General features: G+C 62.7%; 39 protein-coding genes (1 of these 39 running past the window's edge). 15 read left to right on the forward strand and 24 right to left on the reverse strand.

The window, feature by feature from the left end; genetic code table 11:
- The 3 genes from AC07PQ_RS26875 to AC07PQ_RS26885 form a co-directional block, all read left to right on the forward strand.
- The coding region (locus AC07PQ_RS26875) for a hemagglutinin repeat-containing protein (RefSeq protein WP_493186518.1) at positions 1 to 12,817 on the forward strand (12,817 nt) is incomplete at its 5' end.
- An 8-nt stretch (positions 12,818 to 12,825) separates the two neighbouring features.
- Positions 12,826 to 13,101, forward strand: coding sequence for a hypothetical protein (locus AC07PQ_RS26880; RefSeq protein ID WP_007920649.1), 276 nt, complete (start codon positions 12,826 to 12,828; stop codon positions 13,099 to 13,101).
- 547 nt (positions 13,102 to 13,648) lie between these two features.
- On the forward strand, positions 13,649 to 14,203 hold the full coding sequence (locus tag AC07PQ_RS26885) for a hypothetical protein (RefSeq protein ID WP_007920651.1): 555 nt from the start codon (positions 13,649 to 13,651) through the stop codon (positions 14,201 to 14,203).
- Positions 14,204 to 14,272: 69 nt separating this feature from the next.
- On the opposite strand, the gene AC07PQ_RS26890 is transcribed toward AC07PQ_RS26885, so the two are convergent.
- The 6 genes from AC07PQ_RS26890 to AC07PQ_RS26915 all read right to left on the reverse strand — a co-directional run bounded on the left by AC07PQ_RS26890 (position 14,273) and on the right by AC07PQ_RS26915 (position 19,023).
- On the reverse strand, positions 14,273 to 14,533 hold the full coding sequence (locus AC07PQ_RS26890; RefSeq protein ID WP_493186517.1) for a hypothetical protein: 261 nt from the start codon (positions 14,531 to 14,533) through the stop codon (positions 14,273 to 14,275).
- Between the two features lie 495 nt (positions 14,534 to 15,028).
- Complete coding sequence (locus tag AC07PQ_RS26895; RefSeq protein WP_493186516.1) at positions 15,029 to 15,976, reverse strand: AraC family transcriptional regulator; 948 nt, start codon at positions 15,974 to 15,976, stop codon at positions 15,029 to 15,031.
- Positions 15,977 to 16,093: 117 nt separating this feature from the next.
- Complete coding sequence (locus AC07PQ_RS26900) at positions 16,094 to 16,831, reverse strand: DUF899 domain-containing protein (RefSeq protein WP_007920657.1); 738 nt, start codon at positions 16,829 to 16,831, stop codon at positions 16,094 to 16,096.
- 143 nt (positions 16,832 to 16,974) lie between these two features.
- Positions 16,975 to 17,844, reverse strand: coding sequence for a DUF6279 family lipoprotein (locus AC07PQ_RS26905; RefSeq protein WP_007920658.1), 870 nt, complete (start codon positions 17,842 to 17,844; stop codon positions 16,975 to 16,977).
- A 79-nt stretch (positions 17,845 to 17,923) separates the two neighbouring features.
- Complete coding sequence (locus AC07PQ_RS26910) at positions 17,924 to 18,637, reverse strand: TorF family putative porin (RefSeq protein ID WP_007920667.1); 714 nt, start codon at positions 18,635 to 18,637, stop codon at positions 17,924 to 17,926.
- A gap of 197 nt (positions 18,638 to 18,834) precedes the next feature.
- The gene (locus tag AC07PQ_RS26915) at positions 18,835 to 19,023 is read right to left on the reverse strand and encodes a PFL_1563 family small protein (protein WP_016702300.1); all 189 of its coding nucleotides are present in this window, start codon (positions 19,021 to 19,023) and stop codon (positions 18,835 to 18,837) included.
- A gap of 351 nt (positions 19,024 to 19,374) precedes the next feature.
- Between AC07PQ_RS26915 and AC07PQ_RS26920 the strand changes: the two genes are divergently transcribed.
- From AC07PQ_RS26920 to AC07PQ_RS26930, 3 genes are all read left to right on the forward strand, one after another.
- Positions 19,375 to 20,211, forward strand: a complete 837-nt coding sequence (locus AC07PQ_RS26920; protein WP_023968236.1) for a CvfB family protein — start codon at positions 19,375 to 19,377, stop codon at positions 20,209 to 20,211.
- Positions 20,212 to 20,655: 444 nt separating this feature from the next.
- Positions 20,656 to 22,104, forward strand: coding sequence for an NCS1 family nucleobase:cation symporter-1 (locus AC07PQ_RS26925; RefSeq protein WP_053260067.1), 1,449 nt, complete (start codon positions 20,656 to 20,658; stop codon positions 22,102 to 22,104).
- A 157-nt stretch (positions 22,105 to 22,261) separates the two neighbouring features.
- Positions 22,262 to 23,185 (forward strand): DMT family transporter, encoded by a 924-nt coding sequence (locus AC07PQ_RS26930; RefSeq protein WP_007920670.1) that lies wholly within the window; start codon positions 22,262 to 22,264, stop codon positions 23,183 to 23,185.
- 8 nt (positions 23,186 to 23,193) lie between these two features.
- On the opposite strand, the gene AC07PQ_RS26935 is transcribed toward AC07PQ_RS26930, so the two are convergent.
- The gene (locus tag AC07PQ_RS26935) at positions 23,194 to 24,354 is read right to left on the reverse strand and encodes an MFS transporter (protein ID WP_493186515.1); all 1,161 of its coding nucleotides are present in this window, start codon (positions 24,352 to 24,354) and stop codon (positions 23,194 to 23,196) included.
- Positions 24,355 to 24,458: 104 nt separating this feature from the next.
- On the opposite strand from AC07PQ_RS26935, the gene ptrR reads away from it, so the two are divergent.
- Both ptrR and AC07PQ_RS26945 read left to right on the forward strand, forming a co-directional pair.
- Positions 24,459 to 25,340 (forward strand): putrescine utilization regulator PtrR, encoded by an 882-nt coding sequence (gene ptrR, locus AC07PQ_RS26940; RefSeq protein WP_007920672.1) that lies wholly within the window; start codon positions 24,459 to 24,461, stop codon positions 25,338 to 25,340.
- Positions 25,341 to 25,478: 138 nt separating this feature from the next.
- The gene (locus tag AC07PQ_RS26945) at positions 25,479 to 25,607 is read left to right on the forward strand and encodes a PA1414 family protein (RefSeq protein WP_009042667.1); all 129 of its coding nucleotides are present in this window, start codon (positions 25,479 to 25,481) and stop codon (positions 25,605 to 25,607) included.
- Positions 25,608 to 25,759: 152 nt separating this feature from the next.
- On the opposite strand, the gene AC07PQ_RS26950 is transcribed toward AC07PQ_RS26945, so the two are convergent.
- The 6 genes from AC07PQ_RS26950 to speB all read right to left on the reverse strand — a co-directional run bounded on the left by AC07PQ_RS26950 (position 25,760) and on the right by speB (position 31,362).
- The gene (locus tag AC07PQ_RS26950) at positions 25,760 to 26,011 is read right to left on the reverse strand and encodes a phosphopantetheine-containing protein (RefSeq protein WP_007920673.1); all 252 of its coding nucleotides are present in this window, start codon (positions 26,009 to 26,011) and stop codon (positions 25,760 to 25,762) included.
- 72 nt (positions 26,012 to 26,083) lie between these two features.
- Positions 26,084 to 26,809 carry an MBL fold metallo-hydrolase gene (locus tag AC07PQ_RS26955; protein ID WP_493186514.1) on the reverse strand — a complete coding sequence of 242 codons (726 nt, stop codon included), beginning with the start codon at positions 26,807 to 26,809 and terminating at the stop codon, positions 26,084 to 26,086.
- Positions 26,810 to 26,893: 84 nt separating this feature from the next.
- A complete protein-coding gene (locus AC07PQ_RS26960; RefSeq protein WP_007920675.1) occupies positions 26,894 to 28,273 on the reverse strand; it encodes a sodium:solute symporter family protein in 1,380 nt (459 codons plus the stop codon).
- A 140-nt stretch (positions 28,274 to 28,413) separates the two neighbouring features.
- Positions 28,414 to 29,925 (reverse strand): purine-cytosine permease family protein, encoded by a 1,512-nt coding sequence (locus AC07PQ_RS26965; RefSeq protein WP_007920676.1) that lies wholly within the window; start codon positions 29,923 to 29,925, stop codon positions 28,414 to 28,416.
- A 54-nt stretch (positions 29,926 to 29,979) separates the two neighbouring features.
- The gene (locus AC07PQ_RS26970) at positions 29,980 to 30,402 is read right to left on the reverse strand and encodes a YybH family protein (RefSeq protein WP_007920677.1); all 423 of its coding nucleotides are present in this window, start codon (positions 30,400 to 30,402) and stop codon (positions 29,980 to 29,982) included.
- Positions 30,403 to 30,411: 9 nt separating this feature from the next.
- Positions 30,412 to 31,362: an agmatinase gene (speB, locus tag AC07PQ_RS26975; RefSeq protein WP_007920678.1), complete on the reverse strand. Its 951-nt coding sequence runs from the start codon at positions 31,360 to 31,362 to the stop codon at positions 30,412 to 30,414.
- A gap of 373 nt (positions 31,363 to 31,735) precedes the next feature.
- Between speB and AC07PQ_RS26980 the strand changes: the two genes are divergently transcribed.
- Both AC07PQ_RS26980 and AC07PQ_RS26985 read left to right on the forward strand, forming a co-directional pair.
- The gene (locus AC07PQ_RS26980; RefSeq protein WP_007920680.1) at positions 31,736 to 32,629 is read left to right on the forward strand and encodes a LysR family transcriptional regulator; all 894 of its coding nucleotides are present in this window, start codon (positions 31,736 to 31,738) and stop codon (positions 32,627 to 32,629) included.
- Positions 32,630 to 32,639: 10 nt separating this feature from the next.
- The gene (locus AC07PQ_RS26985) at positions 32,640 to 33,251 is read left to right on the forward strand and encodes a tRNA-uridine aminocarboxypropyltransferase (protein WP_493186513.1); all 612 of its coding nucleotides are present in this window, start codon (positions 32,640 to 32,642) and stop codon (positions 33,249 to 33,251) included.
- 140 nt (positions 33,252 to 33,391) lie between these two features.
- Here AC07PQ_RS26985 and AC07PQ_RS26990 read toward each other — a convergent pair whose 3' ends face one another.
- From AC07PQ_RS26990 to AC07PQ_RS27000, 3 genes are read right to left on the reverse strand one after another with little or no spacing between them, the layout of a single operon-like run.
- Positions 33,392 to 34,747, reverse strand: coding sequence for an HlyD family type I secretion periplasmic adaptor subunit (locus AC07PQ_RS26990; RefSeq protein ID WP_007920682.1), 1,356 nt, complete (start codon positions 34,745 to 34,747; stop codon positions 33,392 to 33,394).
- Positions 34,748 to 34,757: 10 nt separating this feature from the next.
- Complete coding sequence (locus AC07PQ_RS26995; RefSeq protein WP_007920683.1) at positions 34,758 to 36,917, reverse strand: type I secretion system permease/ATPase; 2,160 nt, start codon at positions 36,915 to 36,917, stop codon at positions 34,758 to 34,760.
- 19 nt (positions 36,918 to 36,936) lie between these two features.
- Positions 36,937 to 38,295 carry a TolC family outer membrane protein gene (locus AC07PQ_RS27000; RefSeq protein WP_007920684.1) on the reverse strand — a complete coding sequence of 453 codons (1,359 nt, stop codon included), beginning with the start codon at positions 38,293 to 38,295 and terminating at the stop codon, positions 36,937 to 36,939.
- 588 nt (positions 38,296 to 38,883) lie between these two features.
- On the opposite strand from AC07PQ_RS27000, the gene AC07PQ_RS27005 reads away from it, so the two are divergent.
- Positions 38,884 to 45,258 (forward strand): retention module-containing protein, encoded by a 6,375-nt coding sequence (locus AC07PQ_RS27005; RefSeq protein ID WP_493186512.1) that lies wholly within the window; start codon positions 38,884 to 38,886, stop codon positions 45,256 to 45,258.
- Positions 45,259 to 45,321: 63 nt separating this feature from the next.
- Here the strand turns inward: AC07PQ_RS27005 and lapD are convergent, their stop codons facing one another.
- The 5 genes from lapD to AC07PQ_RS27030 all read right to left on the reverse strand — a co-directional run bounded on the left by lapD (position 45,322) and on the right by AC07PQ_RS27030 (position 49,557).
- Positions 45,322 to 47,262 carry a cyclic di-GMP receptor LapD gene (lapD, locus tag AC07PQ_RS27010; RefSeq protein WP_284172517.1) on the reverse strand — a complete coding sequence of 647 codons (1,941 nt, stop codon included), beginning with the start codon at positions 47,260 to 47,262 and terminating at the stop codon, positions 45,322 to 45,324.
- Between the two features lie 18 nt (positions 47,263 to 47,280).
- A complete protein-coding gene (locus tag AC07PQ_RS27015; protein WP_493186511.1) occupies positions 47,281 to 47,988 on the reverse strand; it encodes a transglutaminase-like cysteine peptidase in 708 nt (235 codons plus the stop codon).
- Between the two features lie 108 nt (positions 47,989 to 48,096).
- Positions 48,097 to 48,492, reverse strand: coding sequence for a YbaN family protein (locus AC07PQ_RS27020; protein ID WP_007929758.1), 396 nt, complete (start codon positions 48,490 to 48,492; stop codon positions 48,097 to 48,099).
- Positions 48,493 to 48,502: 10 nt separating this feature from the next.
- Entirely contained in the window at positions 48,503 to 49,090 is a 588-nt protein-coding gene (locus AC07PQ_RS27025; protein WP_007929756.1) for a UPF0149 family protein, read from the reverse strand.
- A gap of 35 nt (positions 49,091 to 49,125) precedes the next feature.
- Positions 49,126 to 49,557 (reverse strand): hypothetical protein, encoded by a 432-nt coding sequence (locus tag AC07PQ_RS27030; RefSeq protein ID WP_157832242.1) that lies wholly within the window; start codon positions 49,555 to 49,557, stop codon positions 49,126 to 49,128.
- On the opposite strand from AC07PQ_RS27030, the gene recQ reads away from it, so the two are divergent.
- From recQ to AC07PQ_RS27045, 3 genes are all read left to right on the forward strand, one after another.
- Positions 49,540 to 51,666: a DNA helicase RecQ gene (gene recQ, locus AC07PQ_RS27035; RefSeq protein ID WP_007929753.1), complete on the forward strand. Its 2,127-nt coding sequence runs from the start codon at positions 49,540 to 49,542 to the stop codon at positions 51,664 to 51,666. The two genes, AC07PQ_RS27030 and recQ, sit on opposite strands and share 18 nt — an antisense overlap.
- 124 nt (positions 51,667 to 51,790) lie before the next feature.
- Complete coding sequence (locus tag AC07PQ_RS27040) at positions 51,791 to 52,225, forward strand: MarR family transcriptional regulator (protein WP_007929752.1); 435 nt, start codon at positions 51,791 to 51,793, stop codon at positions 52,223 to 52,225.
- 129 nt (positions 52,226 to 52,354) lie between these two features.
- A complete protein-coding gene (locus tag AC07PQ_RS27045) occupies positions 52,355 to 53,590 on the forward strand; it encodes a type IV pilus assembly protein FimV (protein ID WP_493186510.1) in 1,236 nt (411 codons plus the stop codon).
- Here AC07PQ_RS27045 and AC07PQ_RS27050 read toward each other — a convergent pair.
- Positions 53,563 to 55,752, reverse strand: a complete 2,190-nt coding sequence (locus AC07PQ_RS27050; protein ID WP_007929750.1) for a patatin-like phospholipase family protein — start codon at positions 55,750 to 55,752, stop codon at positions 53,563 to 53,565. The genes AC07PQ_RS27045 and AC07PQ_RS27050 overlap by 28 nt on opposite strands.
- A 71-nt stretch (positions 55,753 to 55,823) precedes the next feature.
- Between AC07PQ_RS27050 and AC07PQ_RS27055 the strand changes: the two genes are divergently transcribed.
- Positions 55,824 to 56,111, forward strand: coding sequence for an Rdx family protein (locus AC07PQ_RS27055; protein ID WP_007929749.1), 288 nt, complete (start codon positions 55,824 to 55,826; stop codon positions 56,109 to 56,111).
- Here the strand turns inward: AC07PQ_RS27055 and AC07PQ_RS27060 are convergent.
- Entirely contained in the window at positions 56,105 to 56,995 is an 891-nt protein-coding gene (locus AC07PQ_RS27060) for a DMT family transporter (RefSeq protein ID WP_007929748.1), read from the reverse strand. The genes AC07PQ_RS27055 and AC07PQ_RS27060 overlap by 7 nt on opposite strands.
- 94 nt (positions 56,996 to 57,089) lie before the next feature.
- Positions 57,090 to 57,671, reverse strand: partial view of a helix-turn-helix transcriptional regulator gene (locus AC07PQ_RS27065; protein WP_493186509.1) — the 3' portion only. 177 nt of this gene lie beyond the right edge of the window; only the last 582 of its 759 coding nucleotides appear in the window; the start codon falls outside the window, past its right edge — the gene reads right to left on this strand; the stop codon is at positions 57,090 to 57,092.

Here is a 57,671-nt window from a genome sequence, read left to right on the forward strand (position 1 = left end):
GTACGCCGGGGCGATCAGGCTGGTGGGCACCGAGGCCGGGGTCGGGGTAAAACTCGACGGCAAGTTGATCGCCAGCGTCGGCGATATCCAGCTCGATGCCAATGGCCATCTGAGCATGGTCGACGCCTCGGCGGCCAATGGCGCGGTCAAGGTCAAGGCGGCCAGCCTCCAGGCCCAGGGCCCGATTTACGCCGGCACCGCCCTCAACGTGCAGACCCAGGGCGACCTGAACAGCCAGCACAACCTCGCCGCGCGCGACAGCATCAGCCTCAGCGCCGGAGGGCGACTGAGCAACAGCGGCATCATCGAAGCCGGGGTCAACGCCGATAACAGCCGCAATGCCAATGGCGATGTCAGCCTGAGCGCGCAGAGCCTCAATAACAATGGCAAGAGCGTGATCGCCAGCCGTAATTTGACGGTCAATGCGGCACAGGCGCTGAACAACCAGGGCGGGACCTTGAGTGCGGGGCAGAGCGCCAACGTCAGCGCCGCGACCCTGGATAACCAGAACAAGGGGCGGGTGCTGAGCAGCGGTAGTCTCGAACTCACGGCCGGTCAGGTGCTCAACGGCCGGGGCCTGATCAGCGGCGACGGCAACCTCAGCGCCACATTGGGCCATCTGAATAACCACGATGGCGAAGTCTCCAGCGTCGGTATCACCACCCTGACGGCCAACAGCCTGGACAACAGCGGCGGTCAGGTCACCGGTGACGTGGCGTTGAACATCGGCTTGATCGGCGCCCTGAACAACCAGGGCGGTGTCCTGAGTTCCGCCAAGCGTGTGAGCATCAGCGCCGCCAGCCTGGATAACAGCCATGCAGGCAGCCTGGCCAGCGATGGCAGCCTGACCACGCGGATCGTGGGCCTGTTCGATAACCAGAGCGCAGGAGACCTGGGTGCCAAGGGCGTAGTGGACCTGCAGGCTGGTAGTCTCGACAACCGTGGCGGCAGCCTGACCGGCAAGGATCGCCTGAGCCTGGACACGGCTTTGCTGGACAACCGCGCAGGCAAGGTACGCACCGACAAGCACCTGCAACTCGATGTGCGCCAGCTCGACAATCGCGACAAAGGCGTGATCACCAGTCAGGCAGGGATCGGCCTGACCGGTACCCGCCTGGACAACCGCGGCGGCTTGCTCAGCGCCGTCGGCCCAGTGACGCTCAAGGCTCAGAACGTGCAAAACGCCCTGGGGCGAATCGCCAGCCAAGGCGATGTACATGCGACCGTCGACACCCTCCAACAGCAGGGCGGCACCCTGGTGGCGCAAGGCAACCTGACGTTGATTGGCAGTGTTCTCGACAACCGGGACAACAGCCTGGTCGCGGCGACAAAAGCGCTGAAACTCAAGGTTCAGGACATCGACAACCGCGCCGGAAAACTGTCCAGCGGAATCACCACTGAAGTTGACGGCCAGCAGCTCGACAACAGTGACGGCGGCAGAGTCCTGGCCGGTAGCGATCTGGAGCTGAAGGTTGGCCGTCTTATCAATCAGAGCAAGGGGTTGATCCAAGGCAAGGGCACCACGACGCTGAACAGCCAGAGCCTGGATAACACCGATGGCGAGATCGACAGCCACAACGGGCTGGAGATCACCCTGGCCGGTGGGCTCGACAACACCCGCGGGCTGGTCCGCAGCGACCGCCCCCTGACCCTGGGCACCAGCAAACTGACGAACACCGCCGGCCGTATTGAGAGCGTGGAAGACCTGTCGATCACCAGCCGTGGCGAACTGCTCAATCAGGGTGGCTCCATCAAGTCCGAGAAGGGCCTGACTGTCGCCAGCGGCCCTCTCGATAACAGCCAGAAGGGCCTGCTGTCCGGCAAGCACGCCACGCAAATCACCGCGACGACCTTCAACAACAGCCAGGGTGGAAGCCTGCGCAGTGAAAGCAGCCTTGGCCTGATCGCCACCCAGGTCAATAACGCCGGTGGCAGCATCAGCAGCGCCCAGGACCTCACGGCCAGCGTGACCGGGCTCGATCAGCAACACGGGGAGCTGTTCAGCGAAGCCGCCCTGAGCCTGGACCTGAACAACGGCCAGCTCAATAACCAGGGTGGCTACATCCATGCGCCGGGAGCCCTGCAGCTCAAGAACCTGAAGGGCGTCGACAACCGAAAGGGTGAGATTTCCAGCGCCCGGGCTTTCAGCCTGAAAGCGCAAAGCCTGGACAACAACGGCGCCAAGCTGATCAGTGACCAGGGGCTGACCCTGCGCATCGCCGAGGCCCTGAACAACGTGAAGGGCCTGGTCAGCGCCAGTTCCCTCGACAGCCACAGCGCCAGCCTGGACAACACTGATGGCGTGCTCGGCACGACCGGCGACCTGGACCTGAAGGTCGATACGGTTTTCGCTAACCGGCGGGGCACCGTTGTCGCCGACGGCGCGTTGCTGCTCACCGCCGCCAGCCTGGACAACCGCGCTGCCGATATCTCCGGCAAACAGGATGTGACCGCTCGGATCGGCACCCTGGACAATCAGGGCGGCAAGTTGATCGCCACTGGCGTGCTGGACCTGACGGGGGCGAGCCTCGATAACCGCCAAGGCGGTCTGGTAGGGGCGACAAAAGCGCTGAAACTCAAGGTCGATACGCTCGATAACCGAAGCGGCGAGCTTTCTACCCAGGCCGGCCTGAGCCTGACAGGCAAGCAGCTGGATAACAGCGACCAGGGTCTGGTCGAGGCCCATGACACGCTGACGCTCAAGGTCGATGAGGTGATCAACCAGGCTGCCGGCTTTATCAATGCGCTGGCCGAGCTGACGATCACGGGCGGGCGTATCGATAACCGCAGTGGGAAAATCAAAAGCCAGCAAGGCCTGGACCTCACACTCAAGGGCAACCTGCAAAACAACCAAGGGCTGATCGATAGCCAAAGCACCCTTGATGTGGCCGCGGCAGCCCTGGACAACAGCGACGGTCGTCTCATGAGCGCTGCTGCGCTGGACCTCGGCGCTCGTGGCGCCTTGACCAACGTGGGCGGCAAGCTGGTGAGCGAGGGTGGCGTGCAGTTACGCAGCGCCAACCTGGACAACAGCCACAAAGGCGTGATCAGCGGCAAGGGCGCGGTACAGGTCACCACCGGCGACTTCGATAACAGCCAGGCCGGCAGCCTCGACAGTGGCGACACCCTGGACCTGACGGCGGCAAAACTGACCAACGCGGCCGGGCGCATCGGCAGTGACAAGGCACTGACCGCGAAGGTCAGCAGCCTTGAACAGCAGGGCGGCAGTCTGTTCAGCAACACCAGCCTGAGCCTGGACCTGAACCATGGCCGGCTGAACAACCGGGACGGTTTCATTCACGCGCCGGGTGCGCTGCTGCTGAAAAACCTCAGTGACGTTGACAACCGCAACGGCGAAATCTCCAGCGACGCGGCCTACGAACTCAACGCCAAGAGCCTGAACAACGATGGCGGCCAACTGCTCGGTAACCAGGCGTTGACCTTGCGGGTCGAACAGGCGCTCAGCTCCATCAAGGGCAAGATCGGTGCCGCGGCGCTGGAAGTACAGGCCGCCAGCCTGGATAACAGTGCCGGCGAATTGACCAGCCGTTCGGGGTTGAAACTGACGGTACAGGGGCAACTGACCAACCAGGACCAGGGGCTGATCGACGCTATTAACGGCTTGAGCATCGCCAGCGGTGACTTGAACAACCGCCACGGTTCCGTGCTGGCGGGTGACTGGCTGAACCTGTCGGCCAAGGCGCTGAACAACACGGACAGCGGGCTGATCAACAGTAAAGGCGCGCTGGAGCTGACCGCGCACCAGTTGGACTCAAGCGATGCCGGCGAGGTGTCGGCCAAGGGCGACATGAACCTCAAAGTCACGGGGTTGACGCAGCGTGGCGGTCGCCTGTTGGGCGACGGCGCGGTGACCCTGGACCTGGCCAATGGCGATCTCGACAACAGCCTCGGCCGACTGAATGCCAAAGGCTTGTTGAGCATCAAGCAACTGCAGGACCTGAAGAACCAGCAGGGGACTCTGTCCAGTCGCCAAGGCTTCACGCTGACGGGCCGCACCCTGGATAACACCCAAGGCAAGTTGATCAGTGAGGCGGCGCTGGGTGTCGTGTCCGGCCAGTTGCTGAATGAAAAGGGCCTGGTGTCGGGGATCAAGGGCCTGACCGTCGAGGCGGGGAGCCTGGACAACCGCAACCACGGGACGCTCTCCAGCAAGGAGGGCAACCTGGCCGTTGACGTCAGCGGCGCCCTGCTGAACAGCGGCGCCGGCGCCCTGGCCAGCAATGGCACGCTCAAGCTGAGCGCCGCGAGCCTGGACAACAGCGGCGAAGGGGTGGTCTCCAGTGTCGGCGGCCAGACGCTCACGGTCGCCGGCCTGCTGAATAACGCGGGCGGCGGTCTGCTCGACAGCGGTGCCACCCTTGATCTCAAGGCGGCAACCTTGAATAACCAGGCCGGCAACCTCAGCGCATTGCAATCGGTCGATCTGCGCGCCGGCAGCCTGGACAACAGTGGCGGCAGCCTGGCGACAAAAGGTGCTCTGACCCTGGACGTGGCGGGTAACCTGGACAACGTCCTGGGTACCCTCAGCAGTGACGGGGCCTTGCTGCTCAAGCGCGCGACTCACGTCGATAACCGCGGCGGCAAACTGATCGGCCAGGATCTGTTGACCTTCAACGCCGACAGCCTGGACAACCGAGACCACGGCACCGTGGCGGCCAACCGGCAAGCCATCCTGACTGTCGCGGGAGCTGTCCAGAATGCCCAGGGCGGCTTGATTTACAGCCGTGATGCCGGCCTTGAGCTGAAGGCTGCCAGCCTCGACAACAGCAAGGCCGCGGTGCAAAGCCAGAACGGCCTGACGCTGAATATCAGCGGCGACTTCAACAACCAGGGCGGCAAGGTCATCGGTCAGGACGGCGCGGTCAGCATTACCGCGGCCAACCTCGACAACCGTGGCGGGGTGCTGTCGAGCCTCAAGGGCGCGCTTGAAACCCATATCAGTGGCGTGCTGCTCAACGGTTATGACCTGAATGACCAGCGCCAGCGTGGCGTGATCGAAGCCCAGCGCTTGAACCTGCGTGCCTTGGCCGGGCTGAACAACAACGGGGGGCGCATTGCCGCGCGCCAGGGCGATGTCATCGTCAACACCGCCGGCTTCGACAACCGCAATGGCGGGCTTTACGCCAGCGGCCAGCTTGGCGTCACCGCGACTATGTTCGACAACGGCGGTGACAAGGGCGGGCAGGTTGCCGGTCAAGGCATCGATCTCGGCTTGAGCGGTGCATTGAACAACCGCCTGGGGGTTATCGAGAGTGACACCGCGCTGCTCATTCGCGCGGCCAGTATCGACAACGCTCAGGGTCAGCTACGGGCCGCCGGGAGCGGCGGCAAGAGCCTGTTCCAGATCGGCGGCTTGCTGGACAACCGTAACGGTCGCATCGAAGTGGCCAGTACCGACCTGGGCCTCGGCGCGACGAGCTTGCAGAATGCCGGCGGCACCCTGCTGCACTCCGGCAAGGGGCAATTCGATATCTCGATGGCCAACGTCAGCGGGGCGGGCGGCACCCTGGTCACCCAAGGGGGGCTGACCCTCAATGCCGACTCGTGGAGCAACACCAGCGTGATCCAGGCTGGACGCCTGAAGGTCAACGTCAACAACTTCTACCAGAGTGCTGGCGGCCAGCTGCTGGCCTCCGACAGCTTTGAGGGCGGTGGCGGCAACTGGAACAACGATGGCCTGATCGCCAGTGACGGCAGCCTGAGCCTGCAACTGTCCGGCGCCTACGGTGGTAACGGGCGACTGACCAGCCTGGGCGACATGAGCTTCGGCGCCGCCCAGCTCGACCTGCCAGGCGCCGCGACTATCACCGGGGGCGGCAACACGCGGATCAATGTCGGCGGGGTACTCACCAATCGCGGACGCCTGAGCTCCACCCAGGGGCTGACGGTCAATGCCGGGGCGATCAATAACTATGCCTCCCTCGGCAGCGCCGGGGCCCTGACCCTCAATGCCGGGACGCTGCTCAATGCCGGTGTCAGCGATGCCGAGCACAGCTCGATCTTCAGCGGCGGCGACATGCAGTTGCTGGGCAACACCTTCAGCAATCGCTATGCCGACGTTTTCAGCATGGGCAGCCTGCTGGTGGCCGCCAATGCCGGGCAGGCCCAGTCGAGCCTGCTGGAAAACCGCTCCGGCACCATCGAAAGCCTGGGTGACATGACCATTCGCGCCATGACGGTGAAGAACGTCATGGACATCCTCACCTACTCGGAACACGAGAAGTACTACGCCGCAATCACTGAGTTGCCGTGCGGCCCCTTTGGGGTATGCCATGTCAAGAAGCATGGCAATCGGCGTAATGCGGTCTGGCAGCTCACCGAGCGTGATCGCCTGCAGGTGACCGCCAGTACGGCGGCCTCCAGTATCTCCAGCGGCGGGCAATTGAACATCGGTGCCCAGGAGCTGAACAACGAAAGCAGTTTTATCGCCTCCTCCGGCAACCTGACGATCAATGCCGTCAGCATCAAGAACCAGGGGGTGGTGCCCCAGGACATTGAAACCACCACCATCAAATACAACCATGTGGATGAGTACCAAGGTGCGGTCGCTGCGGTGGCTGCCTTCAATGCCAGAAATGGCACCAAGCCGTCTGCTACTTTCGAAGCCGACCTGGCGCGGTTCAATGCCCTGATGACCGGTACTCGAAAACTGGCGGGTGGTGGTACCAAGGCTCTGGCAAGCAGCGACGGCAAGCGCTTCGACGCCATCATCCAGTCCGGCGCCAGCGTCCAGCTCAACGCTTCGGAGAAGATCGACAACGGCGTGGTGCGTGGTTACTACGCCTATGTCGGCGGCGGCAAGAAGACCGGCGACACTTCGACGGGCAGTCAGTATTCGACGCCGATCTATATCAACTCGCAATTGCCGCCGGATCTGGCCAAGCAGCAGGTCAATCCCTTGGCCCTGCCAGGCTTCACGTTGCCGGTCGGGCAACACGGCCTGTTCCGCCTGAGCAGCGAAGGAGCCGGCGACACCGCGGCGACCCAGCGCAACCCGGCACCGATGGACTGGAGCATGGGCAGCATCAGCCTGAGATTCGCCGAGCGCGAGCAGAACCTGGCCCAGAGTCAGGCGCGGGCGCTCCAGGTCGATTCGCTGGCCCCGGTGGCCGCGACTGAGCGCAAGCTGGCGCAGGTTGGCGCGGTGCAGCCTGGTGTCGATGCCAGTCTGCCGATGATTAGCGTCACGACCCCGACGGACAGTGGAACGGCTACTCAAGGGCCGGTATACAGCCGTACCCCGGCGCAACAGGTGCAAGGCAGCATTGTGCGGGTCCAGGGCATCCCGATGCTCGACAATCCCCCTCAAGCGCACAAATACCTGGTTGAGACCAACCCGGCGCTGACCAACCTGAAACAGTTCATGAGCTCGGACTACCTGCTGTCGAACCTGGGTTACAACCCCGACAACAGCTGGAAACGCCTGGGCGACGGTTTCTACGAACAACGGCTGATCCAGCAGGCGGTGGTCGCCCGCACCGGCCAACGTTTCATCGATGGCCAGGACTCTGACGAGAAACTGTTCAAGTACCTGATGGATAACGCGCTGCAGAGCAAGCAGCAGCTCAACCTGGCGATCGGCACCTCGCTGACCTCCGAGCAGGTCGCGGCCTTGACCCACGACATCGTCTGGCTCGAATCGCACCCGGTAAATGGCGAGAACGTGCTGGTGCCGGTGCTGTACATGGCCCACGCCAACAACCGCCTGGCCGCCAACGGCGCGCTGATCGCCGGGCAGGACATCAGCCTGATCGCCGGCAAGGACCTGCTCAATGCCGGCACCCTGCGCGCCACCAACAACCTCTCGGCCAAGGCCGGCAACGACCTGGTCAATAGCGGGCTGATCGAAGCCGGCAATCGCCTGGACCTGCTAGCGGGTAACAACCTGGTGAACAAGGCGGGCGGCATCATCGCCGGTCGCGATGTGAGCCTGACTGCCCTCAACGGCGACCTGGTCAACGAACGCACGGTCACCAGCCACCAGAACAGCGGCGGCGATCTGCAACAACGGCGTGACTTCCTCGACAGCGCCGCACGTATCGAAGCCGCCAATGACCTGACGCTCAAGGCCGGTCGCGATTTCAATAACGCCGCTGGCGTACTGCAAGCGGCGCGTGACACCACCATCAACGCCGGCCGGGACGCCAACCTCTCCGCTGTCGAACAGCAGGACAACGAGACCCGGACCAACTCCCTGCACACCAGCACCAGCCAGCATGGCTCGGTGCTCACCAGCGGCCGCGACCTGACGATCAACAGCGGCCGCGACCTGTCGGCCATCGCCAGCCAGATCGACGCCAAACGCAACCTCGCCATGGCCGCCACCGGCAACCTGACCCTGGCCTCGGCAGCGGACGAACAACACTCGTACTCCAGCTCCAAGAAGTACAAGGGCCAGTCGGACAAGGTCAGTCAGGTGGCCACGGCGGTGACCGCAGGTGGCAGCGTGGCCCTCAGTGCCGGCAAGGATCTGGAGCTGATTGCCAGTCGGGTGAGTGCGGGGGATGAGGCGTATCTGGTGGCCGGTGGCAACCTGGCGCTGGAGTCCGCGGAGGACAGCAACTACAGCTTCTACAGCAAGACCAAGAAGGGTTCGTCGGGCAAGAAGAGTCGGCTGGATGAAACCTCCAGTACCACCAACGTGGCGAGTCTGGTGACCTCGGGGGGGAATAGCGCTCTTGTTGCCGGGCAGGACCTGCTGATCAAAGGCAGTGGTGTGACGGCCGATAAGGGGGGCGTTCGTTTGGTCGCCGGCAATGATGTGCAAATCGAAGCCGTCACGGACTCCCAAAGCGCACGTCATGAGAGCAGCTCAAGCAAGAAGAGCTGGGGTGGCTTGAAGTCGAGCAAGATCAAGGATCAGGTCAGCGAGACACGTACCGAGGCGGTCGGCAGCACCGTCTCCGGTGATACCATCAGTGTGGCAGCGGCGCGCGATGTTTCAGTCACCGGTTCATCTCTGGTCAGCACTTCCAACATGAAAGTTCAGGCCGGTCGGGACCTGATAGTCGATGCTGCTGAAAACACATTCCAGCGCAGCGAAATGCACAAGGCGAAAACCCGTGATCTGAGCGGGATCATGACCGCCAACAATCTTGGGGTCGACGACATCACGGGCAATCAGCACCTGTCGATCGGTAGTCAGAAGCACAATGGTAAAGCTCAGGAAACCACGCTAACGGGCAGTACCATCGGCTCCAGTGAGGGCAGTGTCCAGCTGATTGCCGGTCGTGAGCTGAAGGTTGTTGCCAGCGATCTGGTCAGCACCAAGGACATGACCCTTAGCGGTTCTGACGTCACGATCACGGCAGGGGTTGAGACCGCCAGGCAAAGCACCACCGACAAGTCCAACAGCCTGGCAGTAGGTCGTGTGGTTGGTGGGATGGTCATCGATACGGCCCAAAGCATTCGCGACAACCTGAAAGCTGCCAAAAACGCTGACGATGATCGCTTAAAAGCGGTGAAAACAGCGCAGGCAGTGCTGTCGGCCTACAACATGTATGCCATGGGGCAAGAGTCCATTGACAACAGGAAGGACAACAAACCAACCAATAGCTCGGGCTCACTGATCAAGATTGGTACTGAGCTGGGCAGTACCCATAGCAAAAGTACAAGTGACTACAGCAGTGAGACAGCCAAGCAATCGAGCCTGCTCAGTGGTGCAGGCCTTGCTGTCATCGCTACTGGCAAGGTGGCAGGTTCCAGCGGAGATATTCATGTTGTTGGCAGTAGTCTGAAGGCAGAGGACACGCTGCTCTCAGCCAAAAACAATATCACCCTTGAGAGTGCCCAGAACCGCAAGGAATGGGATAACCAGAACCACAATAGCAAAACCGCCATTGGCGCCAGCTTCAACATCGGTGCGCAGAACGGCTTCACGCTCGACCTCGGCGCTCAGGTTGCCAAAGGCATGGGCAAGGGCAGTGAGCTGAACCAGGTCAATAGCACTGTTGATACCGGTCGGTTAGCCATCAAGAGTGGTCAGGACACCACCCTGGCTGGCGCGCAGGTGCGTGCCGATCATGTTGACGCGGATATCGGCGGCAGCCTCAACATCAGCTCTCGTCAGGATGAGGCAAGCCAGGTCAACCGCCAGACCAGTGGTGGTTTTGGCGGCAGCATCTGCATTCCGCCGATTTGCTACGGCGCGCCAGTCACCGGGTCGGCCAACATTGCCGCCAGCAAAATGGATAGTGCTTACAAGGCTGTGATTGAGCAAACCGGCCTGTTTGCAGGCAACGGTGGCTACAACATCAATGTCGGGACCACCACCGTACTGCATGGAGGCGTGATTGCCAGCAACGCAACTGCTGACAAGAACCATCTGAGCACTGACCGCCTGATTGTCAGCGATATCAAAAACAGCAGTGAAATAAAGAGTCAGGCCGCTGGCGTGAGTGTCTCCTACACCGGTGGGTGGGGGGGAGATGGCAAGCCTGGGATTGGCGGTAGCATTCCGTTGATGCTGAAGGACTCTGACCACAGCAGCACCCGTAGCGCTATCAGCGAAGGCACGATCACGGTCCGCAATCCGGAGGGGGGCAATGATCTGCTCGGCCTCAACCGTGACACCGCAAATGCCAACCAGAAGCTTGATCGTCCCGATGAAAGAGCCATGCAGGAGCGTATGGATCTGATTCAGGGAGTAGTAGATCTGGCCAAAGGTACGCTGGATGCGATTGTGTCCGCCAAACAGAAAGACGCTATTAAGCAGGACAAAGAGGCGAAGACCAGTGAGCAGAAGCAGGCCGCCAGTATGGCCATGGCAGAAGCTAATCGCTGGGCTCCAGGGGGGGACAAACGCATCATGGCGGATGTCGCTACTGGTTTGATCGCTGCCGGCCTGGGAGGCGCCGGAGGCACTACCGGTGTAGGTATCCTCGCCAACACGACTGCCGCCGATACTTACAAGAAGATCGGCGATTACGCCAACCGGCATTATATCGATGCTAAAGATGACGCCACGCGTGCAGCGTGGGCCGAGGGAGGTGCCGCACGGGTGCTGCTGCACACCCTGGCCGGCGCGGTCCAAGGGTTGGCAGGTGGCAATGTACAGGGTAGTGCTATGGGGGCTGCGACCTCTGCAGCCCTTATGCCGGCCATTTCCAAGGCGCTGGAAAACAACGGTGTGATCAACGATGGCCCTAATGCTTGGGCGGCATTGATTGCCACAGGGTTGAGTGGTGCCGCAGGCTCGGGTGGCGACCTGTTCGCAGGGATAGCGGGAGGCCGCGCCGGGGCAGGTGTCGAGGTTTATAACCGACAGTTGCACCCAGATGAGGTCAAGTTCCTGCAGAACAAGGACCGTATTGCGCGCTTTGTAAAGTACCTGAAGGAGACGACAGGCGAGGACATCAGTCCTGAGTTGGCCGCAAAAGCCCTAAGCAAAGGGGGGGCGGCACTGGCTGACGCGCATTGGACCGATATTAATGGCTCTGACCTGATAACACAGGCATTTATCCGCGGGGAGGCTGCCCAATCCGGTCTGACGTACCAGGACGTCGATGGCCGCAAACATCTGTTCTTTGTCACAACGGCAGAAGAATATCGCAATGAAACGATCAACCTGAAAGCACTCTTTGACGCATACGCCGGCAAAGGCTCCAGCGTCGAGAGGTTCCTGTCCGACAACTTCGTTGAGCAGGGGCAAAACACCTGGCGTGATCGATATCGCGCTGGACAAGAGCTAGGCCTGGCAGACGCCAGTAAACGCTATGAAGGAACAGGTGGTGTCCTGAGTGGGGTGGCCGGTGATGTCGGTTCGATCATCGCGGGCATGGTCCACTTCCCCGTCACTGTTGTTCAAGCAGCGGGAAGCGACGAGATCGGGCCGGTTGATTCGGCGCGCATGATGGACTACTACCAGAGGCTCCTTCATATACAAAGCCGAGCGACAGAGGCTGGTTATATCGCCGAGTCTGATTACGCCACCAGTCAGCGCCTGATGCTTCTTGGGTTGCCGGTCAGTGAGCTGGGTGGGCTGGCGCTGTTGAAGGCATTCCAGAAGGGCTCAACCGGAACGGCCATCCAACTGGCAATTAATGCCGAGAAGAAAGCAGTCGGCCCGGATCTACCATCCTGGTATCGAGAGGATGGTGGTAGTGCTGGTGCTATGTTTACCAAGGAAGGAGGACTACCTGATGGCTATCGTCGGGTACTCAATACCCGCACTGGTAATTTTGAGGCATTGAGTCCCGATGGGACATTCTATGTATTCAATGAAGGTCTCTTGACGCCGAAGATTGGGGGGAATCTGGCTGCGTTGAAGGAAGCTGAGGGGAGAATTAAAGTTGCGAATGACGCCGCAGGCATCAAAGCGCCAATTGACCCCAAGCAGCTGGCGCTTGTTACCAGTCACAAGAATGCTCATGCAATATCGGTACATGGAGGAAGCGTTACGGATGGAGAGCTGATTTATCGTGCAAAATCGGCGATTAAGCCGGATGCAAATGTAGGGCCTTCCGTACCGCCGCTCTCGTCAGCTTTTCATAGCGATGATTTGTTAGTATTTGCGGATCAAGCGGTGCGAAACAACGGAGCTTTGCAAAAGGCAATCGCACGAGATCCTGGGCAAAGTGTAGTAAGGGTTACTGTGGCGGACGTTGGAGACCTTGGTGCTGATCTTGGTCGTGGATTCAAACGGGTCTACAGCTCAGGCAACCTTGTAAAGAACAAAGATACTTTCGGGGCTCCGGAAAGGGTGGGTAACTTGAGAAGTGTTGAGGGGGTTTATATGCTGAACCCTAAAAACAACGTATGGGAAACCATTTCTATTTTTCCTGCGCCTAAACCATAGGTGGTGCTATGAAGTATGTAAATTTGAGTTATTTTCTGAAGACGGTTTTTTCTGCTGATTTTGGCTTTTCAGAGGCCATGGCGATTGACCTTTATAAGGAGGCGGTTGATAACGCAGGTAAGAGAGGGGAACTTAAAAAAGAGTTGCTCGAGGCTTTTGAGGATGAATCTGTTTCCTGGAAGGAAATGCTGTTGAATGACGAGTATGAAGTCATGGATTTTGATTCTGAGGATGAGGCCCGGGCATATGCTAAACGTGTGCTGTGGGACCCTATTCTTGGATAGTTTTGCTGAATTACGGTGTTTGACGGAGTGAGGGCATTTCTTGAAAATCTGCTCGGTCAAGTGTGTCAGTCGGCTCTGTCAGTAGTGTGTTGAGGCGTGAGTAGGTAGATAAGGAAAACCCATGAGTGCCCATAAGAGTCCGTTGCAAGCGTTCGTGATGTCTTGTATGGGGCAGGCGGGGGGCTCTATATGGGGCGTATAAAGTGGGTGCTATGGGGGTAGGACTTTTGTCTATGGGGGTTGTGGCGCTTGGTGTCTTCGCTTGATTGCTAGTTCAATAGGGCTGTACGTCTTGGTAGCATTCACCATCATAGTCAAGTCAGGTTCTGCCAAGGCGCATCGCGATTGGCGTGCCACTACTGCGGTGAGTCAGATACCCTAAATATTCGATTTCACCTGCTTTAGTGGCAGGTCTTATTATTGTGCTGCTAGTGGGATACTCAAGGTTTTAGTCCTTGGTTATTAAAAACTACTTCATTTCCTCTGGCTCGATGGTTCCAGTTTTATCTATTGGCAACTATGCAGGTTTTTTAAAGGACATTCATGCGTGAGCAGAACCTCACTATCGCTGCTGATCCTGATGCTCACATTACCCGGCTGCCATTCCAACGTCAGAGACTCTTCTCCCAGCTTTCTGAACGACGGCATCCAGCTACACCAAAGTACGGTAGCGGTCGATGCGCAGCACGCCAAAGTCATCATGAAAGCATCAGGCTATACATTTCCAGTAGAGTTCTCAGTCCGTCGTGCGACAGATCCTGATCAACGAATGGAGGTGCTGGGGACCGTGGTGGATTCAGGCCGGGGTAAGGTGCTCGACTGGATCGCCAAGCTTAACGAAGTGGCCAACAGTGCTGTGGTTAAACGCTTCCCACAGTTGGAGGTACAGGCCGATGTTGATAAGCCTTTTGAGGTGTCGGGATATTCTTATGATAGGGGCGTCGGAGATACCTATCATTGTGGCCCGCTGAAAAGCACCTTTACACCAGAGCGAAGCAAGGTCTATCTGGTGGAGTTTCAGTTCATTGGTAAGCATTGTGAGCAGCATGTTTACGATGTCACCCAGCCACAGGAGCGTATTCCTGTAGTGAGTTTGCCTTAGCGTCTGAATCCGACTTGAGAACGCGAAACGGACGACCCACAAGTCGCCCGTCTCCATTTACTACGCCGTCTACGCCTGCAACTGTCTCCCCATTACATCCATCAAATCACACCCATCGCGCAGCATGATGCTGCAAACCAACGTCAGTTCCTGAAGGAGAGCAGGTTCATGACGAGGGGCATCAGCTACCGAAAAGCTTTCCAGCAGCTGGGTTACCGCGCGTATGCGATAAGCAGCCGCATCGTGCAGTACGTCAATAGGTGCCTGGGTATCGATAAGCAGGTAGGGAATATTGCAGTCGTGGCCGGTAATGGGCATGTAGCGATTCATGATTTATATCCTTGTGCCTGTCTGAGTGTTGCTACTCATCCGTCGCCAAACGAATGGGTGGCGGCTGTACGCAGGTTGGCGAACCGGCGACACAAGAAACCGGCAGACCCGAAGGTCTCCCACGCACAGCTGCCATAAAGCAAAGGCCTGCGCTCGCAGGGGCGTATTCTGCCTTATTGCAGAATACGCAGCCTACTTGTGTCTCTCGGGTCGCCAAACCCGGTCGCCATTTGGGCGACCCATCGACTGTAAATCGCACTGTGGTTGGCAGGAATAAGGTGAGTGCACTGTAGGCTGTAGGGCTTTTCTGATTAGCGCAGAAGGAAGCTGTCGGCTTGGCGGGCAGCTCCAATACCCAATAAAACGCCCCGTGCGTTTCCCAAATACGGCTTCCTGCAAAAGACTGTGGGTAATGGCCTCTAGAACATGCTTGAGGAACAAAAAAACGGGGCAGCACAGGCCGCCCCGTATCGTTTCGCTCAAGCCCGGCGCGGCTTACAACGCCTTCACCGGAATACAGATCTCACACTCCAGTTCCCCCGTCTTCATGTCATATTTCGCGTCTACCGGATAACGCTCGAACGCCGGTCGGGCGTCGAATTGCATGCCGCTCTTGGGCAGCCAGTCGCGGCACAGTTCGGTCCAGGCGTCGGCGATGTCGGGGCCTTTGCCTTGATAGTGGGCGATGGCATAGAGGCCGCCGAGCAGGGTGGTGACGACGGCGGGGGCGCTGGTCTTGAAGTCGTCGGGGACTTCGACGCAGGCGTCGTAGCGGCATTTTTCGGGTGGGGTGACGTAGGGATCGTCGTGGCCGATGCCGTAACGCACGCGGCCCAACAGGCCGTTTTCGACCATCCAGGGGGCGACGGTGTCGCGCCAGAAGGTGCCGATGCCCGGCCCGTAGGGGCCGATATAACGCAGGTAGGCGACGCGGACCGGTGGCAGTTCCTTGAGGGTGACGTTCATCAAAAGCTCCTTCAGGTGGATGAAGGCGTCAGGATCGTCGAAGGCCGGGATGTGCGTCTGATCAGGATTGCTCAATTCCCGCAGGCGCCGTTCGCGGACGTCGCTGAGGCGGCGGTGCCAGCGTTTGGGTTCGGTGCTGCGCCAGGTGCTCGGGGTGACCGAGAAATGCTGCTTGAACGCCCGGGAGAACGCTTCGCCGGAGCTGAAGCCGACTTCCAGGGCCACCTCCAGAATGCTCATTTCTGGATGGCTGGCCAGCTGATAGGCGGCACAGGCCAGGCGGCGTCGGCGCAGGTAGTCCCCCAGGGTTTCGCCAACCCAGGCGGTGAACAGGCGATGAAAGTGAAAGGGCGAAAAATGCGCGACCTGCGCGAGTTCGGCCAGCTCCAGCGGCTGGTCCAGGTGTTGGTCGATATGCTCCAGCACCCGGTTCATGCGCAGGGTGTATTCGTGGAGGCTGTGGTAGGCGGGGCTCATGGAGCCAAGTTTAGCCGGGGGCCAGGCCACGGGTTTGTGCCGGGCGGGTTTTTTCCGTCAGCCGGACGAACGTGATCGCGAGCCCGCTCCTGCAGGCCCGCGATCGCTGTCCGGCGCTCAGGAGCCGCCATGGCAGCAACTGGCGGCCGGTTTGTCGTCATAACGATCATGGTGCCTGACCCAGTCCATGATCTGTTCTTCGTTGCGCCCCTTGGGCGTCAGGTCCAGGTAGTTGTAGGCCCCCACCAGCAGGTCCAGGCCACGGGCGTAGGTGGAGTAGGTGTGGAATATCTCACCGGCTTCATTGCGATAGAACACGCTGAGGCCAGGCAGCTCTTCCTCGGCGCCGTCGGTTTTTTCGTAGTTGTAGGTGGCGGTGCCGGCGGCGACCTCGTCGGCCCGGGCGCAGACCCCGAAGTCGTAGTTGAAATCACAGCCGGCGGACGAAACCCAGTCGAACTTCCAGCCCATGCGCCGCTTGAACGCCTGGAACTCGGCGAAGGGCGCGTGGGACACCGCCACCAGCGCGATGTCGTGGTGGGCCAGGTGCTGGTTGGCGCCGTCGATGTGATCGGAGAGGAAGGAGCAGCCCGGGCAACCTTCGTCCCAGCCTTCGGCGAACATGAAGTGGTAGACCACCAACTGGCTGCGATCGCCGAACAGGTCGGCCAGGCTCAGTTCGCCGTGGGGGCCCTGGAAGCGGTAGGGCTTGTCGATTTTCACCCAGGGCAGGGCACGCCGCTCGGCGCTGAGCTGGTCGCGTTGGCGGGTGAACGCCTTTTCGTGAATCAGGTGCTGCTTGCGGGCCTGTATCCATTGTTCCCGGGATACGACCGGATGATCGTTGAGGTGCATGACGTCTTCTCCTGCGGCAAAGGTGCGCGGCGACAGTGCCTACACAGGCTAGTCGTTTCGCCCGCGGGCAAATCGACAGCCGCCGGACGGTTCCGCCCAACGGTCGCCCGCCTGCCGCACTTCGCTGAACGGCTATTCAGGCGTCACTCCTGGCGTACCGTCTTCATGCATTTCAACGCTTCGAACTCATCGCGCACGTTCTGCAGTTTGTTGCGCAGATGCTCGCGCTGGGCTGGCGTGCTTTTGGCCATCACGTCCACCAGCAGGCTGCGCGCCGCCTGTTCGCTGTTGGCGTAGGCCTGGCGATAAGCCGGTGTCCAGAAGCTTTCACGATCCACCAGCAGGCGCTCGATGCGTCTGTCGAAGTCGCTGTTCTGGCGTTGCTCCAGCGCGGCGCTGAACTGTGCCTGCCAGTTGGCCCGATTGGAGAGCCAGAGCTGGTTCTGTTCGCCGAGGGACGTTGACCAGTCCGCCACCCGCTGGGTCTGTTCAGGAGTGAGGGGGCCGAGCCAGGTAGTCAGGCGCTTGTCCATGCGTTCGGTGCGCAGCCTGATCTGTTGCTCCAGTGGTGGCTTGAGGTTTTTGCTGCGACGTTGGCGCATGTCCTTGGCGAAGGCCGACTTCATTTCCGCGACCTGTCGGTCGTCCAGGCCCCGCAGCAACTCGATGGCCGAAGGCGCGATCGCGCGGGCGGTCTGGGCAATGGCCTGCTTGGCTCCGCGGGTGAGCTCTTGCAGCTCGGCATCGTTGACCTGATTGCGTGCGACCATCTGCTGCAGACGGTCCAGGTAGTCCAGGTAGCCGGGCAACTGTGTGCTGCAGTGCCAGCTCAGGTGCTCCTTGAGGCGCTGGTTGAACCAGATTTTCTGCTCGCGGTTCATTTCCAGGTAGTCATTGAGCGTCCAGGGAATGATCACATCGAGGTTGCGGTAAGCCAGGCCGACACGATTGCAGGAGGTCAGCACCAGGCTCAACAGCAGTAGCAGGGTGAGGTGTTGCAGCCGGCGCGACATGGCAAGTCCTTGCGAAGGCCTGGGTTTGTAAGCATGGGTTTCTTATCTGAACCCGGAAAGCTTCCGGCAGTTCAGCCGCTCAATAGAACGAATGCTCGGCCTTGAAGGTGAGCAGACCGTCGCATTGCGCGTTATGTCCAGAATAGGCCGAACAATCGCTGCCGTTGAGGTTGGAGTCGCTGTAGATCAGTTTCAGGTCGATGCCCATCCAGGGGCGGGAGAACTTGATCGACCAGTCGTTGAAGCTGCTGACGTAGCCGCTGCTCACCGAAACCGGGTTGCCCAGCTGATGAGTGGTGTACTTGATGCTGACGCCGATGCCGAAGGGCTGGTTGCCGCCCAGGTCGGCGAACAGGGTGCTGTTGCGCTTGTCCGGTTCCTGGCTGAACGCGGCGCCGAAGCGGCTGCCCAGCAGCGTCAGGCCGCCATAGAACTCCTGGCTGTCCTGCGGGGCCAGTTGCGGGTAGTTGTACTGGATCATCCCCACCTCATAACCCAGGGTCTGATCGAAGGGGCGCTTGAAGCCCAGGTAGGAGTCCACTTCCAGGTCGCTCTCGCCCAGGCCCATGCTTGGCGACCATTGGCCGATGTACCAGCCGCTGTCATGGGTCAGGTCCAGGCCGCCATGGAACGAGCCGGTGGCCGAGGGTTTGACCAGGCCCTGGGCCATGCTGCGGCTCGGGGTGCTGCTGAGCTTGAGGTCGAAGTCCCCCAGTTCGCGCTGGAAGATCTGCCCGTGGGCCAAGGGGCTGGCGAGAAGGCTGGCAAGCAGCACATGGGAGGATTTGAGCATGCTTCACTCCATGAAATGCGAGGAGCAGGAACCGCGGAACCTACTGGAATGCCCGATCTAGACGTGTGCAAGGATACCGGCGAAACCTCGGGGATGAGGGCCGTTCGTCGATTTTTATGGGAGGGGAGGAGTCAGAACTCTAGTCCTAGCGCTTTGAGGCTCAAAGCGCATAGGGACCAGGAGGTGTGGCGGGGGGATTACTTCTTGCCCAGGCTGATCTGCTTGGACGGGCCGAAAGTCTGGCCGCTGACGCCTTTGGCAATTTGCTGGATCTCGCCGCCGGATTTCAGGAAAGCAGCAATCTGATCGTTGATCGATTCGCTGGTTTCAACGGCTGGAGCTGGCTTTGCTTTGCTGTTGGATGCTTTTACACGCATGGCGGCCATTAACCTTCAGAAAATTAATTTGGCCAGCCATCATACATGAAATGCTTGACAATTGCTTGGTAAATATCCCCCTGGAATAACAGTGGAAAACTCCCGAATAATCCTAAGTTGATCTCGGGAATATCCCCATAAGCTGCTGTTTTAAATAAAGACAATGGCACAAAGAGCGGCTTGCTCGGCGGCGCTGAGGCAAAAGTCGCTGCCGGCTGGCCTGACGGGCGGAACCGGTTGCTGGCGCAAAGCCATAAAAATCAAGGCATTCAGGAAAATATCCGCTGCTATCCGGCGACTCGGGCCAACCAGGAGCGGAAAACCGGGTAGAATGCCGCCCACGCAATGAGGGTATTGGAAATGGCTTTAGTCGGGCGCTACAACAGTTTGCAAGTGGTTAAACACACTAACTTCGGTTTATATCTGGACGGCGGGGCGGATGGTGAAATATTGCTGCCCAATCGTTATATCCCCAAGGATATTCCCAGTGAAGATGAAGACTGGTTGAATGTTTTCGTTTATCTGGATAGCGCCGACAAGTTAATTGCAACTACCGAAAAACCAAAAGTTCAAGTCGGTGAATTCGCCAGTCTTAAAGTCGTGGAAGTTAACAGTATCGGTGTGTTCCTCGACTGGGGCCTGCCCAAGGACCTGCTGCTGCCGTACTCCGAGGAAAAGCGTCAACTGACCGCCGGTGAGTATTGCGTGGTGCACGTCTATCTCGACAAGCACACCCGTCGCATCACCGCCACGGCCCGTCTGGACCGCTACCTGGACAAGGCTCCGGTGACCTACAAGGTCGGCCAGGAAGTCGATCTGCTGGTGGCCGAGAGCACCGACATGGGCTTCAAGGCGATCATCAACAACAAGCACTGGGGCCTGATCCACAAGAACGAAGTGTTCAAGTTCCTGCGTCCGGGCAAACAGGAAAAGGGTTTCATCAAAGAGATCCGCGCCGACGGCAAGATCAGCCTCAGCCTGCAACCGGTGGGCGAAGAACTGGCCAGCAGCCTGAACGCGAAGATCCTCGCCAAGTTGCGGGAAAACAATGGCACCCTGCCGGTCAGCGACAAGAGCGATCCGACGGTGATCAGTGGCCTGTTCGGCGTCAGCAAGGGCAACTTCAAGAAGGCCATCGGAGCCTTGTACAAGAATGGCCAGATCGTTATTCATGCCGACCGCATTGAACTGACCTGATTCGTTTCTCCCTGGCGTAGTTGCGGTCGAAGAACCTTCGGTGGCGCTAACGACCCACGGGGCTGTCCGAAAAAACCGCTGCCGGTTCCGGCAGCGGTTTTTTATTGCTTTTTTCCTGGCTGCGTTGAAGGACGTCAGAGTCGGCGTCTTCGATCGTTGTCATGGTCGCTGTATACAGTTTTAAGCCATTCCTGATGCACTGATATCAGGCAGTCGTGCACAGCTAGTGGGCATGTCTGCCGCTGATCCCGGCTGCTGATCATCGTTGTGCAGCCAAGCCCCAGCCCTTGATGGACAAGCGATCCGCGCCGTTCGCCTACAGATTTTTCCGGTATGGCACGCATTCTGCGTAGCGCTTCGTATACAACTCATGCCAGCTCCCGTACGCAGTGTGGTCGCAAGGTCAATCGCGGGGGCAGGGCCTGTCCAACAAGGAGCCTTGCAATGACCGAGCAACTACCCAAGGGCTACAGCCCGCGCTTGTACAACCAGGACCTGGGGCCGCTGCCGCAGAAGTGGAACTGGTACAACATCTTCGCCTTCTGGATGAGCGACGTGCACAGCGTCGGCGGTTATGTGTTCGCCGCCAGCCTGTTCGCCCTCGGGCTGGCCAGTTGGCAAGTGCTGGTGGCCCTGCTGGCGGGGATCTGCATCGTGCAACTGATCGCCAATCTGGTGGCCAGGCCCAGCCAGCAGGCGGCGGTGCCATACCCGGTGATCTGCCGGCTGGCGTTCGGTGTATTCGGGGCGAATATCCCGGCGGTGATTCGAGGCCTGATCGCGGTGGCCTGGTATGGGATCCAGACCTACCTGGCGTCCAGCGCCCTGATCATTGTGGTGCTGCGCTTTTTCCCGGCCATGGCGGCCTATGCCGAGCCGCATTTTGCCGGGCTGTCCTACCTGGGCTGGTTCGGTTTCCTGGCGCTGTGGCTGGTCCAGGCCCTGGTGTTCTGGGCCGGCATGGAGTCGATCCGGCGCTTTATCGATTGGGCGGGGCCGGTGGTCTACGCGGTGATGTTCCTCCTCGCCGGCTGGATCGTCTGGAAGGCCGGCTGGAGCAACATCAGCTTCACACTGGGGGAGAAGTCGCTGTCGGGCTGGCAGGCATTCGGCCAGGTGATCGTCGCCACGGCGCTGGTGGTGTCCTACTTCTCCGGGCCGACCCTGAACTTCGGCGACTTCAGCCGCTACTGCCGCAGCATGCAGGATGTACGACGCGGCAACTTCTGGGGGCTGCCGGTGAACTTCCTGGCGTTCTCCCTGGTGACCGTGGTCATTGTCTCCGGCACCCTGCCGGTGTTCGGTGAAATGCTCCATGACCCGATCGCCACGGTGGCGCGGATCGACAACGACGTCGCGGTGCTGCTCGGCGCCTTCGCTTTTGTCACTGCCACCGTCGGCATCAACATCGTCGCCAACTTCGTCTCGCCGGCCTTTGACTTCGCCAACGTCGCTCCGAGCCGGATCAGCTGGCGCACGGGCGGCATGATCGCGGCCCTGGCCTCGATCTTCATCACCCCCTGGAACCTGTTCAACAACCCGCAGGTAATCCACTACACCCTCGACGTGCTGGCCGCCTTTATCGGCCCGCTGTTCGGCATTCTGTTGGTGGACTACTACCTGATCAAAAAGCAGCAGATCGATATCGACGCGCTGTTCAACGACGGCCCGGACGGGCGTTATTACTACAGCGGCGGGGTCAACTGGACCGCGGTCAAGGCGCTGGTGCCGGCGACCCTGATGGGCGTGGCGATCACCTTCACGCCAGCATTGCAGCCGATGGCCAACTTCGCCTGGTTCACCGGGTGTTTCCTCGGTGGCGCGCTGTTTTTTCTCCTCGCGCGCCGTGAGGCCCTGCCATCTCTGAGGCTGAGCCCGACGGCGTCGAGCTGACGGCCGCGGCCAGGAAAAGGTCTTTTTCCAGGCGTATTTTTCTGTCCGTTTGGTTGATAATCGACAGCACATCCATTCTTTGCCCCGGACCGGTTCCGGGGCTTTGTCGTTTCTGTCGAGTAACTGCCATGTCTATGAATCTGCCCGAGGGGCTGCGGTGAGTATCGAGCGGCGCAGCGCCGACGGTTTCGCACTGCAAGTGATGTTGGGGCTGTGCCTGATCTGGGGCGTGCAACAGGTGATGATCAAGTGGGCCGCGGCGGATATCGCGCCGGTGATGCAGGCGGCCGCGCGTTCGGGCATTTCGGCGCTGCTGGTGGCCTTGCTGATGTGCTGGAAGGGCGGCTGGTCGCAGATCGGCAGTACCTGGCGCGGCGGTTTGCTGGCCGGCAGCCTGTTTGGCCTGGAGTTCCTGTTTATCGCCGAAGGGCTCAAGCTCACCAGCGCGGCGCACATGTCGGTGTTTCTCTATACCGCGCCGATCTTCACCGCGCTGGGGGTGAACTGGCTGCTGCCCAGCGAGCGCCTCAGGCCCTTGCAGTGGCTGGGGATTCTGCTGGCGTTCATCGGCATTGGCGTGGCCTTCGCCGGCGGCATTTCGCTGGATAACCTGGACACGCGCATGCTGCTTGGCGACGCCCTGGGCGTGCTGGCCGGCCTGGCCTGGGGCGCGACCACGGTGGTGGTGCGCGCGTCGCGCTTGTCCGAGGCGCCAGCGACCCTGACCCTGTTCTATCAGCTGATCGTCGGTTTTGTCGGCCTGCTGCTGATCGCCGTGCTGAGCGGCCAGGTCACCCATGTCGACCTGACCCCGGTGGCGGTGGCCAGCGTGCTGTTCCAGGGGCTGGTGGTGTCCTTTTTCAGCTACCTGACCTGGTTCTGGTTGCTGCGCCGTTACCTGGCCGCCAACCTGGCGGTGTTTTCCTTCATGACGCCGCTGTTCGGTGTCACCTTCGGGGTCCTGTTGCTGGGCGAACCCCTGAGCCTCAATTTCGTGATCGGTGCGGTGCTGGTGTTGCTGGGCATCACTTTCGTCAGCGCCGAACAGTGGCTGCGCCGGCGGATCCGCAGCCTGCTGTAATCCCAGGCTCAGGCCGTGGCGCGGCATTCCCGGGCAAGCGGTTGTTGCCTCAACAGTAAGCCCCCCGCCAGCAGCAGGCTGCTGCCGGCGACGATCAGCGCCGGTTGCAGGCTACCGCTGAAATGGCTGCTCAGGGCCGCCAGCAGTGGCCCGCTCAACTGGCCCATGGCGAAGCAGGCCGTGAGCAAACCGGCGTTGCGCTGGGCCGCATGGGGCGCCAACTCCCGCGAGCGCTGCATCACCAACTGCATGCAGGCCAGGAACGGTGCGCCGCAAAGAATCACCCCCAGCGCCAGGCCGGCGCCACTGCCCAGCAGACAGGCGAAGACCCCGGCGGCTTGCAGCCACAAGGTCGCCATCAGCCAGTGACGGGTGGCGTTCGGGCTGTGTCGGCGCAGGCTGACCAGCCCCACGCCGATGGCCGCCGCCAGACCGAAGCACGGCCAGAACAGGTCGGCCTGCCATTGCCCTTGAAAGCGTGCGCTGGCCATCTGTGACAGGAAGGTTGCAGGGATGATGTAACCCAGGCCGTACAGCGCATAAATCAGCCCGAGGCGGGGGATGCCGCTGTGGTTCGAGGCGTGTGGCATCTGGGCGGTCAGTGCGGGCATGGCGGGTTGCGGCAGGATCGGCAGGATCACCAGCAGCATCAGCAGGCCGGCCGCGGCGTACACCAGCCACAGGATCGCGGAGCTTTGCCCCAGCAGGTTCGAGCCCAGGGCCAGCAGGCCGGTGAGGAAAATCCCCAGCCCGGGCCCGGCAAACACCAGGGCGCCCAGGCGAGGCCGGCCGGCGGCCAGGGCCAGCGACTGGCTCAGGGCGGCGATCATCACCATTACCCAGGCACTGGCCACGCCGGTGCCGAAGCGCAATACCGAATGCGCCCAGAAGCCGCCGGCCCAGGACGAGGCCAGGGTCAGCAGCACGCACAGCCACAGCCCACCCAACAGACGCCGGCGAACCTGGGCCGGGCGGCGGGCGAACATGGCATCCAGCGCGCCGATGAAATACCCCAGGTAGTTGGCGGCGGCGATCAGGCCAGTGTCGGTCAGGTCGACCTGACCTTCGCTCAGCAAGTGCGGCAGTTGCGGGGTGAGGGCGAAGCGACCGATGCCCATGGCCATCATCAGGGCAATGAAACTGGCGAGTAAGCGAATCAGCGGTGACATGGTCCGGGCTCCGTCGAAGAGGCGATGAGCGTCAGGCTAGGACTGATTGACTTTCTATAAAAATGAATAATATTAAGTAACTTGTTCGCTTTTGGAGAATGGTCGTGGAGTTCAGCCAGTTGCGCATCTTCCAGGCGGTCGCCGAGGAAGGTTCCATCACTCGGGCGGCCGAGCGCTTGCATCGGGTGCCGTCCAACCTGTCGACGCGGCTCAAGCAACTGGAAGAGCAACTGGGGGTCGAGCTGTTCCTGCGGGAACGGCAGCGGCTGCAACTGTCGCCGGCGGGCAAGGTGCTGCTCGATTACGCCGCGCGCCTGTTTGCCCTGCGCGATGAGGCCCATGGGGCGGTGCAGGGCGGTCAGCCGGCCGGGGATTTCGTACTGGGCACCATGTACAGCACGGCAGCGATTCAATTACCGGCGCTGCTGGCGCGTTACCACCGCGCCTACCCGGCGGTGAACCTGCAGGTGCAATCGGCGCCCAGCAGCGAGTTGCTCGAAGGCTTGCTGGCCGGGCGCCTGGATGCAGTGCTGGTGGACGGCCCGCTGGAGCTGGCCAGCCTGGACGGGGTGCCGCTGTGCGATGAAAAGCTGGTGTTGATCAGCGAAGCGGACCACCCGCCGATCCGCAGTGCCCGGGATGTCGAAGGGCGCGCGGTATTTACCTTTCGCCGCGGCTGCTCGTACCGCTTGCGCCTGGAGTCCTGGTTCGCCCACTACCAAGCGGCCATGGGGCGGGCGATAGAAATCGAGTCCTATCAGGGAATGCTGGCCTGCGTGATTGCCGGGTCCGGGGTGGCGCTGATGTCGGCGTCGATGCTCGCCAGCCTGCCCGGTCGCGAGAGCGTGGCGGTTCACCCGCTGGCCGAGCCATTCGCCAGTGCCACCACCTGGCTGATGTGGCGCAAGGGCATGCTCGGCGCCAACCTCAATGCCTGGATCGAACTGCAACAGGCGAGTCAGACGGATCAGCGGGCGACGGCCTGAAACGGGCTGGCTGATTCGGATTAATCCGGTAACAGATCATTGCTATCCGGGGGGAGCACTGGGCGAAAGTTAGCGCTATTATCAGAGCGAAGCGGCTTCAGAACCCAGCCGCCAGGCACGACCCTTAAGGGGGGCACTATGAAAGAGAAACTGCAAAACTGGCTTCACGACCTCGGGGTCGCACTGGGGCTGATCGAGCCGCCATTGCAGCCGGTGCCAATCCGCACAGACGACGAACAACGGCGTCGGCAACAGCGTCGCCGCTAACCATCGGCTCGGGAATGGGGCAGGCATCCAGCCTGCTCCCGCCACTTTTCAGCCGCGCGAGGGCAGGTTCACTCGCGAACGGTTGCCGCCTTCTGATCCAAACCAGTCACCCCGCACGTAACCCGCCCATGGTGCTTGGCGCCATGGAATCTTCAGTGCCGTGAAATCTTCAGCAGAAACCGGCTCAAGTCATTGGCGCTGTTCGCCGCCTTGAGCATCTGGTCTTCTTCGTGGGTGAAGGCGGTCAGTCCAAACTGATCTTCCAGGTGGAAGATCAGGTCCTCGATATCCTGCTTGTCCAACCCCAGCTCCTGCAGGCTCACATCGTCGGCAAATCCGTCGTTGCCATCCAGCAGACGGCTGATGAAGTCATGCACGGCTTGTCGGACTTCGGCTCTTTTCATCTTGGCTCTTTTCGCCAGGGGCCTGCGCATGGTCTTTGAAGCGGGCGCGATTGTGTGCAGTACAGCACAGCTTCATGGGTGCCGGCGGATCCAATCCTCGATCATCCTGCGCAGCTGCGTTCCCGAAAAACTGCCGAAATGGCCGCCATGTACAGTCCGCACCGGCAGCTGGTACAGGCGTCTCAGGCTGGCAGCGTAGTCCTCCAGGTTGGAGTGGTAGGCGTCTTCGACCAACGGACCGTCGTAGATGATGTCGCCGCTGAACAGGGTGCCGCTGGCGGCTTCCCAGAGGCTGATCCCCCCGGGGGAATGGCCGGGTGTATGCAGCACCTGGAGGCTACGGTTGCCCAGGTCGAGCACGTCGCCTTCCTCGATCAGGCGCGTCGCCGGGGCGGCCTTGACCCGATATTCGGCGTAGCACAGCGGGCAATCCGGGTGGGCCTCGAACATCGCGTCGCCAACGAAGGCGGCCGACAAGGTATTGGCCCCGTCAGGCGCGGCGAGGATCTGCGCCTCGGCCGGGTGCACCAGGCGTTCGGGGAATTCGTGATGCCCGGCGATATGGTCGAAATGGCAATGGCTGGCCACCGCCAGCAAGGGCCGTTCGGTGAGCCAGGGCAACTGTTCGCGCAAGCTGACCAGGCCGGAGCCGCTGTCCAGCAGCAGGTCCCTGTCGCGACCCTGGATATGCCACAGGTTGCAGCGATAGAACGGCCGGATATAGGGCTCGTGGATCAGCCGAATCCCGTCGTTCAGGCTTCTGACTTCGAACCAGCGGTCGCGGCTGACAATCTTCATCGACTTTCCTCCAGGCGAAAAAAAACGGGTGCAGCCACCGACGCTGCACCCGCCGAAGAAAAATGTACGGCGTCTGACCTGAGGTTAGATCGCGTTGGCCAGGGTTGCCGGGCGACGAGACAGCAGGCTCACCACCACGAAGCTGATCAGGCCGACAGCCAGGCTGTAGTAGATCGGGGTGTTGGCGTCCAGGCCGTCCTTGAACATGAACGCCAGCGCGGTGAGGAAACCCAGGCCCATGCTGGCGATGGCGCCGGCGGTGGTCGCGCGTTTCCAGAAGATCGCCCCGATCAGTGGGATCAGCATGCCGCCCACCAGCAGGTTATAGGCCAGGGTCAGGGCGCTGATCACGTCGTTGACCACCAGGGCGATGCCCAGGACCACGATGCCGGTCAGCAGGGTGAACAGGCGGTTGATTCCCAGGCTCGACTGCTTGCCGCCACGCAGCTTGGGCAACAGGTCTTCGGTCAGGGTGGTGGAGGCGGCCAGCAGGCCGGCGCTGGCGGTGGACATCATGGCGGCCAGGGCCGCGGCGATCACCAGGCCACGGATGCCGTCCGGCAGGGAGGCTTTGACGATGGCGGCGAAGGCGTTGTTGACATTGTCCAGGTCCGGCAGCAAGACATGCGCGGCCATGCCGATCAGGGCACAGGCCAGACCGTAGAGGATGCAGTAGAAGCCGGCGACGGTGCCTGCGTATTGCGCGACTTTTTCGGTCTTGGCGGTGAACACCCGTTGCCAGATGTCCTGGCCGATCAGGATGCCGAAGAAGTAGATCATGAAGTAGGTGACGATGGTGTCCCAGCCGATGGTGGTGAAGCTGAAGCTGGACGCCGGCAGCTTGGCCACCAGCTCATCCCAGCCGCCGACGCGGTACAGGCAGATCGGCAGCAGGATGAACATCAGGCCGACGGTCTTGATCACGAACTGGACGATGTCGGTCAGGGTCAGCGACCACATGCCGCCGATCGCCGAATAAATCACCACCACGCCGCCGCCCAGCAGCACCGAAATCCAGAACGGCAGGCCGAACAGCACTTGCAGCACGGTGCCGATGGCGAGGATTGAGGTCACGCCGATCATCAGCGCGTAGGCCAGCATGATCACCGCGCTGGCCTGGCGGGCCATCGGGTTGTAGCGTTTTTCCAGGACCTGGGTAACGGTGAAGATCCGCAGCTTGAGCAGCGGTTTGGCCAGCAGCAGGTTGAGGGCGATGATGCCCAGGCCCAGCGCCGCGCACAGCCAGAAGCCGGAGATGCCGTGGACATAGCCCAGGCGCACGGTGCCGACGGTGGAGGCACCGCCCAGCACGGTGGCGGCCATGGTGCCCATGTACAGGGTCGGGCCCAGGTTGCGGCCGGCTACCAGGTAGTCCTCGTGGGTCTTGGCCTTGCGCATGCCGTAATAGCCGAGCACCAGCATGCCGGCGGCGTAGATGAGTACGACGAGTAGATCTAAAGCCATGATGGCGTGTCTCCGATTGTCTTTCTTATAGTGGCTTGCTGTAGAAGCGAGGCTTGCCGCAATCAAGGCGACGCGGTCTGGCGGACCCGTCGTGTGAGGCGTGATTGCCGGCGAGCCTGCCGCTACAGGTCATGCTTGAGTCAGGCGGCTTGGCGCATGACCGGTTTACCGAGCGAATCCGTGCTCTTGCTGCGTGGATCGTTGGGGCCGTAGACCGCGGTCGGCTCCGGGAACAGGTTGAGCAGGGCCAGGTACACCAGCGAGGCCAGGCCCAGGGTCACCGGCAGGCTGATATCGATGCCGTCGGCCAGGTTGCCCAGCGGACCGACGAACTGCCCGGGCAGGTTGACGAAGCACAGGCCGACCAGCGCGCTGGGGATCCAGGCCCCCAGGCCACGCCAGTTCCAGCCGTGCTGGAACCAGTAGCGGCCACCTTGCTCGCCACGGGTGAAGACTTGCAGGTCGTCCGGGCAGTAGAAGCCGCGACGCACCAGCAGACCGATCAGCATGATCACCATCCACGGGGTGGTGCAGGTGATGATCAGCACGGCGAAGGTCGACACGCTCTGCACCAGGTTGGCGGCGAAGCGTCCGATGAAGATGAAGGCGATCGACAGCACGCCGATCAACAGGGTCGCCTTGACCCGCGACAGCACCCGCGGGAACACGCTGGACATGTCCAGGCCGGTGCCATACAGCGAAGTGGTGCCGGTGGACATGCCGCCGATCACCGCGATCAGGCACACCGGCAGGAAGAACCAGCTCGGCGAGACCGCCAGCAGGCCGCCGACGTAGTTGTTGGCGGCGATGTAGTCGGGCGCCTTGATCGCCACGATGGTGGCGGTGGCCAGGCCGAACAGGAAGGGAATCAGGGTGGCGATCTGGGCGGCGATCACCGCCAGCATGATCCGGCCTTTCGGCGTTTCGCGGGGGATGTAGCGCGACCAGTCGCCGAGGAACGCGCCGAAGGAAATCGGGTTGCTCATGGCCACCAGCGCGGCACCGATGAAGGCCGCCCAGAAACCCGCCTGGCCGAGGGCCAGGGTACCGGCGAACTGGCTGTCGAAGGCCGGCGCGAAGGCGAAGATCCCCAGCAGGAACAGCAGGCTCGCCGCCCAGACGGCAATGCGGTTGACCCACAGCATGAAGCGGAAGCCGTAGATGCACACCGTCAGTACCAGGATCGCGAACAGGCCGTAGGCCAGGCCCAGGGTCAGGTCGGTTTCCGGCAGGTCGACCAGGCGCTTGGCGCCGCCCACCAGGGCGTCCCCCGAGCTCCATACGGAGAGGGAGAAGAAGGCGATGGCGGTCAGCAACGACAGGAACGAGCCGACGATCCGCCCGTGCACGCCGAAGTGCGCACCGGAAGAGACGGCGTTGTTGGTGCCGTTGATCGGCCCGAACAGGCCCATCGGCGCGAGGATCAATGCCCCCAGGATCACGCCCAGCACGATCGCCCAGACACCCGCCTGGAAGGACAGGCCGAACAGCACCGGGAAACTGCCGAGCACGGCGGTGGCGAAGGTATTGGCGCCGCCGAAGATCAGGCGAAACAGGTCGCTGGGCCGGGCGTCGCGTTCATGGTCGGGGATCTGTTCGACCCCGTTCGTTTCGATGCTGCTAAGGCTTTTTTCTTTGTTGTTGTTATTCATGATCTGCTCCGATCACTAGGGCGCGCTCATCGTGCGTGAGCGTCACCTTTCTGGCTAAGGGGGTGGCAGCCCTTCCGGCATTGCGGACAAATGTTCGTGGCAGGCCAGCCATAGGCCTTGTTGTTGTGTGCCAGACCCTTGTTTGCAAAAAACAATGGTCTCGCGCTCCTGGCTGAAGTGTTGCTCCCCTTGCATGCGCAGCTCGGTGGCGACGTCATGAATGAATACCGCGGTGTTCCCCTGCAGGCTGACAAACGCGTTGCTCGAGGTGCAGGACAGCACCTCGAAGCCGTCCTCGCGGCGCCAGCTGTCCCACAGCGCTTGGTAGGCGTCGCGGGACAGCAGGGGCTGGGCGAGGGTGTGGAAGACGAAGCTGGCATCGGTGCTGAACGCACCGAAGTAGGCTTCGCGATCGTTACGGGCGAAGGCCGCCACCAGCTCGGCGGCGGCTTTGAGGACCTGCTCACGCTCGCTCATGGCCGGGCCTCAGCGACGCGCCACGCCCGGCAGCACGCAGAGCATTTCGTACAGCAGGTTGGCGCCCAGCAGCGAGGTGTTGCCGGTGGTGTCATACGGTGGCGAGACTTCTACCAGATCGCAGCCGACCAGATCGAGGCCCTGGCAGCCACGGACGATCTCGATCGCCTGGATGGTGGTCAGGCCGCCGATTTCCGGGGTGCCGGTGCCTGGCGCCCAGGCCGGGTCGATGCCGTCGATGTCAAAGCTCAGGTACACCGGGCCGTCGCCGACTTTCGCCCGTACTTCGGCCATCAGCGGGTCCAGCGACTTGTGCCAGCACTCTTCGGCCTGCACCACGCGAAAGCCCTGCTTGCGGCTCCAGTTGAAGTCTTCGGCGGTGTAGCCCTGGGCGCGCAGGCCGATCTGCACCACGCGGTCGCAGTCCAGCAGGCCTTCTTCGACGGCGCGGCGGAAGGTGGTGCCGTGGGCGATCTTCTCGCCGAACATGTGATCGTTGACATCGGCGTGGGCGTCGATGTGCACCAGGCCGACCTTGCCGTGTTTCTTGTGGATGGCGCGCAGGATCGGCAGGGTAATGGTGTGGTCGCCGCCCAGGGTCAGCGGGATCACGTTGTGCTCGAGGATGCCGTCATAGGCTTCTTCGATGATGCGCACGGCGTCCAGCAGGTTGAAGGTGTTGATCGCCACATCGCCGATGTCGGCCACGTTCAGCGAGTCGAAGGGCGCGGCGCCGGTGGCCATGTTGTACGGACGGATCATCACCGATTCGGCGCGGATTTCACGGGGCCCGAAGCGGGTGCCGGCGCGCAGCGAGGTGCCGATGTCCAGCGGGACGCCGACGAAGGCGGCATCCAGGCCGGCCGGGGTAGGTACATGGGGAAGACGCATCATGGTGGCGATGCCGCCGAAGCGCGGCATTTCGTTGCCGCCCAGTGGTTGGTGGAGAATCTTGTCCACGGGATTGGCCTCATCGTTGTTTTATTTATGGGGTTTGTGGCGCGGCGATGACTGCCGGCGAAACCGAGTGGGGCCGATTCTGCGAAATGTAGTGGGCGGGAAGAATCGCTACGGGCAAATACTTAGTTCAGATTTTTCTAAACTAAGGGCGGGTGTAAAGGATAGACTCTGGCCCTGTGAGAGCGGCACTGCCCGGACCGGAGATCATTCGCGGGCAAGCCTCGCTCCTACAGAAGCAGGAGCGAGGCTTGCCCGCGATTGGCCGCACAGCGGTCATAATCGGCGCCGCGACGCTGTTCATGAAGGAACGCCAATGAGGTCTGGATGACCCTGACACCCGATCCCCGTTGTCGATTTTCCTTGTGGAGCTCCCATGGCCAACGCTTTACCTGATCTGAAACTATTGCGCATCTTCGTCAGCGTGGTGCGGCATCAGGGGTTCGCCAATGCCCAGCACGAACTGAACCTCTCCACGTCGGCTATCAGCACCTATATGAGCCAGCTCGAATCGGCCCTGGGGCTGGTCCTGTGCCACCGTGGCCGCGGCGGTTTCAGCCTGACCAGCAAGGGCGAGCTGTTCCACCAGGAAACCCTGCGCCTGCTGGGAGAGCTGGAGGGTTTCGAGCAGTACGCCGCGGCGCTCAAGGGCGAACTGCGCGGCACCCTCAACCTGGGGGTGATCGACTCGACGGTGAGCGACAAGGCCCTGCCGTTCGCCGAAGCCATCGGCGCCTACAGCCAGGAACACCCGGCGGTGCATTTGCATCTGTCGGTACTCAGCCCCTATGAATTGCAGCTCGGCGTGCAGGACAACCGCCTGGACCTGGCCATCGGTGCGTTCTCCACGCGCATGAGTGGGCTGGTGTACATGCCGCTGTACCGCGAGCAGCACTGGCTGTATTGCAGCAGCCGGCACCCGCTGTTCAACGAGCGGCGTATCCCCGAGCAGGTGATCACCCAGCAGCGCATGGTCGGCCGTGGCTACTGGAGCCAGGCCGAGCTGGCGCGCCACGGCTTCAAGCACAGCGCGGCGACGGTGGAGAGTATGGAGGCGCAGCTGATCCTGGTGCTGTCCGGCGCCTACATCGGCTACCTGCCGGAGCATTACGCCCAGGCCTGGGCCGACAAGGGCGACTTGCGCGTGCTGCTGCCGGCGACCTTCGGTTATCAGGCGCCGTTTTCGATGATCGTGCGCCGTGGGCGCAGCCGCGAACCGTTGATCCAGACGTTCCGCGACCTGCTCAAGGCGCAGCTCAATCAGGCCTGAGGAGGCGTCCATGTCGAGAATTCAATGCCCGCGTTGCCTGCGCCCGAAAACCCATTGCCTGTGCCCGCTGATTCCACGGCTGGACAGCCGCACCCGGATACTCCTGTTGCAGCATCCCAGCGAAGTGAGCCACGCGCTGAACACCGCGCGGCTGGCGGCGTTGGGGTTGAACAATGCCGAGTTGATCGTCGGCGAGGTGTTTGCCGATCTGCCGAAGCTGTTGAACTGTCCCGGGTATCAGGCGCGCCTGCTATTCCCGGCGGAGGACGCGCAGCCATTGCAGGCCTATTCCAGCGTGCCGGACGAGCAGCCCTTGCTGCTGGTGGTGCCCGACGGTACCTGGCGCAAGGCGCGCAAGTTGCTGCACCTCAATCCGCTGCTGGCCGCGTTGCCCCGGGTGACCCTGGCCGAAGGCACCGTGTCCCGTTACCGGCTGCGCAAGGCGCCCGGGCCGGGGGCCCTGTCGACCATCGAGGCCATCGTCCAGGCCCTGCAGGTCCTGGAGGCACCGGCCACGTTCGCGCCCTTGCTGAAGCCTTTCGAGGCCTTGATCGACGGACAGATCGCGGCAATGGGCGAAGACACCTACCAACGTAACCACCAACAGACAAAAGACCTGTAGCCGCTGCCGCAGGCTGCGATCGACCGCGAAGCGGGCGCCGATCCAGGCGCCTCGGTCTTGCAGGAGGTACGTGGTGTCAGGCCCAGGGGCCGCTGCGCGACCCGGCGCAGCCTGCGGCAGCGGCGACAGGGGACGTGTTATCAGCGCTCGCGCATCGCCTCGGTCCGCGCCTTGAGCACCGGCTTGAGCAGGTAGTCGAGCACGCTTTTCTCGCCGGTGATGATGTCCACCGTGGCGACCATGCCGGGGATGATCAGCAGCGGCTTGAGGTCGCCGCCCAGGTGGTTCTTGTCGGTGCGCACCTGGATCAGGTAGAAGCTGTTGCCCTTGTCGTCGGCGATGGTGTCGGCGCCGATCAGTTCCAGCTTGGCGCTCAGGCCACCGTAGATGGTGTAGTCGTAGGCGCTGAACTTGACCATGGCTTTCTGCCCGGGATGGAGGAAGGCCACGTCCTGTGGCCGCACCTTGGCCTCGATCAGCAGGTTGTCCTCCAGCGGCACGATTTCCAGCATGTCGCTGCCCGGCTGGACCACGCCGCCGATGGTGTTGACCTTGAGCTGCTTGATCACCCCGTGCACCGGCGAAGTCACGGTGGTGCGGGTCACCCGGTCGTCGATGGCGATGCTCGAGGCGGTGATTTTCGACAGGTCGGTGCGTTTCTCGTTGAGTTCCTTGGCGGCATCGGAACGGAAGCCCTGTTCGGACTCGTCGATCTTGCTCCTGATTTCGTTGATCGCCGATTCCGCCCGGGGAATGGCCAGGGTCGTGGCATTCAGCGAGCCGCGGATTTCCACCGCGCTGCGCTTGAGACGCAGGATCTCCACCGGTGACACCGCGCCGGTACTTACCAGCGGCGCCGACATGTTCATCTCCTGGTTGAGCAGGGCCAGGCTGGAACTGAATTGCCCCTGTTTCGAACGGAATTCCGCCAGTTCCTGGGTCTTTTGCCGCAGCTGTTCGCTCAGGGTCCGCTGTTCGCTGGCCAGACGGCGCTGGCGCTGTTCGTACAGCGAGCGTTCGTCCTCCGCCACCTGGGGCGCCTTGGCCACCACTTCGTCGGACGGCTTGAACGGCCGGCCCTCGGCTTCGGCGGACAGGCGTTCGACCTGGGCCATCAAGGCATAGCGATCGGCCTCGCTTTCGCCCTTGTTCGACAGGAAACGCGTGTCGTCCAGGCGCAGCAGGGTGTCGCCCTTGTTCACCATCTGCCCTTCGCGCACGAAGATCTCGGTGACGATGCCGCCTTCCAGGTTCTGCACCACCTGCACCTTGCTCGACGGGATGGCCTTGCCTTCGCCGGTAGTGACTTCCTGAAGCACCGCGAACTTGGCCCAGAGCAGGGCGCTGACGAGTAGCCCGGTGGTCAGCCAGACGACGATGCGTGAGCCGCGGGGCGAATCCTGCAGCGAGGCGCCGGCGGTTTCGGGCATGAACTCGCTTTCCGCGCTTTTGCGCAGGCTGGCGAAGTAGCCGCGTGATTGCGATGAGGCAGGCATGGGGCGACTCCTAGACCGCCGCAGAGCCGACACGGCCCTTGCGCAGTGCATCGATGACCGCTTCTTTCGGCCCGTCGGCGACGATCCGCCCGTTGTCCAGGACCACCAGCCGCTCCACCAGGCTGAGCATCGAGGTGCGGTGGGTCACCAGCAGCAGGGTCTTGCCTTGCACCCAGGCGTGCAGGCGCTGGCGCAGGGCGTCTTCGCTGCTGTTGTCCATGGCGCTGGTGGGTTCGTCCAGGAGCATGATCGGCGGGTCCAGCAGCAGCGCCCGGGCCAGCAGCACGGCCTGGCGCTGGCCGCCGGACAGCAACTGGCCACGCTCGCCTACCGGCCGGTCGAAGCCTTGGGGATGCTGGCGGGCCAGCTCGGTGACTCCGGTCAGCTCGGCGACCTCGAGCATGCGCGCATCGCTGATGTAGCGGGCGCCGAGGGTCAGGTTGTCGCGCAGGCTGCCGGCCAGCAGCGGCAGGTCGTGGGCGACATAGCCGATCTGCTGGCGCAGGTCGGCCACGTCCAGTTGGCGCAGGTCCAGGCCGTCCAGCAGCAACTGGCCTTCCTCGGGGGCATAGAAACCCATGACCAGGCGCCCCAGGGTGCTCTTGCCGGAGCCGCTGCGGCCGATGATGCCGATGCGTTCGCCGGGCTGCATGCTGAAGCTGATATTGCTCAGGGCCGCGGCATTCTGCCCCTGATAACGGAAGGTCACCTGATTGAGCGCCAGCGCGCCTTGCAGTTGCGTGCGCTCCAGCGGGCGCTGGCGGGCATCGCGTTCCTGGGGCAGGGCCATCAGGGCGTCGGTGCTGCGCATGGTCAGTTGCGCCTGCTGGTAGCGGGTGATCAGCCCGGCGATCTGCCCCAGCGGCGCCAGGACCCGACTGCCGAGCATGTAGGTGGCGACCAGCGCGCCGACGCTGAGGTTGCCGGCGATGATGCTGTAGACCCCGGCGACTATGGTCGCCATGCCGCAGAACTGCTGGATGAACAAGGTGCCGTTGGTGGCCAGGGCCGAGAGATTGCGCGCGTGGCTGTCGAGGCGGGTGAGGGCGCCGTGGGTGCTTTCCCACCGGTGCTGGCGTTCGCTTTCGGCGCTGCAGGCCTTGAGGGTTTCCAGGCCGCCGAGGGTCTCGATCAGCAGCGCCTGGCGTTCGGCGCCCAGGCTCAGGCTCTTTTGCACGGTGTCGCGCAGGCGGGCCTGGATCAGCATGGCGAAGACGATGGTCAGGGGAAACGCCAGCAAGGGGATCACCACCAGCCAGCCGCCGAGCAGGCCGATCACCAGCAGCATCAGCACGGCGAAGGGCAGGTCGATCAGGCTGGTCAGGGTCACGGCGGTGAGAAACTCGCGCAGGCCCTGGAAGTCATGGATGCTCTGGGCGAAGCCGCCGATGGTCGCCGGCTTGGCTTTCATCGCCATGCCGGTGATGCGCTCGAACAGGGTGGCGGAGAGGATCACGTCGGTGCGCTTGCCGGCGCTGTCCAGCAGATGGGCGCGCACCACCCGCAGCACCAGCTCGAAGCCGGTGCCGATCAACAGGCCGATGGCCAGCACCCAGAGGGTCGAGGTGGCCTGGTTGGGCACCACGCGGTCGTAGGTCTGCATGACGAACAGCGGCACCATCAACCCCAGCAGGTTGATCAGCAGGCTGGCGAGGATCGCGTCGCTGTACAGCCAGCGCGAGAGTTTCAGGGTGTCGCGGAACCAGGCTTCGACCCGCGGCACCAGGGAATTGCGCAGTTCTTCCAGTTCGTGGCGTGGCCGGGCGAACAGCGCCTGGCCACTGTAGTCATCGTTCAGCTCCGCCTGGCTGACCCACTGCTCGCCGCCTTCGGCTTCGCTGGGCAGGATCAGCGCCTGGCCGTCATCGCCCCAGCGGCGCAGGACCGCACAGCGGCCATGCTTGAGGATCAGCAGCACCGGCAGGTTGAGCCTGGAAATCGCCGACAGCTCACGACGCAGCAGGCGGGCCTGCAGGCTGGCGCGGGCCGCGGCGCGGGGCAGCAGGTCCAGGCTCAGGCGTTGCTGGGCCAGGGGCAGCCCCGCGCTGAGGCTGGCCCGGCTGACGGTGCAGTCGTGCAGTTTGCAGAGGATCAACAATCCGTCCAACAACGGGTCATCAAAGCTCAGGCGCGGATCGACGCCTGAGCTCCCGGGTTCCATGCTGGTCACATTGAAGTCCTCCGAGGACTTAACGCATCTCAGGCAGTCGGGCTTCGCTCTTCACTTCGGTCTGGGCGATCGCTTCGGCTGGCACCACGACTTTTTCCTTGTTCAACAACTCGCCCATGTTCGCCAGCACGCGATACATCGAAAACTCCTCGGTGTAGCGCACCTCGGTGTAGCGGCGGTTGGCGTTGTACAGCTCGTTTTCGCTGTCCAGCAGGTCGAGCAGGGTACGCTGGCCGAGGCCGAACTGATCCTGGTAAGCGGCCCGTACGCGGGTGGTGGTTTCAGCGTATTCGCGAGCGGTGGGGGTCTGCTTCTTGGCGTTGAGCATGGCGTTCCAGGCCAGGGTGATGTTCTCGTTGAGCATGCGCAGCGCGTTGTTGCGGATGTCCATGGCCTGGTTGATCTTGTGCGCGTCCGATTGCAGGCGGGCCTTGTCGCTGCCGCCGCGGAACAGGTTGTAGTTCATCACCACGCCCACTCGCCATTCATTGTCGTGGCCCTTGTCGCCCTGCACGTTGTCGTTGGCGCCCACCGCGGCCTCGGCATCGAAGCGAGGGTAGAACGGCGACTTGGCGACCTCGTACTGGCTCTCGGCCGCTTGTACGTCGGCCTGGGCCGATTTCAGGTAGGGGTTGTTCTCCAGCATGCTCTGCCGGGCATCCGGCAGGCTGGCGGGGATCTCGCCGCGCACCGAAGGCAGGCTTTCCAGTTCGTCGGGCATACGGCCCACGGCGCTGAAGAAGTTGGCCTCGGCGTCGGCCAGGTCGACCTGCGCCGTGTCGTAGTTGTTTTCCGCCAGGGCGCGACGGGCCTTGGACTGGTCGAGGTCGGCGGTGCTGCCGACGCCACGTTCGCTGCGCAGGCCGATCTGGTCGTTGACCCGCAGGTGCGCCTGCAGGTTGTTCTTGGCCAGGGTCACCAGTTCGCGGCGCTTGAGCACTTCCAGGTACACCTCGATGGTGCGCAGGGCCAGGCTCTCGGCGGTACCGCGGGTGTAGTAGGCCCGCGAGTTGGAGACCGACTGGGTACGCCCGACTTCGTTGGCGGTATTGAAGCCGTCGAAGAGCATTTGCCGCAGGCGCAACTCCGACTGGGTATAGGTCAACGTCTCGGTGTGATGGTTGCCCAACGCGCGCGTGGTGGTGTTGTCGCTGTAGCCACGGCCATAGGCAGCATTCAGGTCCAGCGATGGATAGAAGCCCCCTTTGGCGACCTTGACGTCCTCATCAGCCGACAGACGGTTGTTCTGGCTCGCGCGCAGTTCCGGGTGGTTGTCCAGCGTGCTTTGAATCGCCTCCGTCAGAGACATGGCTTGGGCCTGATGAATGCAGGCCATGGCTAATAAAATCGCGCTACTGAGGGGGGTAAAAACGCGCATGAAGTACATCTCCCTGGTCCATGTATAGTGCTTTGCAGTCGCCAAAAAAATGACGAACTTTATAGGTCAAACCGTTTCAGGCTTGTAACAACAGAGCTAAGAACATCCTGAGCGCAAGCTAAGAAGAATTTCTCATAAGGCTTATGCTGAAAAAAACTTATGCACTCTGTGAAATCCAGCACATTGTTCAGTTCGCAAGCCCCGTATTTATAGGCTCTAGAGGGCTTTTTAGGAGCTTGAAAAGGTTCAACAAAATTTGCGACATAGGGCGGGAGAGGAGCGGTGGGGAGGGTGCGATACGGATTTTACAGCGACATTTTTTTGTCACTTGCAGTGTTTGAATCCATGTCGCGACTTTCGCGGGAGGGCTGTCCGAAGCCTGAATGCGTTTGATTGCATTCGGTTTTGCCTTCGGCAGAAACAGCAGGCCAGCGAGGGACGAGCGAGAGGGAAGGCCGGTGCGCAGGTTCGACTGAGCAGCAATCAGCGAACCTTCAGGCTGGCGTTTCCCGTCGGTGACCCGATAACGCCATAGCACTTTTCCGTGCAACCAGATGCCGATAGCGGTCGGCAGCGGAGGAAGTGCTCATGGCTAGGTTAATCGGTGTCGTCAGTAAGGTAATCGGGCAGGTGGTAGCGGTAGCGGCGGATGGCAGCCGGCGCGTTCTGGTAGAAGGCGATCGTCTGTTTGCGGGGGATCAACTGGTGACCGGTGCGCAGGGCGCAGTAGCCGTGCATCTGCAGAACGGCCAGGAACTGACCCTCGGGCGCGACAGCAGCCTGCAATTGACCCCGCAACTGCTGGCGAACCAGGCGCCCCATGTGCAGGCTCCTGAAGGCGTGACCCCCAGCGAGGCGCAACTGACCGATGTCGAGCAACTGCAGAAAGCCATCGCTGCCGGCGCCGACCCGACGCAGACTGGCGAAGCCACCGCGGCCGGCCCCGGTGCTACGGGTGGCACCGCTGGCGCCCTGGGTGGCGGGCATACCTTTGTACTGCTTGAAGAAGTCGCGGGTCGGGTCGAGCCGATCATTGGTTTCCCCACCGCGGGCTTCAACGGCATTCCCGAGTTCGTGCCTGAGCGGATTGCCGCGGTACCGCCTAGCGACGATGGCGGTATCGCACCGCCACCCCCGCCCCCACCGAACAACCCGGTCACCCTGGGCGGCCTGTCGGTCGCCAATGGCGAGTTGACCCTCAGCGAAGCCAATCTGCCCCAAGGCTCGGCGAGCAATCCCGCGGCGCTGGTGCAGAACGGTACCTTCAGTGTCTCCGCCCCCGACGGGCTGCTCAGCCTCAGCGTGGGCGGGATCGCCGTGGTCAGTGGCGGGGTGGCCGCCAGCTTCCCGCAGTCGATCACCACCGCCCTCGGTAACACCCTGACCATCACCGGTTTCGATCCTGCCACGGGTACGGTCAGCTATAGCTACACTCTGGTCGGCAACGAAATCCATTCCGCCGCCGACGGTGCCAACAACCTGAGCGAACATTTCACCGTGGTCGCCAGCGACAGTAATGGCGATTCGGCGAGCAACTCGCTGGATATCAATATCACCGACGATGTGCCCCAGGCGTTCAACGACAGCAATGGCGTCGCCTCGGAAAGCCAACTGACCCTGAGCGGCAATGTCCTGACCAACGATGTGCAAGGCGCCGACCGGGTGCCCAGCGGACCGATCAGCGCCGGCACCTTCAACGGCACCTACGGCACCCTGGTGCTGGCCGCCGACGGTACCTATACCTACACCGTGCATACCAGCGACCCGGCGTTCCTCGCGCTTCAGGGCGGCGGCAACGGTACGGACAGCTTCACCTACACCCTGACCGATGCCGACGGCGACAGCAGCACCGCCAACCTGGTGTTGCAGGTGCACAACAACGACGACACGGTGGTGATTCAGGGCCTCAATGCCGAAGGCGGCGAAGTCACGGTCTACGAGAAGAACCTGGCGGATGGCAGCAGCCCGGATGCGGGCGCGTTGACCCAAAGCGGCACCTTCACCGTGACCGCGCTGGACGGCATGCAGACCCTGACGGTCGGCGGGATCAACCTGGTGACGGGCGGGGTGGCCGCGGGCTTCCCGCAATCGGTGACCACGGCCTTGGGCAACACCCTGACCATCATGGGCTACAACGCCGCCACCGGGGTGATCAGCTACAGCTACACCCTGGCCGACACTGAGGCCCACCCAACGGCCAATGGCGCCAACAGCCTCAGCGAACATTTCAATGTGGTCGCCACCGATGCCGATGGCAGCACGGCCAGCGGTTCGCTGGATGTGAATGTGGTGGACGACCTGCCAACGGCAATCGATGACAGCAATGGCGTGGCCTCGGAAAGCCAGCTGGTGCTCAGCGGCAATGTGTTGACCAACGACGTGCAGGGCGCTGACCGGGTACCCACAGGCCCAGTGACCGCCGGTACCTTCACCGGCACCTACGGCACCCTGGTCCTCGCGGCCGATGGCACTTACACCTACACCCTCAACACCGCGGACGCCGACTTCAAGGCTTTGCAGGGCAACGGCACCGAGACCTTCGCCTACACCATCACCGACGCCGATGGCGACCCGAGCACCGCCAACCTGGTGCTGAATATCCATAACAACGATGACGGCGTGACCCTCGATGGCCTGGATACCAACGGCGGCGAACTGACGGTCTACGAGAAAAACCTGGCGGACGGCAGCAGCCCGGATGCGGGCGCGTTGACCCAAAGCGGCACCTTCACTGTGACCGCGCTGGATGGCCTGCAGACCTTGACGGTCGGCGGGATCAACCTGGTGACGGGCGGGGTGGCCGCAGGCTTCCCGCAATCGGTGACCACGGCCTTGGGCAACACCCTGACCATCACGGGCTATAACGCCGCCACCGGGGTGATCAGCTACAGCTACACCCTGATGGACAACGAGGATCACCCAACCGCCAATGGCGCCAACAGCCTCAGCGAACACTTCAATGTGGTGGCGACCGATGCCGATGGCAGCACGGCCAGCGGTTCGCTGGATGTGAATGTGGTGGACGACCTGCCAACGGCAGTCGATGACAGCAATGGCGTGGCCTCGGAAAGCCAGCTGGTGCTCAGCGGCAATGTGTTGACCAACGACGTGCAGGGCGCTGACCGCGTACCCACAGGCCCAGTGACCGCCGGTACCTTCACCGGCACCTACGGCACCCTGGTCCTCGCAGCCGATGGCACCTACACCTACACCCTCAACACCGCGGACGCCGACTTCAAGGCCTTGCAGGGCAATGGCAGCGCTACCGAGACCTTCGCCTACACAATCACCGACGCCGATGGCGACCCGAGCACCGCCAACCTGGTGCTGAACGTCCATAACAACGACGACTGCGTGACCCTGCACTGCCTGGATATCGAGGGCGGCGAGCTGACGGTCTACGAGAAGCACCTCAGCGATGGCACCAGCCCCAACGCCCCGGCCTTGACCCAGAGCGGCTTCTTCCTGGTCAACGCACCGGACGGCCTGCAAACCCTGACGGTGGGCGGGATCAACGTGGTAACGGGCGGGGTGGCCGCGAGCTTCCCGCAATCGATCCTGACGGCCTTGGGTAACGTGCTGACCATTACCGGCTACGACGCCAGTATCGGTGTCGTCGCCTACAGCTACACCCTGCTCGACAATGAAAGCCATCCGACGGGGCTGGGGGCCAACAGCATCGCCGAGCATTTCAATGTGTTCGCCAGCGATGGCGACGGCAGCAGCGCCTCCGGGGTGCTGGATGTGAATATCGTCGACGACCTGCCCACCGCTCACCCTGATGTGGTGATGGCCGACGAAGGCACGACCCTCAGCGGCAACGTGCTGGGTAACGACATTGGCGGCGCCGATGGCCCGGCAATCACTGGTGCGGTGGTCGGCGTGCGCGCCGGCAGCGACACCTCGACCTCGGCCATTGGCGGCTTGAACACTACCATCAACGGCCTGTATGGCACGCTGACCCTGGACGCCTTCGGCAACGCGACCTATCACAGCAATCCGAACTCGGTCACCGCTCCTGATTCGCAAGATGTGTTCGTCTACACCGTGCGTGACGCGGACGGCGATGAAAGCACCACCACCATCACCATCCAGATCTGCGGCAACGAACTCAGGGCGGTCACCGACCAGGACATCACTGTCTTCGAAAAGGCCCTGGACCTGAGCAAGGACGGCCAGGACCTGGCGGCCGGTACGGTGACCGGCAGTGACCCGGGCAATACCGGCGAAACCGCCACCGGGACCCTGGTCGGCGCGGTCACCGGCGGTAGTGGTGCGATTACCTACACCCTGGTCGGCAGCGCCACCGGCACTTACGGGCAGATCCTGCTCAACCCCGACGGCACCTATCGCTACACCCTGACCTCGGCGCCGAAAACCTCGCCGAACGCCAACGACGGCCCGAACGTGCTGAGCGAAAGCTTCACCTACAAGGCTACCGACGCGGTGGGCAATACCACCACCAGCACCATCCAGATCAGCATCGTCGACGATGTACCCCAGGCGGTCGCCAGCGAGCGGGCGGTCACTGCGCTGGAGGTCGACTCCAACCTGCTGCTGGTGATCGACGTATCCGGCAGCATGGCCGACCCGTCGGGCGTCCCCGGCCTGTCGCGCCTGGAACTGGCCAAGCAGGCGATCAGCACCTTGCTCGACAAGTACGACGACATGGGCGATGTGAAGGTGCAGATCGTCACCTTCAGCAGCAGCGCCACGGACAAGACGCCGATCTGGGTCGATGTGGCGACGGCCAAGTCGATCATCGCCTCCCTGACCGCGGGCGGCGGCACCAACTACGATGCGGCCGTGGCCGCGGCGAAGCTGGCGTTTGTCACCAGTGGCCAGATCAGCGGGGCGCAGAACGTCGGTTATTTCTTCTCCGACGGCAAACCCACCGATGGCCAGGAGATCGGCACCGCCGACGAGACCGCCTGGAAAGCCTTCCTCGACGCCAACGGCATCAAGAACTATGCAATCGGTCTGGGCAGCGGTGTCAGCAACAGCAACCTCGACCCGCTGGCCTATGACGGCAGTACCCACATCGATACCAATGCCGTGGTGGTCACCGACCTGAACCAGCTCGACTCGGTGCTGGCCGGTACGGTACAGGGCACCCCGGTCACCGGCAGCCTGCTCGGCGAAGGTGGCTCGTTCGGCGCCGACGGCGGTTTCATCAAGACCCTGGTGGTCGATGGCACCACCTACACCTATGACCCCAACGGTAATAGCAACCAGGGCTCGCTGAGCTTCAGCGGCGGGGTCAACCACGGCACCTTCAATACCCTGGACAACAGCCTCAGCATCGCCACCAACAACGGCGGCACACTGGTGGTGAAACTCGACACCGGCGATTACACCTACAGCTCGCAGAACGTCACCAGCGTGGTGCTGACCGAGACAGTCGGCTTTACCGTCAGCGATAACGACGGCGACCTGGCCAGCTCGACCCTGGTGGTCAAGGTCAATCCGAACGCGGCGCCGGTGGCGGGCGACGACCACATCATCACCAACATTCTGTCGGGCACTATCGTGGTGCCGGCCGATGCCCTGCTGGCCAACGACAGTGATGCCAACGGCGATCCGCTGACGGCTGCGCCGACCAGCTTCAACACCGGCTGGCTGTCCCCTGGGGCGGACTTTACCGCCGGCAGCCTGCAGACCATCGGCTTCACCGGAGGGTCCAACCAGACCCTGAGCGTCGCCCGGGCCTCGTTCAATGCCAATACGGCGGCGATGACGGCCGCGGTGGTGATCAGCGGCTTCCTGGGCAGCATCAACAACGGCAATGACAACGATGAGGATGTGATCAGCGTCAGCCTGAAACAGGGCGAGACCCTGAACCTGGATCACAACCTGACGGCGGGCCGGGTGGGCATGGAGTATGCCTTCAATGGCGGGGCCTACACCGCGATCGCCGATGGCGGCTCGTTCACCGCGGGGGCGGACGGCATCTACCAGATCCACATCACCAACCTGACCAACCCCAGCGGCGGCAACGCCAACGGTTCGGAAAACTACCAGCTGACCATGACCGTCAACTACGCGGGCGGCCAGGAATCCACGCCGGATTACCACGGCACCTACACCGCCAGCGACAGCCATGGCGGCAGCGACAGCGCGGCGGTGAGCATCAGTTATCAGGACGGCCATACCCTGACCGGCACCGCTGGCGACGATGTGCTGCTGGCCGGCAGCGGCGACAACCTGATCAATGCCGGCGACGGCAACGACGTGCTCATCGCCGGCAGCGGCAACAACACCCTGCATGGCGACGCGGGTAACGACCTGCTGTTCGGCGGGCCGGGCAACGACCTGCTCGACGGCGGCCCGGGCAACGACACCGCCAGCTACGCCCATGCCAGTGCCGGGGTCACGGTCGACCTCTCGCTGCTCGGTGCGCAGAACACCGGTGGCGCCGGGACCGATACCCTGACCGCCATCGAAAACCTGGTGGGCTCCAACTACAACGACACCCTGACCGGCGACAACAACGCCAACATCATCACCGGCGGCCTGGGCAACGATGTGCTCAACGGCGGTGGCGGCGACGACCTGTTGATCGGCGGGATGGGCAACAACACCCTGACCGGTGGCAGCGGCAGCGACACCTTCCAGTGGCAGCAGGGCAACAGCGGGCATGACCTGGTCACCGACTTCACGCCGGGTATCGACAAACTCGACCTGTCGCAACTGTTGCAGGGCGAGAACGCCAGCAGCGCATCGCTGGATGATTACCTGCACTTCACGGTCACTGGCAGCGGTCCGTCGTTGATCACCAGTATCGACGTCAGCGCGGCGGCGGGGGCCTCGCCGACCCAGACCATCGATCTGGCCGGGGTCAACCTGGCGGAGCACTACGGGGTGACGCCGGGCGCGGGCGGAGTGATCGCGGGGGGCGCGGATACCGCGACCATCATCAACGGCATGCTCAACGACCATTCGTTGAAGGTCGATACCGTCTGAGGCCCGGCGGGCCCGGCGCCAGCCTCGACCGAGGTCGGCGCCGGGGCTGTGCGGGGGAAGGGGCTACATCGGTTCCGGTGGGCCGATCAGCCGCCCCATGACCCCGAACAGGCCCAGGGCCTTGAGGGTGTCCAGTTCGCCCTGGGTTTCGACCCGTTCGGCGATCAGCGGCAGGTCGATGCTGTGGGTGGCGCGAAATATCGCCTCGATGAACAGCTGTTTGTCGCTTTGCCGGTCGATGTCGCGGATGTAGCTGCCATCGACTTTCAGGTAGGCCAGGCCGAGGTGGGCGAGGTTGCCGATCTGGCTGAAGTTGCCGCCGAAATGCTGCAAGCCGATCCGGTAGCCGCTGTCCCGCAGGTGCTGGCTCAATTGCTGCAGCTCGCTGGCCGAGGGCAGTTGGCGTTCGTCGATTTCCAGGGTCAGTAACTTGGCCAGGTCGGGCAGGGCCTTGAGCTGGTCGAGGATCCGCCGCAGCGCGTCGGGGTCGCGCAGGGTGCTGCCAGACAGGCTCAGGGCCAGTGGCCAGGCATGCTCGAGCAGATAATCCAGGGTGTGTTCGAGCATGGCCAGGTCGAAGCGTGCCGACCAGCCCAGGCGCTCGATCCACGGCAGGAAATGCCCGGCGGCAATGGCTTCGCCCTGCGGGTCGAGCAAGCGCGCCAGCACTTTGTGATGCAGCACCTCGCTGGTGTCGGCGCACTGCACCACCGGCTGGAAATACAACTTCAACTTGCCGTTGCTCAGGGCATCGTCGATCCAGGCGCGCCAGTCATGCTGCGGCTGGCTGGGGCCGGCGGCGAACGCCTGCAGCAATGCCCAGGGACGCTCGGGGTGCTGCTGGGCGTGCGCCAGCGCCTGGTCCAGGCGCAACCATACGCCGCTCAGCGGGTCGCCGGGCCGGTAGGCGACTATGCCCAGGTGCGCCACCGGTGTGCAGTCGCTGGCCCCGGTCAGGCGCAGGTTCTCCAGGGTGGCGCTGATTTCCATGGCCAGGCGCTCGGCGCCGCGGCTGTCCAGGCCCGGTGTCAGCAGGCTGAATTCGCCGCCGCGATTGCGCGCCGCCAGCCAGTGGCGGCGGTCGGCCTGGGCGCTGATGCGCTTGAGCAGGTCGCCGATGCTCTTGATCAGGGCGTCGGTGCGCTGGCCACCCAGGCGCTGGTTCAGGCCACTGAGGTCATTGACCCGCAGCATCAGCAGATAACCATCGCCACTCTGCTCGTTGAGCAGCAACTGATCGCCGAGCTGTTCGTCCAGCAGGCGCCGGTTGGCCAGGCCGGTCAGGCTGTCCTGATAGGACTCGGCCCGCAGTTTCTCGCTGCGCGCGGCCTCTTCGGCGAACAGGGCTTTGAGTTTTTCCACCATCTGGTTCATGGCCAGGACCACCCGCTTGAGCTCGGGCGTGCGCGGCACCGTCGGCAGGCTGAGGAACTCGCGATGACTGATGGCTTCGGCCTGCTTGACCATGGCGTCCAGCGGCCGCAACTGGCGCCGCAGCAGCCAGCCGCCGAATACCGCGCTGAGCAAGCCGCACACCAGCAGCCAGAGCAGGCTGCCGACGCTGCTGTCCCAGAGCCTGGCCAGGGCGAACTGCGGGTTGCTCAGCACTTCCACCCGCGCCACCTGTTCCCAGCCACGCATGACCAGGGCGTCGCCACCCTGCGGGCGCAGGCTCACCAGCCTGACGAACCACTGGGGTACGCCCTCGATCCTGGCAGGCACCGAACGCTCCACCAGAATGCTTTCGTCTTCGATGTTCACCACCCGGATGCTGTTGTAGTAGCCGCTGTCGAAGATCGAACTGACCATCAGTTCCATCATCGCCGGGTCGTCGACCTGGCTGGTCAGGGACAGGCCCAAGGCGGTGGCCGCATCCTGGGCGTGGGAGCGCAGCTGGTTGAGCATCTGCTCGCGGGAGCTTTCCAGGCTGACAAAAAAACTGCCGCTGAAGGCCACCAGCAGGAACAGGCAGATGGCGATGAACAGTTGCTTGAGTAGCGACATTCGGCACTCCTTGTCGGATCAGCCATTACCCACCGTGAAGCCCTCGTCCCGCATCTTTTTCAGTACGTCCTGCCAGCGCGAGAGTTTTTTCGGGTCGATGCTGCGCGTGTCGCCAGCCACTCCGGGCAGGTACAGCCCCTCGGCATTGAAGGCGTATACCGGGTTCGGATCCTGGCGTTGGGCGGCGGAACGAATGTCGCTGCTGAGGTTGTCCAGTATCAGCGGTCCGGCGCCGGGGCTGGGGTAATAGGCCAGGACCATGTGCGGTCGGTTGCCGCGCCTGGCCTTGACGTAAGTGAGGCGCAGTTTGTCGCTGGAGACCCCCAGGCTGCGCAGGCTGAAATACTTGGCCAGTGCATAGTCCTCGCAATCCCCGGCGCCCTTGAGCAGGGCCTCGATCGGCGTGGCCCAATAGTCGCTCTGCTGCCAGGTGCGCTGGTCCTCCTTGAAGCTCAATTGCTGGTTGAAGAAGCGGTTGATGGCATTCAGTTGTTCGTATTCCGGTCGCTCGGTCAGGTCCCGCAATAACTGGTTCCAGGCCTCGAGACGTTCCCGGGCCGGGCCCAGGACCTGATGACGGTACTCGAAGGTGCTCAGGGCAGAAACGAATTCCCAGTTCGCCCGCACATTGCCCGGGTCGGTCCACAAACAGACCAGCAACAGCGACCAGCCGGCCAGCCGAAACCGGAGCAGTGTCCACTCGGGGCGACGCGAACGTGCGGGCATGGCGGGCTGCTCGAATGCAGGTTTCTGAAGTCTAGGCGGTATTTTTTGCGAGCATGGGCAACTGGTCGGGTTGCCACGAACGGAGGAAGGCGATGCGCAGGGCCGGGTTCAAGGCTTGTGCAGGGTCTTCTGGCGCAGGATGTAGATCGTCACCAGCACCGCGCTGGTCAGCATGAAGCCGCGGGCCCAGGGCAGGGGCACCAGGTAGCAGGACAGGCCGATGCTCAGCCACATCAGGCCGATGGCGTAGACCTTGCCCTTGAGCGGAATGCCGTGGCCGTCCAGGTAATCGCGGATCCACGGGCCGAGCCGCGGATGTTCCACCAGCCACCGATAGAAGCGCGGCGAACTGCGGGCAAAGCAGGCGGCGGCCAGCAGCAGGAAGGGCGTAGTGGGCAATACCGGGAGGAAAATGCCGGTCACCCCCAGCACTACGCTCAGCCAGCCGATGGCCAGCAGAACGTAACGCAGGATCAGGGGGCGGTTGCCTATGGGCTTGGCCATAGGCGGTGACTCAGTGGTGACGGGGCTTGAGAATGGCCGGTTTTTCGTCCGGCGCGTTGCACAGCAAGTACAGCGCGGTCAGGGCTTCCGGGATCTGCACGATCATGTCGTCCATCAGGTTGGCATCGCTGGCGATGTCGGAGAACTCGGGTTGTTCGTCGAACAGACCGGAGCCGACCATGATCGGCAGGAGCATCTCGCTGACTTCTTCCTCGGCGGTTTCGAACCAGGCTGCTTCGCGCAGGAACACACCTTCCATGAAACCGATGCACCAGCCGCGCAGGTCGGAGTCGTCCGGCTCGTCGCCGAGGTCGAGGTCGCACGGCAGCTCGAACTCTTCGTCGGAAGCCAGTTGGCGGGCGATGTGGGCCTTGAGGGCAATCAGGGTGGATTCGATCTCTTCGCGCTGGGCGGCGTCGCTGTAGTGCGGCTCCTCGGCGAACAGGGCGTCGATCCACTCACGATCGGGCACGCTTTCGGAACAGATGGACAGCGCAGTCAGGTAGCCGTGGGCGGCCACATAGTCCAGCGCCTCGTCATGCAGCTCATCGGCGTCGAGGAAGGCTTGCAGGCGGGTTAATTGCTCAGCGAAGGACATTGAAGGGCTACCTTGGGAATAAACGATGCTGAATTCTAGGCCTTCTTGAGCGCCCAGGCCAGCCGCAGCGCAGATTTGCACGCTTCCAGGGTTTGCAGGAAAAGTCGGCGAGCGAAGGTCGATAGAGCAAACAGGCGAGGAACGGCTGGGGTCGCATCCGACTTTAGGTTCCTAAATGAGCATTCCGAGCCTGTTTTTAACGCAGCATGGCCTGCGTAGCGCCGAAGGCGCCCAGCGCGCAGCCACTTTTCATGCTGAGCCTGAAGGTTACCGGCGGTCCATTGTCGGCACCCTTCGCCGGCAAGTGCTCGGGTATACTTGCGCGTTTTGTGATGCCCGGCAGGCGTCGTGACGGTCCAGGAAAAGTCCGCTAACGGATTTGTCAGTGAAAACCGTGGCCTTTTCGGCCAGCCTGCGCACAGGGATTTCAGCGATTTTTGGAGTTTTTCATGCTCGAACAGGCTCAACGCGTCCTCAAGGACATCTTCGGCTACGACAGTTTCCGTGGCCGCCAAGGTGCGATCATTGAGCGTGTGGCCAGTGGCGGCGACGCCCTGGTACTGATGCCTACCGGCGGCGGCAAGTCATTGTGCTTCCAGGTCCCGGCCCTGCTGCGCGAAGGCCTGGCGGTGGTGGTCTCGCCATTGATCGCGCTGATGGACGATCAGGTCGCGACCCTGGAGGAACTCGGGGTCGCCGCGGCGGCGCTGAACTCCACCCTGAGCGCCGAACAGCAGCGCGACCTGGCCGCGCGCATCCGGCGGGGCGAGGTGAAGATGCTGTACCTGGCGCCGGAGCGCCTGGTGCAGCCGCGGATGCTGGCGTTCCTGCAGAACCTCGACATCGCCCTGTTCGCCATCGACGAGGCGCATTGCGTGTCCCAATGGGGGCATGATTTCCGTCCGGAGTACCTGCAACTGGGCCAGCTGGCGGAAATGTTCCCCCAGGTGCCGCGCATCGCCCTGACCGCCACCGCCGACAAGCGCACCCGCGAGGAAATCGTCAATCGCCTGCACCTGCAGGATGCCGAGCGTTTCCTCTCCAGTTTCGACCGTCCGAACATCTTCTATCGCATCGTTCCCAAGGAGCAGCCGCGCAAGCAGCTGCTGGCGTTCCTCAGCGAACGACGCAGCGACGCCGGCATCGTCTATTGCCTGTCGCGCAAGAAGGTCGACGAGGTTGCTGCCTTCCTCTGCGAGCAGGGCTTTCCGGCGCTGCCGTATCACGCCGGGTTGCCCAGCGAGCTGCGGGCCTATCACCAGAAGCGTTTCCTCAACGAGGAAGGGCTGATCATGGTCGCGACCATCGCTTTCGGCATGGGCATCGACAAACCCAACGTGCGCTTCGTGGCGCACCTGGACCTGCCCAAGTCCCTTGAGGCCTATTACCAGGAAACCGGGCGTGCCGGGCGTGACGGCCTGCCTGCCGATGCCTGGATGGCCTACGGCCTGCAGGACGTGCTGATGCTCAAGCAGATGTTGCAGAATTCCGAGGGCGACGAACGCCACAAACGCCTGGAGCAGCACAAGCTCGATGCCATGCTGGCGCTGTGCGAGGAAACCCGCTGCCGGCGCCAGACCCTGCTGGCCTATTTCGACGAAGACATGCCACAGCCATGCGGCCATTGCGACAACTGCGTCGACGGCGTGCAGACCTGGGATGCCACCGAGCCGGCGCGCCAGGCGCTGTCGGCGATCTATCGCACTGGCCAGCGGTATGGGGTCGGCCACCTGGTGGACGTGCTGCTGGGCAAGGACACGGAAAAGGTCCGCAGCTTCGGCCATCAGCATCTTTCCGTGTTCGGCGTGGGCAAGGCGCGCAGCGAAGGCGAATGGCGCTCGCTGTTCCGCCAACTGGTGGCCCGCGGCCTGGCCGACATCGATCTGGAAGGCTACGGCGGCCTGCGTCTGAGCGACAGCTGCCGGCCGCTGCTCAAGGGCGAGGTGAGCCTGGAGCTGCGCCGCGACATAAAGCCGCAGACCGCCGCCAAGAGCAGCACCAGCCAGGCCAGCCAACTGGTACGTGGCGAAGAGCGCGAACAGTGGGAAGCCTTGCGCGCCTTGCGGCGCAAGCTGGCGGAAGAACATGGCGTGCCGCCCTATGTCATTTTCCCCGATTCCACCCTGCTGGAAATGCTCCGCAGCCAGCCCGGCTCCCTGGCGGAAATGGCCCGGGTCAGCGGTGTCGGCGCGCGCAAGCTGGAGCGTTATGGCGAGGCATTCCTCGAAGTGTTGGGCGGCCAGGTGGAGGCGCCGAAAGTGGTGGCCGACATCCGCCACGAGCTGATTACCCTGGCCCGCGCCGGCATGACGCCACTGCAGATCGCCGGGCAATTGCAGTGCTCGGAAAAGAACGTTTACACAATGCTCGCCGAGGCCGTGGGCAAGCAGCAGCTGTCCCTGGAGCAGGCGCTGGATCTGCCGGAAGACCTGCTCGGCGAGATCCAGGACGCCTTTCTCGACGGCGAAGGCGAGCTGCCCTCGGTGAGCGAAGTGGCCGAGCTGTTTGCCGGTCGCGTGCCGGAAGGTGTGCTGTATTGCGTGCGTGCGGCGCTGGAATCGGAATTCGAGATGTGAGTCCCACGGCGGCAAGATGTAACGATTCAGTTCATGCCAAACCTTGCCACTCGGCAACTGTCATGCTTAGCTGACTAATAATTAGTTTTTCTTAATTTTCAGTCTACTAACTCATGAGTTGTTTATGCCGTTAACCGATCAACACCGTTTTGGCATGCAGTTGGCGCAGATGTCCCGAGGCTGGCGCGCCGAACTGGATCGCCGTCTGGCCGGACTTGGCCTGTCCCAGGCCCGCTGGCTGGTGCTGCTGCACCTCGCCCGTTTCGATGAAGCCCCGACCCAGCGTGAACTTGCCCAGAGTGTCGGCGTCGAAGGACCGACCCTGGCGCGGCTGCTTGACAGCCTGGAAACCCAGGGTTTGGTGCAACGGCAGTCGGTGGTCGAGGATCGCCGGGCGAAGAAGATCGTTCTGTGCGCCCCGGCGCTGCCCTTGATCGAACAGATCGAAACCATCGCCACAGCCCTGCGCAGTGAATTGTTCGTCGGTGTCGATGAAGAGGATATGCGGGTATGCATGCGGGTTCATGCGCATATCCTGGCCAATCTGGAAAAGTCTTGAGGCATAACTAGCGTCGCGGATTTTTGAGCTACCGACACCGGCGGACTATAAGAAATACCAGGTCCACAGCGGCATGCGCAGCCAGCGTATCGCCGCTGTGGTCGCTTTCGGTCCTCAAAAAGGGTGCTCATGTTCCAGAGTCTGCTGGCCGCTCTGCGCGGTTTCGTCGGGTCGTCCTGGGTGGCGAAGAATCGTTCCTTGTTCCTTCTGCCGGTGCTGGCGGCCTTGTATTCGTCCCTGGCCTCGGCGGTGGGCCTGGGTGAAATCACCGTGCATTCGGCGCTGAACCAGCCGCTGGAGGCGGAGATCGCCCTGGTGCAGGCGCAAGGCCTGGAGGAGGGCGAGTTGTCGGTCAGCCTGGCGACGGCCGGCGAGTTCAAACAGGCCGGTATCGAGCGCTTGCCGTTTCTCGAAGATTTGCGTTTTACCCAGGTTTTGCAGGGCGAGCGCAGGGTAATCCGGGTGGTGTCGAGCAAGCCGGTGAACGAACCGTTCCTGGATTTCCTGCTGCAGGTGAACCAGGCCAATGGCCGGCAGTTGCGCGAATACACGCTGCTGATCGATCCCCCGGGCAGCCCCGAGATAGTGCCGGCCCCGGTCAGGGGGGTAGCAAAACCCGAACCGGCGATCGCCACCCAGGCGCCACCCGCGGCGGCCAAGGCGAGCGATCCCGCGGCCGGACAACTGGCGCAAGCCCTGCAGGCCAACCAGCAATTGCAGGACCAGGCCCAAGAGTTGCGCAACATATTGCAGCAGCGGGACGAACAACTGGCGCGCCAGCAGCAACAGCTGGTGGAGTTGCAACGTCAGTTGGCCGAAGCCCGGAGCAAGCCTGCCGATCATCCTGCCCCGGCGCCCGGGGCCGCGACACCCACCGCCGCCAGCCCACCCCAGCCAGCCGAACAGGCCCCGGAGACTGATGAAGGCTCGAATCCCTGGCTGATGCTTGCTGCTTTGCTGTTGACGGCCTGGCTGGTGGTGTTGGTCGTGCGTCGCCGTCGTCAGTCCGCCGCCGTACCGGAGGCACAGACGGCCCCCGAGAGTCGGCCCACACGAACGCTGGCCAGTGCTGTGACGACGGTGGCAGCCCAGGAGTCGTTCAGATCAATGCCCCCTGTTGCTCCGGTACAGCCCGTGGCAGGAGATCGGTTGGCTGATCGCGAGCCGTCGATCGATGTCGACTGGGACCTGATCGCACCTTCCGAGCCCTCCAGCGCTCCGGCGTCTCCTACCGCAGCACCGGCGCCATTCAATGCCGATTCGATCGTCTGGCGCCTGGAGGAGCCAGACGAACCGGGCGCCGGCAGCAAGGCCGAAGCCGAGTCGGACACCAAGCCTCAGAACGTCTGGCCCAAGTTGAGGTAGACCGCTTTCTGGTTGTCGTCGTTGATGCCGTAACTGAAATTCAGCGGCCCCAGCGGCGTGTCGAAACCAAGGAAGATGCTGGCGGCGTTGATGTAGCCACTGTCGAACTCGTTGTCGTTGTTCCAGGCCCGCCCTCGCTCCAGGGAACCGCCGATATACAGCGGGAAGTCCAGGGGCAGGTAGGAGCGGGGTGTCAGCCGCCGGTAGTAGACGCCCCGCATCAGGCTGATGTTCTGGCCCGAGAGCGCATCCTGGCGGAAGCCCGACAGCTGGCGGGCGCCGCCGAGCACGAAGCTTGAGGTCACCACTTCGGCCTCATCCAGGGTCCGGCCATACCGACCGCCGAGGATAAAGGTGTTCGGGCCGCTGCTCAGGGCCTTGTCCAGCTTGAACTCCCACTGCCGGTAGCGCTTGTCCGAGCCCAGGCTGGGTTCGAACTGGCGCAGCGACAGGCCGATGTCCTCGCCCTCATGGGGGAAGTAGACATTGTCCAGGGAGTCGAACGAGTAGCGCAGTTCGTAGTAGCCCTCGTTGAAGCTTTCGCTGGGCAGGTCCTGGTCGCCGACGCGGACATCGGCCTTGCCCCAGGCCTCGCCGACACCGAAGCGAATCTCGCCGCTGTTACCGATCTGGCGCCCGATATTGAGGCCGAAACCGTAGCGCTCCAGGCGGTATTCGGCGATCGGGTCGTTATCCAGCACGGCTTCGATGTTCTGCGACTCGATGCCGATGTAAGGCGCGATGAAGTAGCGCGAGCCGACATCCAATGGTTGATAGAACTCGCTGTAGAGCTCCTGCTGATCACCGATCTGCACCCGGGTCAGCCATTCGGCGCCGAGGCTGTTGATGCCGTTGACCCGGTAGCTGGCGCCCAGGTTGAAGGCGCTGTCGCCGCGCATGTCGTCGGACAGGTTCAGCCCCAGGCGCAGGTAGTCGGTGCCGCTGCGTTTGCCCCGGGCGTTGATCACCAGGGTGTGGTCATTGCCCTTGTGGACCACGCGGTATTGCACCTGCTCGAAGTAGTCCAGGCCATACAGCGTGCCCATGTCGGTCTGCAGCCGGCCCAGGTCCAGAGGCTCGCCGATGTGCTGGCGGATGTAGTAACGGATCACGTCGTCGCTGACCTTCGAATCGTTTTCCACCCGGATCGCGGTGATGATCGGGGTGCGCTGGCTCGGCGTGCGCGCGGCGCTGAGTTCGGCATCCATCGGTTCGGCCCGGCGCAGCGGCGCCAGGCGGGGGTCGAGGATGCGGGTGGCGCGGTAGCCGGCGTCGATCATTTCCTGGGCGCGGCCGAAGTCGGTGACCCCGAAACTGGCCAGGGGCGGCTGGATCAGCACGTCATTCTTGTGCAGGGTCGCCAGTTGTTCCTCGGAGTTGCGCCGGGTCATCAGGGTGATCGACTGGTTCAGCACATCGACCACGGTCGCCAACTGCTGGCGCGAGCGCAACGGGGTGCCGATGTCGACCACGATGGCGATGTCCACGCCCATGTCGCGGGCCACATCCAGCGGAATGTTGTCGGTCATGCCACCGTCCACCAGTAGCCGGCCATCCATTTCCACCGGAGCGAACACCGCCGGGATCGACATGCTGGCGCGGATCACCCGGGGCAGGTGGCCCTTGCGGAACACTACTTTCTCGCCGCTGGCGATGTCGGTGGCGACCGCGCGGAAGGGGATCGGCAGCTTGTCGAAGTCCCGGGTATCGCTGGCGTGGGCCAGCATGCTTTCCAGCAGCAGCGCCAGGTTCTGGCCCTGGATGACCCCCAGCGGCAGGCCGAGGCTGCCGTCGTCGCGGAAGCTGAGTTTCTGTTTTACCAGGAAGTCGCGGTCATCCTGCTTGCGACGAAACGGTATGTCTTCCCGGGGTGGCGCGTCGGACAGCGCCTGTTGCCAGTCGATGCTCAGGGCCAGTTTTTCCAGCTCGTCGATCTTGTAGCCCGAGGCGTACAGCCCGCCGATCACCGCGCCCATGCTGGTGCCGGCAATTGCATCGATCTTCACGCCTTGCTCCTCCAGGGCCTTGAGCACGCCGATATGCGCCAGGCCACGGGCGGCGCCGCCGGACAACACCAGGCCGATCTTCGGCCGTGGCGCTTCGGCGGCGTGCAGGAACACGGGGAGCAAACACAGGAGCAGGCAGGACAGCAAACGACGCATCATGGATCTCGGGGCGAGCGATAAAGGCGGCTATTATAACGACGCCCTTGAGCCCAGGAGTCGGCAGCACCATGTCAGAACGTAAACCCGAAGTGGTCATCACCTATTGCACCCAGTGCCAGTGGCTGCTGCGCGCCGCCTGGCTGGCCCAGGAACTGCTGAGCACCTTCAGCGACGACCTGGGCAAGGTGTCCCTGGAGCCGGCCACCGGCGGCACGTTCCGCATTACCTGCGACGGCGTACAGATCTGGGAACGCAAGGCCGATGGCGGTTTTCCCGAAGCCAAGGTACTCAAGCAGCGGGTGCGCGACCAGATCGATCCGCAGCGCGACCTCGGCCACAACGACCGCACTCAGTGAGACGCGACTTCTGCCACTGGCGCTTTTTTGCTTGAGCCGGACAGGCTGCTGGAGACCACGATGGCGAGGATGATCAAGACGCCACCGATCAGCATCCGTAGCGTCGGCGTCTCGTTGAACAGCAGCCAGGCCACGGTAATCCCGTAGACCGGCTCCAGGGCGAACACCACCGCCGCAGTGCGGGCCTTGATCACCGCGAGGCTGGCGACGAACAGGCTGTGGGCCAGGCCGGTGCAGAAGATGCCGAGCAAGCTGATCCACAACCAGTCGAGGGCCCGGACCTCGCTCAGTCCTGGGGCCGCCACCGGCAGCAAGCACAAGGCAACCACCACGTTCTGGCATAGTGCCGCCTGCACCGCCGGGATGCGCGCGGAACTGGCGCGATTGTTCAGTGACAGCAGGGCGAACAGCAGACCCGATCCCACGGCCCAGAGCAGCCCGCTGGTGGCTTCGCTGGCGAGGTCGAAGTCCGGCGTGACCAGCACCAGGCCGACGCTGACCAGGGCCACCAGGACGATCTCGTTGAGGCGGATCCGCTCACGAAAGATCAGCCCCTCGAGGATCACCGTGAAGGCCGGGAAGCTGGCGAAGCCCAGAGTGGCGATGGCCACGCCGGCGACTTTCACCGCGATGAAGAAACTCACCCAGTGCCCGGCCAGCAGCAGGCCGCTGAGCAACAGGCGCCACCAGTCCGTGGCCTGCAGCCGTTGCCAGCGGATGCTGCTGGCGCAGCGGGCGAAGAACGCCAGGGCGAGCACCGCGAACGCCGCGCGACCAAAGACGATGATGGCCGGCGAAGCGGCGGCGAGTTTGCCGAATACACCGGTGAGGCCGAACATCAATGCGCCGATATGCAGGGCGCCAAGGGCAGTACGCGGAGTCATTTCAATCCTTCAAAACGGTTGAGCGGAGCGGTGCCAGTCTAAAAGCCTGGGCAGGACCCGGTCTGTCGCGATCCTCGCGTTTTTTGTCGACAGTCTAGCGCTGGCCCGTCGCGCGCCGCAGCTTGCCGGGGGAGACGCCGAACTCGCGCAGCACCGCGGCGGCGAAGGCGCTCTGGGAGCTGTAGCCGACGCGGCTGGCGATTTCGCCGATGGGCAGTGCCGAATCGCGCAACAGCCCGGCGGCCATGTGCAGGCGCCGGCTGCGGATGTAGTCCATCGGCGTCTGCCCGCATTCGGCGACAAACCGCGCATGCAGGCGAGCGCTGGACAGTCCGGCGATTTGCGCCAGGTCGGCCACTTGCAGCGGATGGGCGGCGTGTTTATCGATATGGGCATTCAAGGCGGCATAGGGCAGGCGTCGGCCGCCGACGCTGGCGGGGCTGGCCTGGTTGAGGCTGGCCAGTAACAGCACGGCGCCTTGCTGGGCAATCAGCGGGTCGTTGACCGGGCTGCCGGCGAGCCAGTTGACCAGCTGGCTCTGCGCCGTATCCAGGGGCAGGCGCCCAGGGTTGTCGAGCAGGCGGCGACTGGCATCGGCGTGATCGCCCAGCGACTGCAGCAGCCAATGTTCGTCGGGCACGTCGAGCACCAGGCAGCGACTGCCGTTGGGGCTGCC

The sequence above is a fragment of the Pseudomonas sp. GW821-FHT09E12 genome (genome assembly GCF_059416085.1).

Excerpts from the sequence above, each read along its gene's own strand:
- AC07PQ_RS26985 (WP_493186513.1), top strand. The coding sequence starts at position 32,640 with ATGTCGAGAATTCAATGCCCGCGTTGCCTGCGCCCGAAAACCCATTGC.
- AC07PQ_RS26945 (WP_009042667.1), top strand. The coding sequence starts at position 25,479 with ATGAAAGAGAAACTGCAAAACTGGCTTCACGACCTCGGGGTCGCACTG.
- AC07PQ_RS26880 (WP_007920649.1), top strand. The coding sequence starts at position 12,826 with ATGAAGTATGTAAATTTGAGTTATTTTCTGAAGACGGTTTTTTCTGCT.
- AC07PQ_RS27055 (WP_007929749.1), top strand. The coding sequence starts at position 55,824 with ATGTCAGAACGTAAACCCGAAGTGGTCATCACCTATTGCACCCAGTGC.
- AC07PQ_RS27045 (WP_493186510.1), top strand. The coding sequence starts at position 52,355 with ATGTTCCAGAGTCTGCTGGCCGCTCTGCGCGGTTTCGTCGGGTCGTCC.
- AC07PQ_RS27020 (WP_007929758.1), bottom strand. The coding sequence starts at position 48,492 with ATGGCCAAGCCCATAGGCAACCGCCCCCTGATCCTGCGTTACGTTCTG.
- AC07PQ_RS27040 (WP_007929752.1), top strand. The coding sequence starts at position 51,791 with ATGCCGTTAACCGATCAACACCGTTTTGGCATGCAGTTGGCGCAGATG.
- AC07PQ_RS26960 (WP_007920675.1), bottom strand. The coding sequence starts at position 28,273 with ATGGCTTTAGATCTACTCGTCGTACTCATCTACGCCGCCGGCATGCTG.
- AC07PQ_RS26915 (WP_016702300.1), bottom strand. The coding sequence starts at position 19,023 with ATGGCCGCCATGCGTGTAAAAGCATCCAACAGCAAAGCAAAGCCAGCT.
- AC07PQ_RS26920 (WP_023968236.1), top strand. The coding sequence starts at position 19,375 with ATGGCTTTAGTCGGGCGCTACAACAGTTTGCAAGTGGTTAAACACACT.
- recQ (WP_007929753.1), top strand. The coding sequence starts at position 49,540 with ATGCTCGAACAGGCTCAACGCGTCCTCAAGGACATCTTCGGCTACGAC.
- AC07PQ_RS26970 (WP_007920677.1), bottom strand. The coding sequence starts at position 30,402 with ATGAGCGAGCGTGAGCAGGTCCTCAAAGCCGCCGCCGAGCTGGTGGCG.
- AC07PQ_RS26955 (WP_493186514.1), bottom strand. The coding sequence starts at position 26,809 with ATGAAGATTGTCAGCCGCGACCGCTGGTTCGAAGTCAGAAGCCTGAAC.
- AC07PQ_RS26990 (WP_007920682.1), bottom strand. The coding sequence starts at position 34,747 with ATGCCTGCCTCATCGCAATCACGCGGCTACTTCGCCAGCCTGCGCAAA.
- AC07PQ_RS26935 (WP_493186515.1), bottom strand. The coding sequence starts at position 24,354 with ATGTCACCGCTGATTCGCTTACTCGCCAGTTTCATTGCCCTGATGATG.
- AC07PQ_RS27015 (WP_493186511.1), bottom strand. The coding sequence starts at position 47,988 with ATGCCCGCACGTTCGCGTCGCCCCGAGTGGACACTGCTCCGGTTTCGG.
- AC07PQ_RS27050 (WP_007929750.1), bottom strand. The coding sequence starts at position 55,752 with ATGCGTCGTTTGCTGTCCTGCCTGCTCCTGTGTTTGCTCCCCGTGTTC.
- AC07PQ_RS27005 (WP_493186512.1), top strand. The coding sequence starts at position 38,884 with ATGGCTAGGTTAATCGGTGTCGTCAGTAAGGTAATCGGGCAGGTGGTA.
- AC07PQ_RS26900 (WP_007920657.1), bottom strand. The coding sequence starts at position 16,831 with ATGCACCTCAACGATCATCCGGTCGTATCCCGGGAACAATGGATACAG.
- AC07PQ_RS26910 (WP_007920667.1), bottom strand. The coding sequence starts at position 18,637 with ATGCTCAAATCCTCCCATGTGCTGCTTGCCAGCCTTCTCGCCAGCCCC.
- AC07PQ_RS26895 (WP_493186516.1), bottom strand. The coding sequence starts at position 15,976 with ATGAGCCCCGCCTACCACAGCCTCCACGAATACACCCTGCGCATGAAC.
- AC07PQ_RS26905 (WP_007920658.1), bottom strand. The coding sequence starts at position 17,844 with ATGTCGCGCCGGCTGCAACACCTCACCCTGCTACTGCTGTTGAGCCTG.
- AC07PQ_RS26925 (WP_053260067.1), top strand. The coding sequence starts at position 20,656 with ATGACCGAGCAACTACCCAAGGGCTACAGCCCGCGCTTGTACAACCAG.
- AC07PQ_RS26950 (WP_007920673.1), bottom strand. The coding sequence starts at position 26,011 with ATGAAAAGAGCCGAAGTCCGACAAGCCGTGCATGACTTCATCAGCCGT.
- AC07PQ_RS26890 (WP_493186517.1), bottom strand. The coding sequence starts at position 14,533 with ATGAATCGCTACATGCCCATTACCGGCCACGACTGCAATATTCCCTAC.
- AC07PQ_RS27025 (WP_007929756.1), bottom strand. The coding sequence starts at position 49,090 with ATGTCCTTCGCTGAGCAATTAACCCGCCTGCAAGCCTTCCTCGACGCC.
- AC07PQ_RS27000 (WP_007920684.1), bottom strand. The coding sequence starts at position 38,295 with ATGCGCGTTTTTACCCCCCTCAGTAGCGCGATTTTATTAGCCATGGCC.
- AC07PQ_RS26965 (WP_007920676.1), bottom strand. The coding sequence starts at position 29,925 with ATGAATAACAACAACAAAGAAAAAAGCCTTAGCAGCATCGAAACGAAC.
- lapD (WP_284172517.1), bottom strand. The coding sequence starts at position 47,262 with ATGTCGCTACTCAAGCAACTGTTCATCGCCATCTGCCTGTTCCTGCTG.
- AC07PQ_RS26980 (WP_007920680.1), top strand. The coding sequence starts at position 31,736 with ATGGCCAACGCTTTACCTGATCTGAAACTATTGCGCATCTTCGTCAGC.
- AC07PQ_RS27060 (WP_007929748.1), bottom strand. The coding sequence starts at position 56,995 with ATGACTCCGCGTACTGCCCTTGGCGCCCTGCATATCGGCGCATTGATG.